At 41.6% G+C, this 57,671-nt stretch carries 50 protein-coding genes, 5 tRNA genes and 3 pseudogenes (1 of these 58 running past the window's edge); 48 read left to right on the top strand and 10 right to left on the bottom strand.

The features are described 5' to 3' along the window. Positions 1-6: 6 nt before the first annotated feature. From AC6I9F_RS01350 to AC6I9F_RS01405, 12 genes and pseudogenes are all read left to right on the top strand, one after another. Positions 7-78, top strand: a tRNA-Gly gene (locus AC6I9F_RS01350). 7 nt (positions 79-85) lie between these two features. Continuing rightward, positions 86-171 (top strand) — tRNA-Leu (locus tag AC6I9F_RS01355). A gap of 11 nt (positions 172-182) precedes the next feature. Then, a tRNA-Arg gene (locus AC6I9F_RS01360) sits at positions 183-256 on the top strand. 15 nt (positions 257-271) lie between these two features. Beyond that, a tRNA-Pro gene (locus AC6I9F_RS01365) sits at positions 272-345 on the top strand. Between the two features lie 498 nt (positions 346-843). After that, a complete protein-coding gene (locus tag AC6I9F_RS01370) occupies positions 844-1,035 on the top strand; it encodes a hypothetical protein (protein WP_049512643.1) in 192 nt (63 codons plus the stop codon). Beyond that, positions 1,032-1,226, top strand: coding sequence for a hypothetical protein (locus AC6I9F_RS01375; RefSeq protein ID WP_049512645.1), 195 nt, complete (start codon positions 1,032-1,034; stop codon positions 1,224-1,226). Before AC6I9F_RS01370 ends, AC6I9F_RS01375 begins: the two co-directional genes overlap by 4 nt. Further along, entirely contained in the window at positions 1,213-2,097 is an 885-nt protein-coding gene (locus AC6I9F_RS01380; protein ID WP_049512647.1) for an ABC transporter ATP-binding protein, read from the top strand. Before AC6I9F_RS01375 ends, AC6I9F_RS01380 begins: the two co-directional genes overlap by 14 nt. Position 2,098: 1 nt before the next feature. After that, positions 2,099-2,836 carry an ABC transporter permease gene (locus AC6I9F_RS01385; RefSeq protein WP_498022299.1) on the top strand — a complete coding sequence of 246 codons (738 nt, stop codon included), beginning with the start codon at positions 2,099-2,101 and terminating at the stop codon, positions 2,834-2,836. Continuing rightward, a pseudogene (locus tag AC6I9F_RS01390) lies at positions 2,836-3,933 on the top strand (sensor histidine kinase). The gene AC6I9F_RS01385 and the pseudogene AC6I9F_RS01390 overlap by 1 nt, the downstream one beginning before the upstream one ends. Then, a complete protein-coding gene (locus tag AC6I9F_RS01395) occupies positions 3,934-4,533 on the top strand; it encodes a response regulator transcription factor (RefSeq protein WP_175880651.1) in 600 nt (199 codons plus the stop codon). Positions 4,534-4,851: 318 nt separating this feature from the next. Then, a complete protein-coding gene (gene ccpA / locus AC6I9F_RS01400) occupies positions 4,852-5,862 on the top strand; it encodes a catabolite control protein A (RefSeq protein WP_050253459.1) in 1,011 nt (336 codons plus the stop codon). A 63-nt stretch (positions 5,863-5,925) separates the two neighbouring features. Next, a complete protein-coding gene (locus tag AC6I9F_RS01405) occupies positions 5,926-6,162 on the top strand; it encodes a hypothetical protein (protein ID WP_498022302.1) in 237 nt (78 codons plus the stop codon). Here AC6I9F_RS01405 and AC6I9F_RS01410 read toward each other — a convergent pair. Continuing rightward, positions 6,159-7,121, bottom strand: coding sequence for an asparaginase (locus AC6I9F_RS01410; protein WP_498022304.1), 963 nt, complete (start codon positions 7,119-7,121; stop codon positions 6,159-6,161). The two genes, AC6I9F_RS01405 and AC6I9F_RS01410, sit on opposite strands and share 4 nt — an antisense overlap. A gap of 65 nt (positions 7,122-7,186) precedes the next feature. Here AC6I9F_RS01410 and AC6I9F_RS01415 point away from each other — a divergent pair, with 65 nt between their 5' ends. After that, positions 7,187-8,578: a Cof-type HAD-IIB family hydrolase gene (locus AC6I9F_RS01415; RefSeq protein WP_498022306.1), complete on the top strand. Its 1,392-nt coding sequence runs from the start codon at positions 7,187-7,189 to the stop codon at positions 8,576-8,578. Next, positions 8,575-8,697, top strand: coding sequence for a hypothetical protein (locus AC6I9F_RS01420; RefSeq protein ID WP_031222600.1), 123 nt, complete (start codon positions 8,575-8,577; stop codon positions 8,695-8,697). The genes AC6I9F_RS01415 and AC6I9F_RS01420 overlap by 4 nt, the downstream gene beginning before the upstream one ends. A 72-nt stretch (positions 8,698-8,769) precedes the next feature. Here the strand turns inward: AC6I9F_RS01420 and AC6I9F_RS01425 are convergent, their stop codons facing one another. After that, entirely contained in the window at positions 8,770-9,222 is a 453-nt protein-coding gene (locus AC6I9F_RS01425; RefSeq protein ID WP_031223038.1) for a universal stress protein, read from the bottom strand. 161 nt (positions 9,223-9,383) lie between these two features. On the opposite strand from AC6I9F_RS01425, the gene AC6I9F_RS01430 reads away from it, so the two are divergent. From AC6I9F_RS01430 to AC6I9F_RS01445, 4 genes are all read left to right on the top strand, one after another. Beyond that, entirely contained in the window at positions 9,384-9,677 is a 294-nt protein-coding gene (locus tag AC6I9F_RS01430) for a hypothetical protein (RefSeq protein WP_278266268.1), read from the top strand. A gap of 156 nt (positions 9,678-9,833) precedes the next feature. Then, positions 9,834-11,048, top strand: a complete 1,215-nt coding sequence (locus tag AC6I9F_RS01435) for a pyridoxal phosphate-dependent aminotransferase (protein WP_164226913.1) — start codon at positions 9,834-9,836, stop codon at positions 11,046-11,048. 144 nt (positions 11,049-11,192) lie between these two features. Continuing rightward, on the top strand, positions 11,193-11,327 hold the full coding sequence (gene rpmH / locus AC6I9F_RS01440; RefSeq protein WP_000831905.1) for a 50S ribosomal protein L34: 135 nt from the start codon (positions 11,193-11,195) through the stop codon (positions 11,325-11,327). A gap of 138 nt (positions 11,328-11,465) precedes the next feature. Next, the gene (locus AC6I9F_RS01445) at positions 11,466-13,430 is read left to right on the top strand and encodes a peptide ABC transporter substrate-binding protein (RefSeq protein WP_498022309.1); all 1,965 of its coding nucleotides are present in this window, start codon (positions 11,466-11,468) and stop codon (positions 13,428-13,430) included. A 658-nt stretch (positions 13,431-14,088) separates the two neighbouring features. Here the strand turns inward: AC6I9F_RS01445 and AC6I9F_RS01450 are convergent. Next, a complete protein-coding gene (locus tag AC6I9F_RS01450; protein WP_000160552.1) occupies positions 14,089-15,255 on the bottom strand; it encodes an IS30 family transposase in 1,167 nt (388 codons plus the stop codon). 323 nt (positions 15,256-15,578) lie between these two features. Between AC6I9F_RS01450 and AC6I9F_RS01455 the strand changes: the two are divergent. The 14 genes and pseudogenes from AC6I9F_RS01455 to AC6I9F_RS01520 form a co-directional block, all read left to right on the top strand. Beyond that, positions 15,579-19,376: pseudogene (locus tag AC6I9F_RS01455) on the top strand (MiiA motif-containing surface protein); the annotation flags it as partial. A gap of 603 nt (positions 19,377-19,979) precedes the next feature. Further along, a pseudogene (locus AC6I9F_RS01460) lies at positions 19,980-24,971 on the top strand (cell wall surface anchor protein); the annotation flags it as partial. A gap of 304 nt (positions 24,972-25,275) precedes the next feature. Then, a complete protein-coding gene (locus tag AC6I9F_RS01465) occupies positions 25,276-26,049 on the top strand; it encodes a TatD family hydrolase (RefSeq protein WP_498022311.1) in 774 nt (257 codons plus the stop codon). After that, on the top strand, positions 26,049-26,615 hold the full coding sequence (rnmV, locus tag AC6I9F_RS01470; protein ID WP_000659990.1) for a ribonuclease M5: 567 nt from the start codon (positions 26,049-26,051) through the stop codon (positions 26,613-26,615). The genes AC6I9F_RS01465 and rnmV overlap by 1 nt, the downstream gene beginning before the upstream one ends. A 65-nt stretch (positions 26,616-26,680) precedes the next feature. Then, on the top strand, positions 26,681-27,553 hold the full coding sequence (gene rsmA / locus AC6I9F_RS01475; protein WP_218764456.1) for a 16S rRNA (adenine(1518)-N(6)/adenine(1519)-N(6))-dimethyltransferase RsmA: 873 nt from the start codon (positions 26,681-26,683) through the stop codon (positions 27,551-27,553). 1 nt (position 27,554) lies between these two features. Continuing rightward, a complete protein-coding gene (gene rsgA / locus AC6I9F_RS01480; RefSeq protein ID WP_218764455.1) occupies positions 27,555-28,433 on the top strand; it encodes a ribosome small subunit-dependent GTPase A in 879 nt (292 codons plus the stop codon). Between the two features lie 10 nt (positions 28,434-28,443). Next, positions 28,444-29,100, top strand: coding sequence for a ribulose-phosphate 3-epimerase (gene rpe, locus AC6I9F_RS01485; RefSeq protein WP_218764454.1), 657 nt, complete (start codon positions 28,444-28,446; stop codon positions 29,098-29,100). Further along, the gene (locus AC6I9F_RS01490) at positions 29,063-29,725 is read left to right on the top strand and encodes a thiamine diphosphokinase (protein WP_164226876.1); all 663 of its coding nucleotides are present in this window, start codon (positions 29,063-29,065) and stop codon (positions 29,723-29,725) included. Before rpe ends, AC6I9F_RS01490 begins: the two co-directional genes overlap by 38 nt. A gap of 1 nt (position 29,726) precedes the next feature. Further along, the gene (locus tag AC6I9F_RS01495) at positions 29,727-30,983 is read left to right on the top strand and encodes a DNA recombination protein RmuC (protein ID WP_498022315.1); all 1,257 of its coding nucleotides are present in this window, start codon (positions 29,727-29,729) and stop codon (positions 30,981-30,983) included. Further along, positions 30,973-31,914, top strand: a complete 942-nt coding sequence (locus tag AC6I9F_RS01500; RefSeq protein ID WP_000703198.1) for a 3'-5' exoribonuclease YhaM family protein — start codon at positions 30,973-30,975, stop codon at positions 31,912-31,914. The genes AC6I9F_RS01495 and AC6I9F_RS01500 overlap by 11 nt, the downstream gene beginning before the upstream one ends. Before the next feature lie 265 nt (positions 31,915-32,179). Beyond that, a complete protein-coding gene (gene purR / locus AC6I9F_RS01505; RefSeq protein WP_025169708.1) occupies positions 32,180-33,007 on the top strand; it encodes a pur operon repressor in 828 nt (275 codons plus the stop codon). 66 nt (positions 33,008-33,073) lie between these two features. Beyond that, positions 33,074-34,324, top strand: a complete 1,251-nt coding sequence (locus AC6I9F_RS01510) for a diaminopimelate decarboxylase (RefSeq protein WP_498022318.1) — start codon at positions 33,074-33,076, stop codon at positions 34,322-34,324. A 125-nt stretch (positions 34,325-34,449) separates the two neighbouring features. After that, positions 34,450-35,244: a pyruvate formate-lyase-activating protein gene (gene pflA / locus AC6I9F_RS01515; protein WP_001288289.1), complete on the top strand. Its 795-nt coding sequence runs from the start codon at positions 34,450-34,452 to the stop codon at positions 35,242-35,244. 39 nt (positions 35,245-35,283) lie between these two features. Then, the gene (locus AC6I9F_RS01520) at positions 35,284-35,571 is read left to right on the top strand and encodes a hypothetical protein (RefSeq protein ID WP_498022321.1); all 288 of its coding nucleotides are present in this window, start codon (positions 35,284-35,286) and stop codon (positions 35,569-35,571) included. Here the strand turns inward: AC6I9F_RS01520 and yidC are convergent. Both yidC and AC6I9F_RS01530 read right to left on the bottom strand, forming a co-directional pair. Further along, positions 35,516-36,442, bottom strand: coding sequence for a membrane protein insertase YidC (yidC, locus tag AC6I9F_RS01525; RefSeq protein ID WP_173283475.1), 927 nt, complete (start codon positions 36,440-36,442; stop codon positions 35,516-35,518). The genes AC6I9F_RS01520 and yidC overlap by 56 nt on opposite strands. A 77-nt stretch (positions 36,443-36,519) precedes the next feature. Further along, a complete protein-coding gene (locus AC6I9F_RS01530; protein ID WP_001174613.1) occupies positions 36,520-36,798 on the bottom strand; it encodes an acylphosphatase in 279 nt (92 codons plus the stop codon). Positions 36,799-36,831: 33 nt separating this feature from the next. Between AC6I9F_RS01530 and AC6I9F_RS01535 the strand changes: the two genes are divergently transcribed. The 12 genes from AC6I9F_RS01535 to AC6I9F_RS01590 all read left to right on the top strand — a co-directional run bounded on the left by AC6I9F_RS01535 (position 36,832) and on the right by AC6I9F_RS01590 (position 45,838). Continuing rightward, a complete protein-coding gene (locus AC6I9F_RS01535; protein ID WP_173283474.1) occupies positions 36,832-37,572 on the top strand; it encodes a TrmH family RNA methyltransferase in 741 nt (246 codons plus the stop codon). 55 nt (positions 37,573-37,627) lie between these two features. Continuing rightward, positions 37,628-38,311 carry a Bax inhibitor-1/YccA family protein gene (locus tag AC6I9F_RS01540; protein WP_001016914.1) on the top strand — a complete coding sequence of 228 codons (684 nt, stop codon included), beginning with the start codon at positions 37,628-37,630 and terminating at the stop codon, positions 38,309-38,311. Between the two features lie 110 nt (positions 38,312-38,421). After that, positions 38,422-39,414: an aspartate--ammonia ligase gene (gene asnA, locus AC6I9F_RS01545; RefSeq protein ID WP_000748003.1), complete on the top strand. Its 993-nt coding sequence runs from the start codon at positions 38,422-38,424 to the stop codon at positions 39,412-39,414. 64 nt (positions 39,415-39,478) lie between these two features. After that, the gene (rsmD, locus tag AC6I9F_RS01550) at positions 39,479-40,018 is read left to right on the top strand and encodes a 16S rRNA (guanine(966)-N(2))-methyltransferase RsmD (protein ID WP_262081343.1); all 540 of its coding nucleotides are present in this window, start codon (positions 39,479-39,481) and stop codon (positions 40,016-40,018) included. Beyond that, positions 40,008-40,496, top strand: coding sequence for a pantetheine-phosphate adenylyltransferase (coaD, locus tag AC6I9F_RS01555; RefSeq protein WP_262081342.1), 489 nt, complete (start codon positions 40,008-40,010; stop codon positions 40,494-40,496). Before rsmD ends, coaD begins: the two co-directional genes overlap by 11 nt. After that, a complete protein-coding gene (locus tag AC6I9F_RS01560) occupies positions 40,480-41,517 on the top strand; it encodes a SepM family pheromone-processing serine protease (protein ID WP_262081341.1) in 1,038 nt (345 codons plus the stop codon). The genes coaD and AC6I9F_RS01560 overlap by 17 nt, the downstream gene beginning before the upstream one ends. Before the next feature lie 57 nt (positions 41,518-41,574). Next, positions 41,575-41,805 carry a DUF1146 family protein gene (locus AC6I9F_RS01565; RefSeq protein WP_498022333.1) on the top strand — a complete coding sequence of 77 codons (231 nt, stop codon included), beginning with the start codon at positions 41,575-41,577 and terminating at the stop codon, positions 41,803-41,805. Between the two features lie 23 nt (positions 41,806-41,828). Next, entirely contained in the window at positions 41,829-43,112 is a 1,284-nt protein-coding gene (murA, locus tag AC6I9F_RS01570) for a UDP-N-acetylglucosamine 1-carboxyvinyltransferase (RefSeq protein ID WP_112445124.1), read from the top strand. Further along, positions 43,105-43,293 (top strand): DNA-directed RNA polymerase subunit beta, encoded by a 189-nt coding sequence (locus AC6I9F_RS01575; protein ID WP_025169706.1) that lies wholly within the window; start codon positions 43,105-43,107, stop codon positions 43,291-43,293. Before murA ends, AC6I9F_RS01575 begins: the two co-directional genes overlap by 8 nt. 38 nt (positions 43,294-43,331) lie before the next feature. Continuing rightward, complete coding sequence (locus AC6I9F_RS01580; protein ID WP_112445122.1) at positions 43,332-44,156, top strand: DNA/RNA non-specific endonuclease; 825 nt, start codon at positions 43,332-43,334, stop codon at positions 44,154-44,156. 154 nt (positions 44,157-44,310) lie between these two features. Beyond that, a complete protein-coding gene (locus AC6I9F_RS01585) occupies positions 44,311-45,642 on the top strand; it encodes a hemolysin family protein (protein WP_498022336.1) in 1,332 nt (443 codons plus the stop codon). Positions 45,643-45,703: 61 nt separating this feature from the next. Continuing rightward, positions 45,704-45,838, top strand: a complete 135-nt coding sequence (locus AC6I9F_RS01590; protein ID WP_259390846.1) for a hypothetical protein — start codon at positions 45,704-45,706, stop codon at positions 45,836-45,838. On the opposite strand, the gene AC6I9F_RS01595 is transcribed toward AC6I9F_RS01590, so the two are convergent. Next, a tRNA-Cys gene (locus tag AC6I9F_RS01595) sits at positions 45,830-45,900 on the bottom strand. The two genes, AC6I9F_RS01590 and AC6I9F_RS01595, sit on opposite strands and share 9 nt — an antisense overlap. A 362-nt stretch (positions 45,901-46,262) precedes the next feature. Then, entirely contained in the window at positions 46,263-47,429 is a 1,167-nt protein-coding gene (locus AC6I9F_RS01600; protein WP_000160552.1) for an IS30 family transposase, read from the bottom strand. A 431-nt stretch (positions 47,430-47,860) separates the two neighbouring features. Here AC6I9F_RS01600 and rpoB point away from each other — a divergent pair, with 431 nt between their 5' ends. From rpoB to ndk, 4 genes are all read left to right on the top strand, one after another. Beyond that, a complete protein-coding gene (gene rpoB / locus AC6I9F_RS01605; protein ID WP_498022338.1) occupies positions 47,861-51,472 on the top strand; it encodes a DNA-directed RNA polymerase subunit beta in 3,612 nt (1,203 codons plus the stop codon). Positions 51,473-51,504: 32 nt separating this feature from the next. Next, the gene (rpoC, locus tag AC6I9F_RS01610; protein ID WP_498022340.1) at positions 51,505-55,182 is read left to right on the top strand and encodes a DNA-directed RNA polymerase subunit beta'; all 3,678 of its coding nucleotides are present in this window, start codon (positions 51,505-51,507) and stop codon (positions 55,180-55,182) included. Between the two features lie 86 nt (positions 55,183-55,268). Beyond that, entirely contained in the window at positions 55,269-55,400 is a 132-nt protein-coding gene (locus AC6I9F_RS01615; protein ID WP_191904182.1) for a chlorohydrolase, read from the top strand. Between the two features lie 49 nt (positions 55,401-55,449). After that, positions 55,450-55,863, top strand: a complete 414-nt coding sequence (gene ndk, locus AC6I9F_RS01620) for a nucleoside-diphosphate kinase (protein WP_498022343.1) — start codon at positions 55,450-55,452, stop codon at positions 55,861-55,863. 509 nt (positions 55,864-56,372) lie between these two features. On the opposite strand, the gene AC6I9F_RS01625 is transcribed toward ndk, so the two are convergent. From AC6I9F_RS01625 to AC6I9F_RS01635, 3 genes are all read right to left on the bottom strand, one after another. After that, positions 56,373-56,651, bottom strand: coding sequence for a competence protein ComA (locus AC6I9F_RS01625; protein WP_498022345.1), 279 nt, complete (start codon positions 56,649-56,651; stop codon positions 56,373-56,375). 140 nt (positions 56,652-56,791) lie between these two features. Continuing rightward, positions 56,792-57,424: an ABC transporter ATP-binding protein gene (locus AC6I9F_RS01630; protein ID WP_000571433.1), complete on the bottom strand. Its 633-nt coding sequence runs from the start codon at positions 57,422-57,424 to the stop codon at positions 56,792-56,794. A gap of 1 nt (position 57,425) precedes the next feature. Next, on the bottom strand, positions 57,426-57,671 hold the final stretch of the coding sequence (locus AC6I9F_RS01635; protein WP_050243140.1) for a bacteriocin-associated integral membrane family protein. The gene runs 1,770 nt beyond the window's last position; the window shows 246 of its 2,016 coding nt (coding positions 1,771-2,016); its start codon lies off the right edge, out of view; its stop codon occupies positions 57,426-57,428.

Below are 57,671 nucleotides of genomic sequence, written 5' to 3' on the forward strand. Positions count from 1 at the left end.
AACAGTGCGAACGTAGTTCAGTGGTAGAACACCACCTTGCCAAGGTGGGGGTCGCGGGTTCGAATCCCGTCGTTCGCTTAGAGAGGCCGGGGTGGCGGAACTGGCAGACGCACAGGACTTAAAATCCTGCGATTGGTAACGATCGTACCGGTTCGATTCCGGTCCTCGGCATAAACTAATGAGCACCCTTAGCTCAACTGGATAGAGTACCTGACTACGAATCAGGCGGTTAGAGGTTCGACTCCTCTAGGGTGCATTTTTCTATTTAACTCGGGAAGTAGCTCAGCTTGGTAGAGTACTTGGTTTGGGACCAAGGTGTCGCAGGTTCGAATCCTGTCTTCCCGATATATTACAGAGATATGTGAGTGTATATTTTTATAACTAGATATTATATACATTAAGAGAGAATTAGTTTGGTTCTCTCTTTTTTGATTTTCAGCAATTAATTTTGGCAGCGTATACTTTTTATCTCTACTCTTTTCAATAAATACCGTAGTTTAGGTATCCACATTGAAATTTAACAGATTTTATAACTCTTATAAATTTTTAAGAAAGCAATAGAAGGGTTTTGTTTAACGTATAATATATGTGTTGCTCTGATAAAAATTTCTACTCTTTTTAATTTTAAATAAGTATTAGTTTACATTATGGTGTGAATTGGGTTTGATATCTCTTTTGAGGAAGTTGCCTTAGATTTTTCTAATTGTGTTTTATTGTATAGTGTATCTTGCTTGTTTTGAACAGAATTTTTTATGACATTTGTCATATTTACGAGTGACAGAAGTATCTAGCTCCGCTAACTTCAAAAGACTATAATTGAAGTATGAAAGGGAGGAAGAAAAAATGAAACATAAAGTAATTGTCGCAATGAGTTTAGTAGCAGCAGGAGTTATGACCTATCTCATGTTCTCAGGATTGGATGAAGATTTCTATCATTTTCCTTGGGAGTTATTTGCTGGCTTTGGAATGATGTCTTGGCTTGTTAGAGAAGGTTTGAAATTAGTCTCAGATGTGAAAAAGGAGCTTGAGGAATGAAGAGAGGGAGCATCTATTTCTTTATCGGCCTATCACTAGTGGTATGGTTGGTAGAAATGTTTACAGGTTGGTTTGATCAAGCCTTCCTTCACCAATTCATCCGTGGTGCCTGGGGACTAGGATTTATGATTTTAATCGCCTTTCCTATGGGAAAGGAGTGGCTGAAAGGAGAATATCATGAACATGATTAAGGTAGAAAGCCTAAATAAAAACATCAAGAGCAAGGCTATTTTGAAGGATATTTCCTTTGAGGTAGCTGAAGGTGAATGCGTCGCCTTGATTGGGCCCAATGGTGCTGGGAAGACCACACTCTTGGACTGTTTGCTTGGAGATAAACTGGTCACCAGTGGACAAGTATCTATCCAAGGCTTGCCAGTGACGAGTTCTAAGTTAGACTATACAAGATCCTACCTCCCTCAAGAGAATGCAATCGTTCAAAAACTAAAGGTAAAAGAGTTGATTGCTTTCTTTCAACGTATCTATCCAAATCATTTGAGTAATCAGGAAGTCGATCAACTATTACAGTTTGATAAGCAACAAAAAGAGCAATTCGCAGAAAAATTATCAGGTGGACAAAAGCGTCTTTTCTCTTTTGTCTTGACCTTAATTGGGCGACCAAAGCTTGTCTTTTTAGATGAGCCAACTGCTACTATGGATACCTCAACTCGTCAACGTTTTTGGGAAATTGTTCAGGACCTAAAAGCGCAGGGAGTCACCATTCTCTATTCGTCCCATTATATCGAAGAAGTAGAGCATACAGCTGATCGGATTTTGGTTTTAAATAAGGGAGAGTTGATTCGAGACACGACGCCTCTAGCTATGCGTAGTGAAGAGACAGAAAAGCACTTTATCCTTCCTCTAGCTTACAAGGAAGTCGTAGAGCAGTCAAATTTAGTTGAAAACTGGTCACAAAAACAAGATGCTTTGCAAGTAGTCACACGAGATGCAAATGCTTTCTGGGAACTGTTAGTTCAAGCAGGATGTAGCATACAAGAAATTGAAGTTAATAATCGTAGTTTGTTGGATACAATCTTTGAAGAAACGCAGAAGGGAGATGACTAAGATGAAACAGTGGCTAGCATTAAATAAGATAGAATTTCTATTGACCAAACGGCAATCAGTCTATTATTTATTATCAGTAGGGATGCCGACAGCATTCTATCTATTCTTTTCTGGCATGTACCAGGATACACCAGGTGGACCCGCGAATTTTATGCGTGATTACCTTATCTCTATGACTGCCTTTTCCATGATGTCGACAGCTATCTTCTCATTCCCAGCTGTTTTACATACAGATAAAATCAACAACTGGCAGAAAACATTGCGCCATACTCCGGTAAATATGGTAGAATATTATCTATCAAAGATAACAAGTATGATGGTTGATTATCTGGTCTCAATCCTGGTTGTTTTCTCAGTTGGGCACTTGGTCAGAGGTGTGGATATGCCTTTAGGAAGCTGGATTGGTGCTGCGATTTTGCTGATTATGGGAAGTATTGCTTTTGTAGCACTTGGCTTAACTTTGACTCTCTTACCAACTAGTCAGCTGATGTCTGTTGTGGGTAATCTTCTTTATCTAGGATTGGCTGTTTTAGGCGGACTTTGGATGCCTATCTCTTTATTTCCAGACTGGATGCAAGCAGTCGGTAAGTGTCTCCCAACTTATCAGTTGATGGAGTTGCTCAAGACCTTCTTAAATGAGGGTGGCATCAATTTATCAGCCACAGTTTATTTACTTGTTTTTTCAGCAGTTTTATTTGGTTTGACTATTTACCTTCAAGGTCATAAGGAGAATGCTTAATGCTTGAAAGACTGAAAAGCATACACTATATGTTTTGGGCCAGTTTGATTTTTATGCTTTTTTCCATCCTACCTGTAGTGATTGGGGAGCTTCCTGCCTGGCATTTATTGGTTGATATTCTATTTGTAGTGGCGTATTTGGGTGTTTTAATAACTAAGAACCAGCGCATATCATGGCTTTTCTGGGGGATCATGCTGGTCTATGTAGCTGGGAATACCGCCTTTGTTGCTGTGAATTATATCTGGTTTTTCTTTTTCCTTTCCAATCTCTTAATTTATCATTTTGGCGTACGTAGTTTAAAGTCTTTACATGTATGGACATTTCTCCTTGCTCAAGTCCTTGTTGTGGGGCAACTGTTGATTTTTCAGAGAATCGAAGTTGAGTTTCTAGTCTATCTGCTTGTAATTCTTGCTTTTGTTGATTTGATGACTTTGGGCTCGGTTCGGATTCGACTTGTCGAGGATTTGAAAGAAGCTCAGGTCAAGCAAAATATCCAGATAAATCTATTGCTAGCAGAAAATGAGCGCAATCGTATCGGTCAGGATTTGCATGATAGTCTGGGACATACCTTTGCTATGCTGAGTGTTAAAACTGATCTAGCCTTGCAGTTATTTCAAATGCAGGCTTATCCACAGGTGGAAAAGGAATTAAGAGAAATACAGCAGATTAGTAAAGAATCAATGCGTGAAGTTTGAACCATTGTGGAAAATCTTAAGTCTAGAACTTTGGCATCCGAACTAGAGACTGTGAAAAAGATGTTAGAAATTGCTGGAATTGAGGTGGAAATAGCTAATCAACTAGATACAGCTAGCTTAACTCAGGAATTGGAGTCAACGGCTTCCATGATTTTGCTTGAATTAGTGACCAATATCATCAAACATGCTAAAGCGTCTAAAGTCTACTTGAAATTAGAACGGACAGAGAAGGAACTCATTCTAACAGTGAGAGATGATGGCTGTGGCTTTACTTCTATAAAGGGGGATGACCTCCATACAGTTCGAGATCGTGTTCTTCCATTTTCGGGAGAAGTAAGGGTAATTAGTCAGAAACAACCGACAGAAGTGCAAGTTCGACTACCTTATAAGGAGAGAAAGTAGATGAAAGTATTAGTCGCAGAAGATCAAAGTATGTTGCGAGATGCTATGTGCCAGTTGCTTGCCTTTCAAGCAGATGTAGAGTCTGTCTTACAAGCCAAGAATGGGCAAGAAGCAATCCAACTCTTAGAAAAAGAGTCCGTAGATATTGCCATTCTTGATGTAGAGATGCCTGTTAAGACTGGCCTCGAAGTCTTGGAATGGATTCGGGTAGAAAAGCTAGAAACAAAGGTGGTTGTAGTGACGACTTTCAAGCGCCCAGGGTATTTTGAACGTGCAGTCAAGGCTGGAGTAGATGCTTATGTCTTGAAAGAAAGAAGCATTGCAGACCTCATGCAAACCTTGCATACTGTCCTCGAAGGAGGCAAGGAGTATTCGCCTGAATTGATGGAAGTGGTGATGACGCATCCCAATCCATTAACAGAACAAGAAATCGCAGTTTTAAAGGGAATTGCTCAGGGCTTCTCTAACCAAGAAATTGCAGACAAACTTTATCTATCCAACGGAACAGTCCGAAACTATGTCACCAATATTCTTTCCAAGCTAGATGCAGGTAATCGGACAGAGGCAGCTAATATCGCGAAAGAATCTGGTTGGTTGTGATACTATCATAACTCGAAAACCATTATGTGCTAAAATTGATGGGATTCAATGAAATAATTTGTAACTTGAGGAGGCTTAGTTTCCTCCTTTTTGTTTCGTCAAAGGTGGTAGCAAGGAGCTAAACCTAGGCTTTCCATGAAATTTTTTCAATCAATCTTCAAAAAACACTTGAAAGTGTTTACAATTAGTGATAGAATGGAATAAGTAGAAACATGAAAACGAAATTTTCACATCTTCACTTTTGTAAGTAGATGTAGAGCTTCAATCGGTGCCTCTACTTGTAAAAGAATGTGTGGGATAGAAAGGGCAGGAAAAGGAATGAATGCAGATGATACAGTAACCATTTATGATGTCGCTCGTGAAGCAGGTGTTTCCATGGCGACGGTCAGTCGTGTGGTCAATGGCAATAAAAATGTAAAAGAGAATACCCGTAAAAAGGTGCTAGAGGTAATTGATCGATTGGATTATCGTCCAAATGCAGTTGCGCGTGGTCTTGCAAGTAAAAAGACAACCACTGTCGGTGTCGTGATTCCAAATATTACCAATGGTTATTTTTCGAGTTTGGCTAAGGGGATTGATGATATTGCAGAAATGTACAAGTACAATATTGTCCTAGCTAATAGCGATGAAGATAACGAGAAAGAAGTTTCTGTTGTCAATACCCTCTTTTCAAAGCAGGTAGATGGCATTATCTTTATGGGTTATCACTTGACAGATAAAATTCGCTCAGAATTTTCGCGTTCACGTACTCCGATTGTTCTCGCAGGAACTGTCGATGTTGAGCACCAGTTGCCAAGTGTCAATATTGACTACAAGCAAGCAACGATTGATGCAGTGAGTTACCTTGCTAAAGAAAATGAGCGCATTGCTTTCGTTAGCGGTCCGCTAGTGGATGACATCAATGGTAAGGTTCGTTTAGTTGGCTACAAGGAAGCCTTGAAAAAAGCAGGAATCGCTTATAGTGAAGGTTTGGTATTTGAATCTAAATATAGCTATGATGATGGTTACGCCTTGGCAGAGCGTTTGATTTCATCAAATGCAACTGCAGCAGTTGTGACAGGTGATGAGTTGGCGGCAGGTGTCTTGAACGGTCTTGCTGATAAGGGTGTGTCAGTACCAGAAGAATTTGAGATCATTACTAGTGATGATTCGCAAATTGCACGCTTTACCCGTCCAAACTTGACAACGATTGCCCAACCTCTTTATGACCTTGGTGCCATTAGTATGCGTATGTTGACTAAGATTATGCATAAGGAAGAGTTGGAAGAACGTGAAGTTCTCTTACCTCATGGTTTGACAGAACGTCGCTCAACACGAAAACGTAAATAGAAAAAATCAGGGAATCGAGAAGATTTCCTGATTTTGTGCTCTTAAACAAGAGATGCTGACTTAATGAATACCACAGAGCGGACTAGGCGGCTGGTTAAAGGCTGCGCAACACACTGCTTTGAGGTTGCAGATAGAACTGACGAAGTCAGCTCAACACACTGTTTTGAGGTTGTAGATAGAACTGACGAAGTCAGCTCAAAACATGTTTTTGAGGTTGCAGATAGAATTGACGAAGTCAGTAACCATACATACGGCAAGGCGACGTTGACGTGGTTTGAAGAGATTTTCGAAGAGTATTAGCCTTCCATGTAGTCTTTCAAAGCCTGTCCTGTTAGTCCGGCATTGAGGGCAATGAGGAGTTTCAAGCGGGCTTTTTGGGCGTTGAGTTCTTTAACAAAGAAGACACCAGATTTTTGCAACTGCACGCCCCCACCTTGGTAGGCATAGACAGGTTCTGCGATACCGTTAAAGCATCGGGAAACCAGGGCGACTGGGATTCCTTTTTGCAGAAGGCTTTCTAATTTTTGAGCCGTTTCTTTGGGAATATTACCAGCTCCGAAGGCTTGGATAATCAAACCGTCCAATTGTTCCAAATCCAGCATATCAATCAGCTCATCTGTCATACCAGCATAAGCAGAGATGATAGGGACTAATCCTTGTATGTGATCAAGGTCAAAGCGAACACGAGGTTCAGCTGTTTTAAAGTAGAGGATTTCCTGTTTCATGATCAGACCAAGTGGACCGTGTGTTGGAGTCTGGAAGGTGCTGACGTTGGTCGTATGTGTTTTGGTAACATACTTGGCAGCATGGATTTCATCGTTCATAACAACCAAAACTCCTTTGTCAGCAGCCTTGTCATCGCTAGCCACTCGTAAAGCACTCAGATAGTTATAAACACCGTCACTGCCGAGTTCATTGGAACTACGCATGGCTCCTGTTAGAACGATGGGCATATGGGGGACTTCCATGGTATCAAGAAAATAGGCTGTTTCCTCTAAAGTATCGGTTCCGTGTGTGATCACCACCCCATCGTAGTTATCTGCTTCCTCTTTAATTTTCTGGTAGAGGGCCAGCATATGCTTGGGTTTGATATGGGGGCTTGGCAGGTTAAAAAAGTCCAATGCGTGGACTTGGATTCCTTCAAGAGGATTGGACACATGGTTCATGGGATTATCTGAACTGGTCACAACAGCGCCAGAAGCATCGGCCTGCATGGAAATAGTCCCACCTGTATGTAAAACAAGGATTTTCTTAGGCATGATTTACTCACTTTTTCTGAAATGTGGTATAATCATTGTATCACAAAAGGGGAGATTGGGATAGGATGGAAGTCAAAGCTGTTTTTTTTGATATCGATGGAACCTTGGTCAACGATCGCAAGAGTGTTTTGAAATCCACTAAGGACGCGATTAAAATCGTCAAAGAACAAGGGGTGCTTGTCGGTGTAGCGACAGGACGAGGACCTTTTTTTGTTAAGGAATTGATGGACGATTTGGACCTGGACTTTGCGGTAACCTATAATGGCCAGTATATCTTTAATAAAGACAGAGTCTTGTTTACGAGCCCTATTTCCAAGTTGCATTTGCGCCATCTAATTAGCTATGCTAAAAAAGAGGGCAAGGAGATTGCCCTAGGGACCAAGGATGCCATGCTGGGTTCTAAAATCATGTCCTTTGGTCTGGGTTCTTTTTCCCAACGAATCAGTCGCTTCGTTCCCTCTGTTTTAACTCGGACGGTGAGTCATTCCTTTAATCGTATGGTCAGCAAGGTTGTTCCCCAAAAGGAAGAAGACCTGCTTCATCTGATGAATCAGCCTATCTACCAAGTTTTAATGCTGATGACGCCAGAAGAATCTGAGAAGGCGGCAGCTGATTTTGAAGACTTGAAATTGACACGTAGCAATCCATTTGCTGCGGATGTCATCAATCAGGGAAATTCTAAATTAGAAGGCATTCGGCGAGTTGGGAAAGAATATGGTTTTGATCTTAACCAAGTCATGGCCTTTGGTGACTCGGATAACGATCTTGAAATGCTGGCAGGTGTTGGGATGTCGGTTGCTATGGGAAATGGTAGTAGCAGTGTTAAGGAAGTTGCCAAGCACATTACCACTAGCAATCAACAAGATGGGATCCACAAGGCCTTGGAACATTTTGGTGTTTTGTCTTCAGAAAAAGTCTTTGTCAGCCGTGACTATCATTTCAATAAGGTCAAGACCTTCCACCACATGATGGATGAACGGACCCAAGAAGAACCACGAGCTTGGGATTTAGAAGGTGCAACCCACAGGGCTGGCTTTAAAATAGAAGAATTGGTGGAGTTTGTTCGAGCTGCCAGCCCTTCTGAAGAGGACTTTGGTCAAGCTCTATCGAAACTTCATCAGGCTCTTGATAAGGCGGCAGATAAGGTAACCAAGAAGACACCTGCCCAGCAAGATTTGGTGGGGCAGGTGGATGCCTTGATTGACACGCTTTACTTCACCTATGGTAGTTTTGTCTTGATGGGGGTGGATCCAGAACGTATTTTTGATATTGTCCACCAGGCCAATATGGGGAAAATCTTCCCAGATGGCAAGGCTCATTTTGATCCAGTGACCCATAAAATCTTAAAACCAGATGATTGGGAAGAAAAATATGCTCCAGAACCTGTTATTAAAAAGGAACTGCAGCGCCAGCTCAAGGCTTACGAACGCCATAAAGAGAGAAATAATACTCAATGAAAATCAAAGAGCAAACTAGGAAACTAGCCGCAGGCTGCTCAAAACACTGCTTTGAGGTTGTAGATAAGACTGACGAAGTCAGCTCAAAACATGTTTTTGAGGTTGCAGATGGAAGTTGACGTGGTTTGAAGAGATTTTCGAAGAGTATAAATAGTAAACAAAAAGGAGCGCTGAGCTCCTTTTCTTTGTAATTATAAGGTTTTTTCTTGTTCTCTCACAACCAGCAAATCGACCTTAGCATGGCGGAGAATGTATTCAGATGAAGAGCCGACCAAGAGGCGTTCAAAGGCGTTGAGACCAGTTGCGCCAACTAGGATGAGGTCCACTTCCTCAGCATCTGGAATAGTACGTGCTAGTAGGGTCTTTGGATTTCCCATTTCAATGACGATATGAACATCTGCCACACCAGCATCTTTAGCACGTTTTTCGTACTCTTTCATCAGACTTTCAGCGTCAACTTGGAGTTGTTCGTAAACTTCAGCATCAAAGGTGGATACGCTTTGGAGAGCGCGTGTGTCAATGACATGGGCGATGGTGAGTTTAGCGTCGTTTCGTAGAGCAGAATGAACTCCCTTGATAAAAGCCAAGTCCGCTTCTTTAGAACCATCGATTGCGACCATGATATTTTGGTAACGTTGTGCCATAATGAAACCTCCTGAAATTTTCTTACTATCATTGTAAACCTTTTCACTATAGAAGTAAAGCAAAAAAAGTATTTTTTAAAAGAATGTTAGCGATTAAAATCTATATAAATATATGATAAAATAAAAGAAAGGATAGCAGGAAAGAAGTGAAGGGAGGGATAATGATGAAAAGCTCTTTTCAAAAATCAAATTTCCTTTATTATGGAATTATCCTAGTTTCAGTCTTGGTAGAAGTGATCATGATCTGGCAATTAGAGAAGTTGATTCCGCTTCTCTATCCAGGGTTTATTGGCTTTTTAGTCTTTCATTTACTCTACCATTTGGTATTATTCCTAGTCGCTAAAAGAAGTGGGCGTTGGGGTTACTTGATGATATGGGGGCTTTTCCTCATGTTTAATCTTCTTTATGACTCCTTTCTAGGCTTGCTTTTTCTAGGTTTATCTTTTGGTATGTGATATGTCTTTCGCAAAATACCTGCTATCTCACTTGTCTTGACCTCGCTTTTAGTGAGGTTTTTCTTTTATCCGCACCTAGTAATACATTTCAGCAAACTTGTCGCATTCTCTTTCTAGTGGTATAATGTTACTATCTCGATGAATTGAGGAAACAAGATGAAAGAATATAACAAGTCTAGTAAGTTAGAGCATGTTGCTTATGATATCCGTGGTCCTGTTTTGGAAGAAGCTATGCGGATGCGAGCAAACGGAGAAAAGATTTTACGTCTGAATACAGGAAATCCAGCAGAATTTGGCTTTACAGCGCCAGACGAGGTCATTCATGACTTGATTATGAATGCGCGGGATAGTGAAGGGTATTCTGACTCAAAAGGGATTTTTTCAGCCCGTAAGGCCATTATGCAGTATTGTCAACTGAAGAAATTCCCAAACGTAGATATTGATGATATTTACCTTGGAAATGGTGTCAGTGAGTTGATTGTCATGTCCATGCAGGGGCTTTTGGACAATGGGGATGAGGTCTTGGTGCCAATGCCAGACTATCCTCTATGGACAGCGGCTGTCAGCCTAGCTGGGGGAAATGCCGTTCACTATATCTGTGATGAAGCTGCAGAATGGTACCCAGATATTGACGATATCAAGTCAAAAATCACTTCCAATACCAAGGCAATCGTCCTTATCAATCCAAACAACCCAACTGGAGCCCTTTATCCTAAGGAACTCTTGTTGGAGATTATTGAGATTGCCCGTCAAAACGATTTGATTATCTTTGCGGATGAAATTTACGACCGTATGGTAATGGATGGGCATGTGCATACGCCTGTGGCGAGCTTGGCACCAGATGTCTTCTGTGTCAGCATGAATGGTCTGTCAAAATCCCATCGTATCGCTGGTTTCCGTGTGGGTTGGATGGTCTTATCTGGTCCTAAGACACATGTTAAAGGCTATATAGAAGGGCTCAATATGCTGTCCAATATGCGTCTTTGCTCTAACGTTTTGGCCCAGCAAGTCGTACAAACATCACTAGGTGGGCACCAGTCAGTCGATGAATTGCTCCTTCCTGGTGGACGAATTTACGAGCAAAGAAATTTCATTTATAATGCCATTAAAGAGATTCCAGGTCTCTCTGCTGTTAAACCCAAGGCTGGACTCTATATCTTCCCTAAAATCGACCGCAATATGTACCGTATCGATGATGATGAGCAGTTTGTTCTTGATTTCTTGAAGCAGGAAAAGGTTCTCTTGGTTCATGGTCGTGGTTTTAACTGGAAGGAACCAGACCACTTCCGTATCGTTTACCTTCCTCGTGTTGATGAACTTGCCCAAATCCAAGAAAAAATGACTCGTTTCTTGAAACAGTATCGTAGATAGGGCTTACATTTGAAAAAGCAGTAAACATTTGCCTTGAGCTATTGACAAAAGTGAAAGAATCAGATAGAATAGTAAAGTATGTTTAGTAACTGATCACTTTATAGCCGGCTAAACGAATACAAAATCTATGAGGAGGTATTCATCGTGAAACGTACTTATCAACCAAGTAAACTTCGTCGTGCGCGCAAACACGGATTCCGTAACCGTATGTCAACTAAAAACGGTCGTCGCGTATTGGCAGCTCGTCGTCGTAAAGGACGCAAAGTTTTGGCTGCATAATCCAAACGAACCATAACAAAAATCAGTAGGAACTCGAGTCTACTGATTTTTATTTTTGTAAAAAAGTTCAAAAAGGCTTTATATTTTTGCTCAAATGGTGTATAATATTTCACATACTGTAAAAAATGGAGAATAATCATGAAGAAATCAAAAGTTATGCTTTTTGGAGCTGTAGCTTTGACAGCAGGTCTAGCTCTAGCGGCATGTGGGTCTTCCCAATCAAGTAATGCTGAGAAAACCTACTCTTATGTATTTACTAGTAATCCTGATACCTTGGACTACATTACGTCAACACGTGGTTCCACTTCTAGTATCACGACTAACCTGATTGATGGTTTGTTGGAAAATGATCAGTATGGTAATCTCATTCCATCTATGGCCGAGTCATGGACGGTGTCAAAAGATGGTTTGACCTATACTTATAAAATCCGTCAGGGGGCGAAATGGTACACTTCAGAGGGCGAAGAGTATGCGGATGTAACGGCTCATGACTTTGTGACAGGTCTCAAGTATGCAGCTGATAAAAAGGCTGAAAACTTGTACTTGGTTCAAGACTCTATCAAGGGCCTCGCAGACTACGTTGAGGGGGAAACATCTGACTTTGAGACTGTTGGAGTTAAGGCAGTGGATGACTATACTCTTCAATATACTTTGAATAAGCCGGAATCTTACTGGAATTCTAAGACTACTGGGGGCATTTTGAGTCCTGTAAATGAAGCTTTTTTGAAATCTAAGGGAGATGACTTTGGAAGTGTAACACCATCCAGTATCTTATCAAATGGTCCTTACTTGTTTAAATCTTTCTCATCAAAATCTTTGATTGAATTTGATAAAAACCCTAATTATTGGGACAAGGACAATGTAAAAATTGAGAAAGTGAAGCTCTCTTTCTTTGACGGTTCTGACCAAGATAGTTTGGCGAGAGGATTCTTGGAAGGGAACTACTCGGACGGTCGTATCTTCCCGACAAGTTCAGTGTTTAATCAGTTGAAAAAAGGGAATGAGGACAAAATCACCTACACACCACAAAACTCAATTACCTTCTATTATCTTTTTAACGTTAATCGTCAAAGCTACAAGCAGACCATGAAACAGTCTGATAAGGAAAAGACAGACTCGCTTGCGGCCATGCAAAATAAGGATTTCCGTCAGGCTGTCAACTTTGCCTTTGACCGTCATGCTTATGCAGCACAGACAAATGGTGAAGATGGAGCAGACCGTATCTTGCGTAACACGCTTATCCCAAGTGATTTTGTCCAAATCGGTGGTAAAAACTTTGGAGATGTTGTCAATGAAAAGATGATTAACTATGGTACAGAGTGGTCGAATATCAATTTGAATGATGCGCAACCTGCCTTTTTGAATCCTGAAAAAGCCAAGGCAGCATTTGCTAAAGCTAAAGAAACCTTGCAAGCAGAAGGCGTGACCTTCCCAATTCATTTGGATATGCCGGTTGACCAGACGGCCAAGTTAGATGTGCAACAAGCAAGTTCCTTTAAGCAGACAGTGGAAGAAACCCTTGGGGCGGACAACGTTGTGATTGACGTGATTCAACTTTCTCCAGACGAGAAGGATCAAGCTACATTCTTTGCAGATACAGCTGAACAAAAGGACTATGACATTGATATTTCAGGTTGGAGCGGAGATTACTCAGATCCGAAAACTTATCTTGATCTCTTGGATCCAGAGTCAGGTTCACAGCTTAACAATATTGGGTTCACTGCTGGAAAAGATAATGAGGTAAAAGAAAAAATTGGACTTTCTGCTTACAAGAAGTTACTAGATGAAGCAGATAGCGAAGTTGAAAATACTCAGGCTCGTTATGAAAAATTTGCTGAAGTCCAAGCTTGGTTGACTGACAGTGCCCTCTTCCTACCAGTTCAAAGTGGCGGAGCCAACCCAATCTTCCGTAAGACTGTACCGTTTACAGGAGCTTTCTCTTTCGTTGGTCATAAGGGAGATGCTGACAACTACAAATATGTTGAACTGCAAAAAGAGCCGGTAACTGCGAAACAGTACCAGGAACTCTATGATAAATGGCTAAAAGAAAAAGCTGAGTCAAATAAAAAAGCTCAGGAAGATTTAGCTAGCCACATTCAATGATATTCCTAGTCATGCTTTTTAGTTAATACTCTTCGAAAATCTCTTCAAACCACGTCAGCGTCGCCTTGCCGTAGGTATGTTACTGACTTCGTCAGTTTCATCTACGACCTCAAAGCAGTGCTTTGAGCAGCCTGCGGCTAGCTTCCTAGTTTGCTCTTTGATTTTCATTGAGTATAAGCATAGTGACTGGTTTCAGAAAAAGGCCTTGCCAGATGCTTTTGATTCTGGTAGGGTCTTTTCTTTATTTTGTGATGAAGTAAGTGGAGGTGGATAGGGATACAGATACAGATACCTAGAATGACTTGTTTTATGTTTTTGAATGGGAATCGATTAAAATTTATAAATCTGTATAAGGGATTAGTGACAAAACGATAGCAAATAGGGTAAATTTCTATATATTTTAATTGGTAAATTCCCAAACTAAGTTCTACTGCTAATCCAAGTGGAAGTTAGTCTGATAAAAATCGTAAAAACCAGTGAACATCCGTGTCAGGGTAAGTTCCACTGGTTTTACTAATGCTTGATTTTATTGCTTTTGTAGCCAAAATGAATCGAAAAAAAGAGCGCACAAAATCCTCTTATCTGAAAGCGTTTCAGATTAAGTTCCGCTATGGTGGAAGTTAGTGTGAGACGTTTGAATAGGGTTTTAGGTTAGTTTTTAGAACTTATGTTGGAGTAATTTAGAAGACTGACAGACGTCTTCTGCAGGTATTTTAGAAATACCGAGAAGCTTAGGAATTTCTTCTCCATAAGTAAAGGCAAAGAGTTCATAAGCTGACTTTCCATTCAAAGCAGCACGTTTGACGCTGTTGACATGAGAGCAGACGAGATTGATGTCCTCTTGAGTTAAATTGTCAAAAGAAGTTCCTTTAGGTAGAATGTCGCGAATCAGCGTGTGATTTTTCTCAATTCTCCCTTTCTGGTCAGAGCGATTAGGGTCACAAAAGAAGAGTTTACTCTCTCCTCGCACATCCATTTCGATGTCATCAACCCTGGCAAACTCTCCACCATTATCGGTAAGAATGACAGGGAAGAGTTGGAAGAAATCTTTGTCCGCTTGGTGAAGAGTGTTCTTGATGTCATAGAGATGTTTGGTAACCTCAAGGGCAGTTTTATTATCCAGAAGTCTAGCGAAGATAAAGTTACAGAAAGATAGATTGAAGGTGAGTAGGACTTTACCTCCCATTCTCCCCATAACTGTGTCCATTTCCAGCCAAGAGTCTAGTTGATTCAGTGCTAAATAGTTTTGGAAATCCTCATAGGAACGGCCTTTTTTAGCTTCTTTAGGGATGGAAGGTAGCTTACTTTTTCGTCTTTCTTTGAATTTAACGGCTCTGGCAAGATCAATCGGAGCGATAGATAGGTACCCTTTTCGGATGTGTCGATAGACAGTTGAGGAGCTGACATCAAGGTTATGAGTTTTGAGAATATGATAGATGTGTTGTCCTTTTTTAACCCCATCAGAAATGACTTTGTCCATGTCCCAGAAGGTCTTGGAATTGAGGGGAGTTCCTTCACGAGCTTCGCCAAGAGTTTGTTCGTATTGTTTTTGAGCTTGCTTAGCGAGGTAGAAGATCTTCTTATAGCCACAATTCTGTCTTCTTTTAGGGCAGCCGTTACAGACAAAGGGAGCTTTGTCGAGTAGAGGGCAAGGAAGGTTATGGCATGTAGACTCTCGGACTTGTCTGTTTCGTTTGACTTCTTTAGAAACAGTAGTCGGGTCTTTTAGAATGGATTGTCCAATAGCTTTGAAGGTTTCACTGCGCTCTAAACCTAATTGGATATCATTACGGTCTGAAAGGGTAAGGTGTTTATGTTTTGTCATAGTAGACCTCGTTTCTAACTCAAACGTCTCACACTTAATTCCACCATAAAAATCCGTTTTAGACTAATTTCCACTTTGGTCAGGCAAGTGGAAGTTACTTTGAGAAGTTACAATATATTTTAATTAAAGTAAAAATTAGGCTAAAAGTGGACGGGGGGGGGGGGATTTTATGCTATAATGTACGTATATTCTTATTGTCTAAAGTAGATATATTATAATAAAGTTGTATTATAGTGTATTGGCTTTTTGAATAAGAAGCAATAAAAATAAAAAATGGAGATCAAAGAATGAAGTATAAGAGAACGCAGAAACGCTCCAAGCAAATGTGGCAGCGTGTGGAAAAATTTTCGATTAGAAAGTTTAGCTTTGGAGCAGCGTCGTGTTTGATAGGGGCATCTTTAGTTGGGGCGGCTGGGACGGTGCAACCTGTAGAAGCTGCTTTGACATATGAAAAAACAGGGGATAAGACAGCTCGCACTTTGTATACAAATTTAGGAGACTCTCCTGATAAAGCTACCGGTAGTGGGGTTCACGACGAGGTAGATGTTAATAGAGAAATTCAAATTGATGTAGACTGGTCACAATATAGCAAAACAAATCCATATGTAAAAGTTACTTATAAGTTTAATGGTGGGTATGGAGCATCTGCTATTTATCACTATGGTGGAGGACGTCCGGAATTTTGGTTCACAACTCCAATCGGAGTGAAAGAACCGAAACGAGTTACTCTATATAACACTGGTACTGGTCCCCAAGGTCGAGTCATGACTAGTTGGAAAGGCTCTCAAGGCTGGATTTCATGGTCTAACTCTGTCGGTTCACGTTATCAAAACGCAGAGGCCGCAAAAGCTTTAAATGCAGGTGACCCTACTAAATGGGAATGGTACAACGATACAACAGGTGAAAGTGGGAAGACTTACCGCGGGGATCTGGATGCGATGTTTTGGTGGCGCATGGGAGATACTATAGCAGGAAAGCCAGGAGACCAAGCTATTTACGAATTGTTTAAGAACAACACCAAGAGTTTCTATGCTGACTGGGAAAAAGCAGCTCACCAAAGCGTTACGATTGAAGCAGAATATGAAGTTGTGGATCCAACTTTAAAAAATGAAAGATATACCTTAGATTTTGGTGCGGGGGTTAAAGTAGGACATGGGGGCTCGCTCAGATCACGCTTTAAAGTGTCAACGGAACAAGTTCCTGCCCTATATAAAAATACTGAATTTTTTGAGCCTAAAATTCCAGAACGTCTTGGAGTTAAAAATCCGGATAGTTTAACAGATTTTGAAAAAACACTTGTTAAAGATAGAATTTTAAAGGCAAACCAAGACAATAGTAATGATACTCTTCCAGAAGGTAAGAAGAAATTTATAGAAAATCTACAAAATGGAAGTGATGGAATTCAAATTGGAAATGATGGAACAGCAACTATTACCTACTTAGATGGTTCAACAGATGTAATTCCAGGTGGGGCTCTTGTTTATAAAGATATAGACGCAGCAGAACCTTCAGATGGTACGAACGGTACTTATTATTATCACATTTCTCCATATCCAGTTGCAAATTTGGATAATATTAGTGATGAAGAGATTGAAAAAGCTTTACAAAAATTTTATGAAGTAAATGGAATGACCTTTAATGGTGATCTTATCAGTAGTGTTGGGAGTGGCGTTTCAGATAACTTTGTAGGAAAATCCCTTTCACCTTTTAAAAAATTTGGAACAACTTTTCAACATGTATCCATATTAAATGGCGATAGAACGCCTACGGGAGTATCAATTCCGAAAGGAGCTTTATTCAAATTAAAAGCTACATTTAATGATGCGGATGCAGCAGAAGCAAAAGTAAAAGGAAATGAGACAATTGATAAATTAACTTTCCTTTCTCCAAAAGAAAAAGAAGTCTTCAAAAAAGAGTTGGAAGGTAAAACAAGTCAGGAAGATATAAATTCTGTTGTAAATACAGCAATTTCAAGAAATTCTAAAAACGAAAAAGGTATAGCAGAGAAAAAACTTGAGGTTAAAAAAGGAATTGATGCCTTAACTTACTTGACTAACGCTGAAAAAGAAGAGTTACGTAAAAAAGTAGATGATCAAGGTATAGCAGACCCTGAGAATGCAGATGGCTCGGAAGGAAAAGCTTTAGACCATACAAAATCTTTGCTTGATAAAATTTTGACTGATGCAACCGCGACTAACTTAGCAAAAGCTAAGGAAAAAGCTAAGGAGCAAATCGAGAAGATTAAAGATAGTTTAACTCCAGAAAAAGTAGAAGAATTTAAAAATAAAATTGAAAGCGCCGATTCTGTAAGTAAGATTGAAGAAATTCTCAAAGAAGCGGAAACTCTTAAAGCAAAAAATGAAGCAGATAAAGAAAAAGCTGAAGCTGACAAGCTAAAAGAAGACTACAAGAAGAAAATTGACCAAATACCTGGATTATCAGAGGAAGATAAGACTAACTATAAAAAACAGATTGATGATGCAACATCACAAGATCAATTGGACAGAATTCTCAAAGATGCAGAAGAAAAAGTAAGTCGTGAGCAAGCCCGTACGGATGCTGAGGATATTATTGATGGTTTAACTCATTTAAACAATGCTCAAAAAACGGAATTGAAAGAACAAGTAGTTGCAGCTGGGGATAAAGCAGAACTTGACCGTATTGTGAATACTGCAAGAGAGCTAGACTCTAAGATGGATTCTTTACAAAAATTAGTAGAAAAAGCTAAAGAAGTTAAAGGATCTGAAAAATATAATACAGCTGATCAAGATAAGAAAACGGCTTTTGATACAGCAAAAGATGCAGCTTCAAAAGTAGCTGATAAAGCGACAGGAACTTCAGCGGATGCATCAGAGGTATCTACTCTAATTGAGAATCTAGCAAAAGCAATTAAAGAGTTAACAGGACAAGAGGTTGTTGTGCCTGTATCGAAAGATGCTTTGAAAGCAGAAATTGATGAATCAGATGCGATTAAAAATTCAGTAGCTTATGTTAAAGAAACAAGTGCAGATAAGAAAAAAGCTTACGATGATGCTTTAGCAAAAGCTCAAGAAGTGTTTGCTAAGCAAGATGCTACACAACCAGAAGTGGATGATGCTTTAGCTAAATTGCAAGAAGCACGAATTGCCTTGTCAGGAAAAGTTGAAGACTTTACTTTGACTCTTAAAAATAGTGATGCAGCAAAAATTTCTAAAATACCAGTGGCAGGTGAAACTCTGTCAGATGCAGATAAAGCAATTGTCAAGGATAGCGTAACAGCTAATAATGAAGCTTTAAAACAAGATGAGACTGTTACATACGGAAATATTACAGAAAAAGACGGTAAGACATACGTTAAAGTAACCGTAACTCGCGATGGTGTTTCAAAAGAAATTGAAGTTCCAGTAGAAGGAACAGAAGCAGCGAAATCACCACTAAAAGATCCTGAAAAAGTAAAAGTAACAGATCCTAAAAAGTTAACCCCAGAAGAACAGACTGCGGTAAAAGAAGCAGTTAAGAAAGCAAATGATACATTAAAAGATAATCAAATTACAGTAGATGAACAAGGAAATGTAACTGTAACATATTCTGACCAATCACAAAATAAACTTCCTGCATCTAAGACTGTAGAGGCTAAGACAGAAGCAGAAAAAGCATTAGACAAAGCAAAAGAAAAAGCGAAAGCTGACTTAACAAAAGCAGCAGACAAAGAAAAAGCAGAAATCGAAGCAGACAAGACCTTAACAGAAGATCAAAAGAAAGCTGAAAAAGCGAAAGTCGATGAAGCTAAGAAAGCTGCAGAGTCTAATATCGATAAAGCTGGAACAACTGATGAAGTAACAACTGCAACAGAAGACGGTAAGAAAGCAATCGATGCTGTTCATAAAACTAATGCTGAGAAAGCAACTCCAACAGTAACAGGCGGAGCGGTAGAAATTTCTGTAGACCCAGATACAGCAACAAACGTTGATAGCGAAGCAGATAAAACTGCAATTAAAGACGCGGTGACTGTTCCAGAGGGACAACCACAACCAACTAAGAAAGAAATCTTAAATTCTGGTGCTATTAAAGACGGCAAAACTCCAGGAACGAAGGTAGTAGAAGTCGAAGTAACATACGAAGATGGATCAAAAGAAATAATAGAAGTTCCAGTTGTTAAAAAAGACCAAGTATTTACAGTAGGTGTAAAAGACCCAGCAAAACCTATTGAGATACCAAATACCCCAACAGTAGGAGAAGACTTAAAAGACGAAGATAAGGAAAAAATCAAAGAAAACTTACTAGTCAATGGCGAGTCGTTAAAAGAAGGCGACAAGGTAGAATTTGGCAAAGTTACACAAGAGCAGGATAAAACAGTTGTTTCAGTAACGGTAACACGAGATGGTAAGAGTGAAACAATCAAGGTCGAGGTAACTAAAAAATCTGAACCATTTAAGTTGACGGTTACTGATTCAACCCAACCGGTATCGATTTCAAAAGAGCCAGTTGCAGGTGATAAGTTAACACCAGAAGATGAAACTTTAGTGAAAAATAAAGTCAGAGTAAATGGTGAGGAATTACAAGCCAATGAAGATGTAACAGTTGGTGTAATCGCCAATGAAGACGGTAAGTTTGTTGTTCCAGTCACAGTAACACGTGATGGTAAGAGTGAAACAGTCAAGGTCGAGGTAATTAAAAAATCTGATACTACGAGTGATCAAGGAGAACAAAATAATCAGGATGATCAAAGTGGTTCAGAAGGACAAAAAGATAAAGATAAAGCTACTCCAAATGTAAAAGATTCAGTAACTGCAGCAGGAGGAGTTCCAGTAAGTGTAGACCCATCTAATGCTCCTAAAGTAGCGGAAACAGATAAAAAAGCAATTACAGAAGCTGTAGTAGTACCAGAAGGACAACCACAACCAAAAGATAAACAAGTTAAAAATGACGGAGAAATTGTGGAAGGAACAGGAGCGAATACAGGTAAGAAAGTAGTTGTAGTAGAAGTTACATATCCAGATGGATCAAAAGATGAAATCGAAGTACCTGTAAGAAAAGCGACTGATACAGACAAAGCAAAAGCTGATCTAACAAAAGCTGCAGATGCTGAAAAAGCTGAAATCGATGAAGACAATGCATTATCTAAAAAAGAAAAAGAAGCATTGAAGAAACAAGTTGATGAACTGAAAGCAAAACACGAAGAAAACATCGACAATGCAACTTCACCAGAAGCTATAGCGTCAGCAACAGAAAAAGGTAGACAAGAAATTGCTGCTGTTCATACTCCACAAGATATTACAGAAACAGCTAAGAGAAAGTTAACTCCACCAAAAGAAAAGGTTAAAGTTACAGATGTCAATCATTTAACAGATGAAGAGAAAGAAGCTGTTAAAAAAGCGATTGTGGCGACTAACCCTCAACTAGAAGAATCTGAAGTCTATGTGAGTGATAAGGGAGATGTAGCTTCTCCTAAAGGTTACTTGGAAGCAGAAAAAGTTGTTGTTCAAGCATTAAACAAACCAGCGACACCAGTCGTAGTAGCTGATCCAAATCATTTAACAAATGATGAAAAGGAAAAAGTGAAAGAAGCTGTAGCCAACGCAAATCCTGGTCTAAACAAAGACGATATTACAGTCGATGACAAAGGTAATGTAACAACTAAGAATGGCGATAAATTACTTGCAAAAGATGTAGTAACTCCAGCCTTGAAGAAACCAACAACACCAGTTGTAGTTGGAAATCCTAATGCTTTAACAGATAAAGAAAAAGAAGACATTAAGGATGCTGTCGCAGCTGCAAATCCAGGCTTAAACAAAGGTGATGTTACAGTAAATCCTGATGGCAGTGTAACAACTCCAAAAGGAAATCTACCAAAAGAAGATGTTGTAACGACAGTTTTAAATAAACCAAATAAACTTGTTGAAGTAGAAAATCCAAATAGCTTAACAGTTAAAGAAAAAGAAGCCGTTAAGAAAGCTGTTGTAGAGGCAAATCCAGGTTTAACTGAAGATAAAGTCAAAGTTGACGATCAAGGAAATGTCACAACACCACAAGGTAACTTACCAGCAAAAGATGTTGTAACTTCTAGCTTGAAGAAACCAACAACACCAGTTGAAGTTGTTAATCCATCTAAACTGACAGACCCAGAAAAAGCTAAAGTTGTAGAAGAAATTATTAAAAATAACCCTGATTTAGCGGATAAAAAAGATAAAATTAACGTTGATGATCAAGGCAATGTTGAAACACCAAAAGGCAACTTACCAGCAGAAGATGTAGTGACACCAGCCTTGAAGAAACCGACAAAACTTGTCCCTGTTAAAGATGTCAATAACTTATCAGATGCAGAAAAAGACGCTGTTAAGGATGCTGTTGTAGCTGCAAATCCAGGCTTAAACAAGGACGATGTCAAGGTTGATGGTCAAGGCAATGTTGAAACGCCAAGAGGTAATTTACTAGCAGGAGAAGTTGTAACTCCAGCCTTGAAGAAACCTGTCACACCTGTAGAAGTTAAAGATCCTAAAAACTTAACAGAAGCAGAAAAAGACGCTGTTAAGGATGCTATCGTAGCTGCAAATCCAGGCTTAAACAAGGATGATGTTAAGGTTGATGGTCAAGGCAATGTTGAAACACCACAAGGTAATTTACCAGCAAAAGATGTAGTAACACCAGCTTTGAAGAAACCTGTTACACCTGTAGGAGTTAAAGATTCGAATAACTTAACAGACAAAGAAAAAGATGCTGTTAAGGATGCTGTTGTAGCTGCAAATCCAGGATTAAACAAGGACGATGTCAAGGTTGATGGTCAAGGCAATGTTGAAACTCCAAACGGAAATCTACCAAAAGAAGATGTAGTAGTACAAACTGCCAAAGGGCAATCTACAAGTATCTTTAAACCAGAGTTAGACTTACAAACTGCTTTAGTATCCGGAAAAGCAACTGTTGAAAAAGGCAAAGACTTAACAGACGAAGAAATCCTAAAACAATTAGCACTAGCTGATGGACTAACAGCGAAAGTTATTTCTAAACCAACCACAACTGAAACAGGAACTAAAGAAGCAGAAGTAGAAGTAACGCTAGCTGACGGAACTAAAGTAACTGTAAAAGTATCGGTTGAAGTAGTTGATTCCTTAGGCACAGCTGATAAAGATAATGATCTTGCTAAGGCGAAAGAAGATGCTAAAAAACAAGTAGAAGAAGCTGCTAAAGATAAAATCGCTGAAATCAATAAAGCTAAAGATTTAACAGCTGAGCAAAAACAAAAAGCTGAAAAAGAAATCAATAAAGCCAAAGAAGATGCTAACAAAGCTATTGACCAAGCATCATCAGCAGGAACAGCTAAACAAATTGCAGATCAAGCAAAAGAAAATATTGAAAAATATGATCCAAAAGCAGATCCAGAAGTTAAGAAACCAGATGTGACAAATCTTGATGAAGAAAAAGCGAAAGCAAAAGCTGAAATACTAGAAGAAGCTCAAAAACGCATTAACGAAATCAAGAACAATAAAGATTTATCAGACGAAGCGAAACAAAAAGCTATCGAAGAAATCAATAAGGCCAAAGATAAAGCGATTGAAGACATCAACAAAGGTCAATCTAAAGATGAAATCAAGGCGGCGAAAGAAGCTGGTATTCATAAGATAAATGAAGTTCAACCAGAGGGCTCTATTGCATCTAAATTCGAACCTAAAGTTCCTGAAAACAAAGTGGAAGTGGAAAATCCAGCAAAACTTTCAGATGAAGAAAGAGAACAAGTTCGTCAAAACATCGAAGGTGCGAACACATTCCCAGATGGAACAACAGTAGAAGTAAAACCAGATGGAACAGCGGTAATCACATATAAAGATGGTTCAAGCGATACAATTTCTAAAGATAAATTAGTAACGCCAGCTAACAAAGAGACAGGAACAATCGCGTCAAGAACCGAGCCAGTTATCCCAGGAAAAACACAAGTAGGAAATACTACGAAGTTAACACCTGCAGAACAAGCTACGGTTAAAAAAGCGGTTGAGGAAGCGAACAACTTCCCAGCAGGAACTACGGTAGAAGTAAGACCAGATGGAACAGTAGTCATCACCTATCCAGATAAATCTGTAGACACAATAACAGGGGATAAACTTGTTGAAAAAGGAAGCAAACAAGAAACTCCAAAAGTTCAGACAGATGCAGAGAAGAACCCAGCGCAAGTTCCAGGAAACTTTGTACCTGTTGAAAATACTCACAACTTGACACAGACGGAGCAAGATACTGTAGCAGCTAAGGTTAAAGAAGCAAATCCAGCGGCGACAGATGTTAAGGTATCTAAAGATGGAACAGCAACGCTAACATATGGAGATGGTTCAGTAAACACAATTCCAGGAACCAGTCTAGTAGTAGCCAAAGATACTGACAATGAAGCTTCAACACAAGCTGCGCAAAACCCAGCAGTGGTGCCAGTAACTACAGAAGTTGGAAATGCTCATAGCTTAACACCTGAGGAACAAGCTGCAGTAGCTACGAAAGTGAAACAAGCAAATCCAGCGGCGACAGATGTTAAGGTATCTAAAGACGGAACAGCGACATTGACATACTCAGATGGTTCAGTCAATACAATCCCAGGAACCAGTCTAGTAGTTCAAAAAGAGGAAACTCCAACACAAGAGCAACCAACAATCGCAGAGAAGACAAAAGTAATCATCCCAGCTAACCCTACAAAAGTAGCAGAAGCTACAAGATTAACAGATGAAGAAAAAGAAGCTGTTAAAAAAGCTGTAGTAGATGCAAATGGATTCGGAAGCGATGTTAAAGTTGAAGTAGCTGGAGATGGCACAGCGACAATCGTCTTTAAAGATGGTTCAGCTATTACAATTCCAGGAAATCAATTGGTAGCACAAGATCCAAAAGCACAAGATAGCACTAAACCGACTGCTGAAAAATCAACTGTTAAAGCGCCTGCTCAAAGAGTAGATGTAAAAGATATAACGCATTTAACAGATGAAGAAAAAGAAAAAGTTAAGGTTGCTATTTTACAAGCAAATGGTTCAGCATTAGACGGAGCGACAATCAATGTAGCTGGAGATGGTACAGCAACAATCACATTCCCAGATGGTTCAGTAGTGACGATTCTAGGAAAAGATACAGTTCAACAATCTGCGAAAGGTAAATCTGTAACTCAAGAAGCTACACCAGAGTATAAGCCAGAAACTATACCAGGTGGAGATAAGGGAGGCAATACTGGAAGCTCAGATGCTAATGCGAATGCAGGCGGTGGTAGCCAGGCAGGCGGACAGGCTAACACAGGTTCACAAAACCCAGCTCAATCACAAGCTTCTAAGCAATTAGCTACTGAAAAAGAATCAGCTAAAAATGCCATTGAAAAAGCTGCCAAGGACAAGCAGGATGAAATCAAAGGCTCACCGCTTTCTGATAAAGAAAAAGCAGAACTTTTAGCAAGAGTGGAAGCAGAAAAACAAGCAGCTCTCAAAGAGATTGAAAATGCGAAAACTGTGGAAGATGTGAAGGAAGCAGAAACGATTGGAGTGCAAGCCATTGCCATGGTTACAGTTCCTAAGAGACCAGTGGCTCCTAATGCTGCTCCTCAGGCAACAAGTGCACCGCAAGCAACTGCAGGAACAATGCAAGATGTTACCTACCAGTCACCTGCTAGAAAACAATTACCTAACACAGGTTCAGCATCAAGTGCAGCACTTGCTAGTCTTGGTCTAGTGGCGGCAACCAGTGGTTTTGCTTTGCTAGGAAGAAAGGCTAGACGTAGAAAATAGGACAGCTAGAAAATTCTATTCTCTACTTAAAGTTAGATTATAAGGGGGATTTTGAGAAGTCATCAATCCTAGTGATGGGTGAGAAAAGTGAGAACCCAAGATAATCACACACTTTAGCTGAAAAAGGATATTCTATCAATGTAGCCAGTCTCTTCTGTCTCTAACTGTGGAATAGAAGATGGGCAATATCGAGCCAGAAAAGATAGCAGAATAGCTCTCTATGGAAGAGAGGAGGGAAACCGAAAAATTGGGTGCCCCTCCTCTTTTTTGGTATAATAGAAGATAGAAAACGAGGTTAGAAGAGATGATTTTTGATACACATACACACTTGAATGTAGAAGAATTTGCTGGACTTGAGGCAGAAGAAATTGCCTTAGCTGCTGAGATGGGTGTGACACAGATGAATATTGTTGGTTTTGATGAACCGACGATTGAGCGTGCCTTGGAGTTGGTAGATGAGCACGACCAGCTCTATGCGACTATCGGTTGGCACCCGACAGAAGCAGGGACTTACACAGAGGAAATTGAAGACTACTTGCTTGATAAGCTCAAGCATCCTAAGGTGGTTGCCTTGGGTGAGATTGGTTTAGACTACCACTGGATGACAGCGCCAAAAGAGGTGCAGGAACAGGTTTTTCGCCGTCAGATCCAGTTATCTAAGGACTTGGATTTGCCTTTTGTTGTCCATACCCGTGATGCGCTGGAAGATACCTATGAGATTATCAAGAGTGAGGGCGTTGGTCCTCGTGGTGGGATTATGCATTCATTTTCAGGGACGCTTGAGTGGGCAGAGAAGTTTGTCGCGCTTGGTATGACTATCTCCTTCTCAGGAGTGGTGACTTTTAAGAAGGCAACTGACATCCAAGAAGCAGCTAAAGAGTTACCTTTGGACAAGATTTTGGTGGAGACGGATGCTCCCTACTTGGCTCCTGTACCCAAGCGTGGTCGCGAAAATAAAACAGCCTATACTCGCTATGTAGTGGACTTTATCGCAGACTTGCGTGGCATGACGGCAGAAGAGCTAGCGGCGGTAACAACTGCAAATGCAGAACGAATTTTTGGATTGGACAGCAAGTAATGAAAGAAAAAATTTCCCAAGTTATCGTGGTCGAAGGGCGCGATGATACGGCCAATCTCAAACGTTACTTCGATGTAGAGACCTATGAGACACGAGGTTCTGCTATCAATGACCAGGATCTAGAGCGGATTCAGCGCCTGCACCAACGTCATGGAGTCATTGTCTTTACAGACCCAGATTTTAATGGGGAGCGGATTCGTCGTATGATTATGACGGCCATTCCAACAGTTCAGCATGCCTTCCTCAAACGAGATGAAGCTGTTCCTAAGTCCAAAACCAAGGGGCGTTCTCTGGGAATCGAACATGCTGGCTATGAAGATTTGAAAATAGCTCTAACTCAGGTAACAGAACAATTTGAACATGAGAGTCAGTTTGACATCAGTCGTAGCGACTTGATTCGCCTTGGTTTTCTAGCAGGGGCAGACAGCCGTAAGCGCAGAGAATATCTAGGAGAGGCTCTCCGAATCGGCTATTCTAACGGCAAGCAACTACTCAAACGCCTAGAGTTGTTTGGGGTTACCTTGGCAGAAGTGGAAGAAGCTATGAAATCTTATGAGAACAGCTAAGCAGACCCCAAAATACAAGGGGAATGTGTTACAATAGTAGTAACAGATAATAGAAAAGAGAATAGATGAGAATTGCAGATTATAGCGTGACTAAGGCAGTGCTGGAGCGTCACGGTTTTACCTTTAAAAAGTCCTTCGGGCAAAATTTCTTGACGGACACCAATATCCTACAAAAAATTGTGGATACGGCTGAGATTGATGGCCAGGTTAATGTCATCGAAATCGGGCCAGGTATTGGTGCCTTGACGGAGTTTCTGGCTGAGCGTGCAGCTCAAGTCATGGCCTTTGAGATCGACCACCGTTTAGTGCCAATTTTGGCAGATACCCTACGTGATTTTGACAATGTGACAGTGGTTAACGAGGACATTCTCAAGGTTGATTTGGCGCAACATATCCAGAATTTCAAAAATCCTGACCTGCCCATCAAGGTAGTGGCTAATTTGCCTTATTACATCACGACGCCTATTCTCATGCACTTGATCGAGAGCGGCATTCCTTTTAGTGAGTTTGTGGTCATGATGCAGAAAGAAGTAGCGGACCGCATTTCAGCCCAGCCTAACACCAAGGCTTACGGTAGCTTGTCTATCGCCGTGCAGTATTACATGACAGCCAAGGTTGCCTTTATCGTGCCTCGTACGGTCTTTGTGCCAGCGCCAAATGTGGATTCAGCCATCTTGAAAATGGTGCGTCGTCCAGAGCCAGCCGTAGCAGTAGAAGATGAGAACTTTTTCTTTAAGGTTTCCAAGGCTAGTTTTACCCATCGCCGCAAGACCTTGTGGAATAACTTGACAGGTTACTTTGGTAAGACTGAAGAGGTCAAGGACAAGCTGACCAAGGCTTTGGACCAAGCAGGCTTGTCACCAAGTGTACGTGGGGAAGCTCTCAGCTTGGCAGAATTTGCCAGCTTAGCAGATGCACTTAAAGGGCAAGGGCTCTAAGATGCAGGGACAAATCATTAAAGCCTTGGCAGGATTCTACTATGTGGAGAGTGAGGGTCAGGTTTATCAAACACGCGCGCGTGGGAATTTCCGTAAAAAAGGCCATACCCCTTACGTTGGGGACTGGGTAGATTTCTCTGCCGAGGAAAATTCAGAAGGTTATATCCTCAAAATTCATGAACGAAAAAACAGTCTGGTCCGTCCGACTATTGTCAATATTGACCAAGCTGTAGTAATCATGTCTGTCAAGGAACCGGACTTCAACAGCAATTTGTTGGATCGGTTCTTGGTTCTTTTGGAGCACAAGGGCATCCATCCCATCGTCTATATTTCCAAAATGGATTTGTTGGAAGATAGAGGAGAACTGGATTTTTACCAACAGACCTATGGTGACATCGGCTATGACTTTGTGACCAGTAAAGAGGAACTCCTGCCTTTGTTAACAGGCAAGGTTACAGTCTTTATGGGGCAGACAGGTGTTGGAAAATCAACTCTTCTCAATAAAATCGCACCAGACCTCAATCTTGAAACAGGAGAAATTTCAGACAGTCTAGGTCGTGGGCGCCATACCACTCGAGCTGTTAGTTTTTACAACCTCAATGGGGGTAAAATCGCAGACACACCAGGCTTTTCATCACTGGATTATGAAGTGTCAACGGCTGAAGACCTCAATCAGACCTTCCCAGAGATTGCTAGTGTTAGTCGAGACTGCAAGTTCCGTACTTGTACACATACCCATGAGCCGTCCTGTGCTGTCAAGCCAGCAGTAGAAGAAGGAATTATTGCCACCTTCCGTTTTGACAACTACCTGCAATTCCTCAGTGAAATTGAAAATCGCAGAGAAACCTATAAAAAAGTCAGCAAAAAAATTCCAAAATAAGGAGAAACCTATGTCTCAATACAAGATTGCTCCGTCAATTCTGGCAGCAGATTATGCCAACTTTGAACGTGAAATCAAACGCCTAGAAGCAACTGGGGCAGAGTATGCCCATATCGATATCATGGATGGTCATTTTGTACCGCAAATCAGTTTTGGTGCAGGTGTGGTTGAAGCTCTTCGTCCTCATAGTAAGATGGTCTTCGACTGCCACTTGATGGTGTCAAACCCTGAGCATCATTTAGAAGACTTTGCGCGTGCAGGTGCGGATATCATCAGCATCCATGTGGAAGCAACGCCCCATATTCATGGTGCCCTCCAAAAAATTCGTTCACTCGGAGTTAAGCCTTCAGTCGTTATCAATCCTGGCACACCAGTTGAAGCGATTAAGCATGTGCTTCATCTAGTTGACCAAGTCCTAGTTATGACAGTTAACCCTGGCTTCGGTGGTCAAGCCTTTCTACCAGAGACCATGGATAAGGTCCGTGAGTTGGTTGCCCTTCGTAAGGAAAAAGGTTTGAAATTTGAGATTGAAGTGGATGGCGGGATTGATGATCAAACTATTGCCCAAGCCAAAGAAGCTGGTGCGACCGTTTTTGTAGCAGGTTCCTATGTCTTTAAGGGAGATGTCAATGAGCGAGTACAAACTCTCAGAAAACAACTGGACTAGGGTTGCCGTTTTTGCAGGCGGAGACCGCGGACATTATCGGACGGATTTTGATGCTTTTGTCGGTGTGGATCGAGGAGCGCTCTGGGTCTTGGAGGAAGACTTGCCTCTCGCTCTAGCGGTTGGAGATTTTGATTCTGTGACGGAAGAAGAGCGACAGGTGATTCAAAAACGTGCCCAGTATTTTGTCCAAGCCCGACCAGAAAAGGATGATACAGATTTGGAATTGGCTCTCTTAACCATCTTTGAGCAAAATCCTCAGGCTCAGGTTACTATTTTCGGTGCCTTGGGTGGTCGTATTGATCATATGCTGGCTAATGTCTTTCTGCCTAGCAATCCTAAGTTGGCACCCTATATGCATCAAATAGAAATTGAGGATGGGCAAAATTTGATTGCCTATTGTCCAGAAGGGACCAGTCAGCTAGAACCTCGTTCAGACTATGACTATCTAGCCTTTATGCCAGTTCGGGATAGCCAGCTGACCATTCTCGGAGCCAAGTATGAGTTGACAGAGGAAAATTTTTTCTTTAAAAAAGTGTACGCTTCTAACGAATATATAGATAGGGAAGTGTCGGTGACTTGCCCAGATGGCTATGTGGTTGTAATGCATAGCAAGGACAGGAGGTAGGATGGAAAGTTTACTTGTTCTATTATTGCTTGCCAACCTAGCTGGCCTCTTTCTGATTTGGCAAAGGCAGGATAAGCAGGAAAAACATCTCAGCAAGAGCTTGGAGGATCAGGCAGATCACTTGTCAGACCAGTTGGATTACCGTTTTGAACAAGCCAGACAAGCCAGTCAGTTAGATCAAAAAGATTTGGAAGTGGCTGTCAGTGACCGTTTGCAAGAAGTTCGAATGGAATTGCACCAAGGTCTGACTCAGGTCCGTCAAGAAATGACAGATAATCTCCTCCAAACCAGGGATAAGACCGACCAACGTCTTCAAGCCTTGCAGGAATCAAATGAGCAACGTTTGGAACAAATGCGCCAGACAGTCGAGGAAAAGTTGGAAAAGACCTTGCAGACGCGCTTGCAGGCTTCCTTTGAAACAGTTTCCAAACAACTGGAGTCTGTCAATCGTGGCCTTGGAGAAATGCAGATAGTTGCCCGTGATGTCGGAGCCCTCAACAAGGTTCTCTCTGGAACCAAAACGCGAGGGATTATGGGAGAATTGCAATTGGGGCAAATCATCGAGGACATCATGACCCCTGCCCAGTATGAACGAGAATACGCAACGGTTGAAAACTCTAGTGAACGAGTGGAGTACGCTATCAAGTTGCCTGGACAGGGTGACCAGGAATATGTCTACCTACCAATTGACTCCAAGTTTCCACTGGCTGATTATTATCGCCTAGAAGAAGCCTATGAGGCAGGGGACAAGGATGAGATTGAACGCTGTCGCAAGTCACTCCTAGCAAGTGTCAAGCGCTTTGCCAAGGATATTAAGAGCAAGTACATAGCACCGCCTCGGACGACCAATTTTGGAATCTTGTTTGTTCCGACAGAAGGTCTCTACTCAGAAATCGTCCGCAATCCGGTCTTCTTTGATGATTTGAGACGGGAGGAGCAGATTATTGTCGCAGGTCCAAGTACCCTATCAGCCCTTCTTAACTCCCTATCAGTTGGTTTCAAGACTCTCAATATCCAAAAGAGTGCCGACCATATCAGCAAGACTCTTGCCAGCGTCAAGACCGAGTTTGGCAAGTTTGGTGGCATTCTGGTCAAGGCACAAAAGCATCTCCAACATGCCTCGGGCAATATTGATGAATTATTAAACCGTCGTACCACAGCTATCGAGCGGACGCTCCGTCACATTGAGTTGTCAGAAGGTGAGCCTGCGCTTGATCTACTCCATTTCCAAGAAGATGAGGAAGAATATGAAGATTAGTCACATGAAAAAAGATGAGCTGTTTGAAGGCTTTTACCTAATCAAGTCAGCTGACCTGAGGCAAACTCGAGCTGGGAAAAACTACCTAGCCTTTACCTTCCAAGATGATAGTGGCGAGATTGAAGGGAAACTCTGGGATGCCCAACCTCATAACGTTGAGGCCTTTACCGCAGGTAAGGTTGTCCACATGAAAGGGCGCCGAGAAGTTTATAACAACACTCCACAAGTCAATCAAATTACCCTTCGCTTGCCTCAACCTGGCGAACCAAATGACCCAGCTGATTTCAAGGTCAAGTCGCCAGTTGATGTCAAGGAAATTCGTGACTACATGTCGCAAATGATTTTCAAAATTGAAAATCCTGTCTGGCAACGAATTGTCCGAAAGCTCTACACCAAGTATGATAAGGAATTCTACTCCTATCCAGCTGCCAAGACTAATCACCATGCCTTTGAAACGGGTTTGGCTTATCATACGGCGACCATGGTGCGTTTGGCAGATGCTATTAGCGAAGTCTATCCTCAGCTCAATAAGAGCCTGCTCTATGCTGGGATTATGTTACATGACTTAGCTAAAGTCATTGAGTTGACGGGGCCAGACCAGACCGAGTACACGGTCAGAGGCAATCTCCTTGGGCATATCGCTCTCATTGATAGTGAAATTACCAAGACAGTGATGGAACTCGGTATCGATGATACCAAGGAAGAAGTCGTTCTGCTTCGTCACGTAATCCTTAGTCATCATGGCTTACTTGAGTATGGAAGTCCAGTCCGTCCACGCATTATGGAAGCAGAGATTATCCATATGATTGACAATCTGGATGCTAGTATGATGATGATGTCAACAGCTCTGGCTTTGGTGGATAAAGGAGAGATGACCAATAAAATCTTCGCTATGGATAATCGTTCCTTCTATAAACCAGATTTAGATTAATAATTTAAGAAAAATGAGCATTTTTTAGGATAAGAATGTTCGTTTTTTTATGTGAATATGGTATAATAAGTAAAAGACAAAAATGAATACTCTTCGAAAATCTCTTCAAACTAGGCTAGCATCGCCTTGTCGTATGTATATATGTAGTTATATTACAGACCTTGTCAGTTCTATCGACAATCTCAAAACAGTGTTTTGAACCACCAGCGACCAGCTTTCTAGTTTGCTTTTGATTTTTTGAATAAAAATGGAATAGGAAATAGAAATGAAATTAAGAAGAAGTGATCGGATGGTTGTCATTTCCAACTATTTGATTAATCATCCTTATAAACTAACTAGTCTCAATACTTTTGCTGAAAAGTATGAATCTGCTAAATCATCCATCTCAGAAGATATCGTCATTATCAAACGCGCCTTTGAGGAAATCGAAATTGGTCACATCCAGACTGTAACTGGGGCTGGCGGAGGTGTTATCTTTACACCGTCTATTTCGAGTCAGGATGCTAAGGAAATGGTTGAAGACTTGCGTGCCAAGTTGTCAGAAAGTGACCGTATCTTGCCAGGTGGCTATATCTACCTGTCTGATTTGCTTAGCACACCAGCTATCTTGAAAAATATTGGTCGCATTATTGCCAAGAGCTTTATGGACCAAAAGATTGACGCGGTTATGACAGTAGCGACCAAGGGTGTTCCGCTTGCAAATGCAGTTGCCAATGTCCTCAATGTTCCTTTTGTCATTGTGCGCCGTGACTTGAAAATTACCGAAGGTTCAACGGTTAGCGTCAACTATGTATCCGGTTCAAGTGGTGACCGCATCGAGAAAATGTTCCTTTCAAAACGCAGTCTAAAGGCAGGCAGCCGTGTCTTGATTGTGGATGACTTCTTGAAAGGTGGCGGAACTGTCAACGGGATGATCAGCCTCTTGCGCGAGTTCGACTCAGAACTGGCAGGTGTTGCAGTCTTTGCGGATAATGCCCAAGAAGAACGTGAAAAGCAGTTTGACTACAAGTCACTCTTGAAGGTAACCAATATTGATGTCAAGAACCAAGCCATTGATGTTGAGGTTGGCAATATCTTTGACGAAGATAAATAAGAGATAGAACTAAAGGTTGGAACGATTGTCCCAGCCTTTCTTTGCAAATAGAATAGAAGGAAGTATATGAAAACACCATTTATCAATAGAGAACAGTTAGAAGCGATTGTTTCCGAGTTCCCAACTCCCTTTCACTTGTATGATGAGAAGGGAATTCGTGAGAAGGCAAGAGCCGTCAACCAAGCCTTTTCGTGGAACAAGGGCTTTAAGGAATATTTTGCAGTTAAGGCTACTCCAACCCCAGCTATTTTAAAAATTCTTCAAGAGGAAGGTTGTGGAGTGGACTGCTCTAGTTATGTGGAGCTTTTGATGAGCCATAAACTGGATTTTCCAGGTTCTGAGATCATGTTCTCTTCAAACAATACGCCAGATAAGGAATATGCCTATGCGCGTGAATTGGGTGCGACCATTAACTTGGATGCATTTGAAGATATTGAACATCTGGAGCGTGCAGCAGGTATTCCAGAAATCATCTCTTGTCGTTACAATCCCGGAGGCGTTTTTGAACTGGGAACAGACATCATGGACAATCCTGGAGAAGCCAAGTTTGGCATGACCAAGGACCAGCTCTTTGAAGCTTTTGCCATCTTGGAGGAAAAAGGAGCTAAGACTTTTGGGATTCACTCCTTTCTAGCATCTAATACTGTGACTCATCTCTATTATCCAGAGTTGGCGCGTCAGCTCTTTGAATTGGCTGTTGAAATCAAGGAAAAGTTGGGCATTTCGCTAGACTTTATCAATCTTTCTGGCGGTATTGGTGTCAATTATCGTCCTGATCAGGAGCCAAATGATATTGCCTTGATTGGTGAGGGGGTTCGTAAGGTTTATGAAGAAGTTCTTACGCCAGCAGGTCTTGGTCAGGTCAAGATTTTCACCGAATTGGGTCGTTTTATGTTGGCACCTCACGGTGCTTTGGTCACAAGAGTCACTCATAAGAAGAAAACTTACCGTACCTATCTAGGTGTGGATGCATCAGCAGTCAACCTCATGCGTCCAGCTATGTACGGAGCCTACCACCATATTACTAACGTGACCCATCCAGATGGACCAGCTGAAGTGGTAGATGTGGTCGGCTCACTCTGTGAAAACAATGATAAATTTGCAGTGAATCGCGAACTGCCTCATACAGAAATCGGTGATTTGCTGGTAATTCATGATACAGGTGCCCACGGTTTTTCAATGGGCTACCAGTACAATGCCAAACTTCGTTCTGCGGAAATCCTCTATACCGAAGAAGGAAAAGCCCGTCAAATCCGCCGTGCAGAGCGCCCTGAGGACTATTTTGCAACCTTGTATGGCTTTGATTTTGAAGAATAAAATGATAAGTAATTGAAAATGAAATTGAAAAACAGATTGCTTTCTAAAAAATAGGCAAAAACCTTGTTTTTCCTTCAAGTCGTGATATAATAAAACTATAAAACGTTTTCAAGGAAGGTAACGATATGTCTGAAGAAACAATTGATTATGGACAAGTGACAGGAATGGTGCATTCGACAGAAAGCTTTGGGTCAGTAGATGGGCCTGGTATTCGCTTTATTGTCTTTTTGCAGGGCTGTCACATGCGTTGCCAGTATTGCCACAACCCTGACACTTGGGCTATGGAGTCCAATAAGTCACGTGAACGGACGGTAGATGATGTCTTGACAGAAGCCTTGCGCTACCGCGGTTTCTGGGGAAATAAGGGTGGGATTACAGTCAGTGGAGGAGAAGCCCTCTTGCAGATTGATTTCCTGATTGCCCTCTTTACCAAGGCCAAGGAACAAGGAATCCACTGTACCTTGGACACCTGTGCCCTTCCTTTCCGTAATAAACCACGTTACCTTGAGAAGTTTGATAAACTCATGGCTGTCACTGACTTGGTCCTCTTGGATATCAAGGAAATCAACGAAGAACAGCACAAGATTGTAACTAGCCAAACCAATAAAAACATCCTGGCTTGTGCCCAGTATCTATCAGATATTGGAAAACCTGTCTGGATTCGCCATGTGCTAGTTCCAGGATTGACAGACAGAGATGATGACTTGATTGAACTTGGTAAGTTCGTCAAGACCCTCAAAAATGTGGATAAGTTTGAAATTCTACCATATCATACCATGGGTGAGTTTAAATGGCGTGAATTGGGAATTCCATATTCCCTCGAAGGAGTCAAACCACCAACAGCAGACCGCGTCAAGAATGCTAAACAACTCATGGATACCGAAAGTTATCAAGATTATATGAAACGTGTACATGGATAAAAAAGAAGCCTGATGGAAACATCGGGCTTTTGATACTCAATGAAAATCAAAGAGCAAACTAGGAAGCTAGCCGTAGGCTGCTCAAAACATGGTTTTGAGGTTGTGGATAGAACTGACGAAGTTAGCTCAAAGCACTGTTTTGAGGTTGTGAATAGAACTGACGAAGTCAGTAACCATACATACGGCAAGGCGAAGCTGACGTGGTTTGAAGAGATTTTTGAAGAGTATGACTTGCAAAAAGACTTAGCAAATCAGCTAAGCCTTTTTCTTCTTATCTCGAACGTTGTTTTCCAGCGTTGCGATTTTTGTGTTTTTTCTTGCTTGTGATAGCAGTTGGTTGTTCAGGGGTAACGTCTTTTCGTCCACTTGGTGTAGAGAAAGCATTTGCTTTTGGTGGGTTCTTTGCCAGTTCTTCACGGACTTTTTTGCGAAGTTTTGGACGAACGATATAGTTGACGATAAACTGTTGGAGAATCATCATGAAACCACCGACAACCCAATAAAGTGTGACACTAGCTGGTGAGATGAGGGAGAAGCCGGCAATCATGACTGGGCTCACGTAAGCCATTTTCTTGATTTGATCTCTTTGCGTTTGATCCTCTACTCCGTGAAGTGAAAGGAGTGATTGAAGATAGTAAAGGACACCAGCGCAGGCAGCCAAAATCATACTTGGAGAGCCTAGAGGGATGCCTAGGTAGCTTGCTTGAGCAACACCTTCAGTATGTTGGGCAGTAAAGTAGATAGCGGAGAAGAAAGGCATTTGAAGGAGGAGAGGGAAACATCCTACACCACCAAACATACTGATGCCATGCTCTTTTTGAGCAGCAAAGAGAGCTTGTTGGGCTTCGAGTTTTTCTTCTTGAGTAGTTGCTTCCTTGAGACGCGTTTGGTGTGGCTCAAGGACGTGCTTGAGGGCGTTCATCTTTTCAGAGTGAAGCGTTGCCTTCCATGATTGGTAGATACCAAGTGGCAAGATAATCAAGCGCACGATAATGGTTACGATAATGATAGCGACACCAAAGCCTAGACCTTTATCATTGGCGAAGTACTTGATAGCTTCAGCCATAGGCGCTCCGAAAGTATTCCAAATGACTCCTGTTGGCTGGCCTGTGGTTTTATCGACATTGACACAGCCAGTTAAGACTAGCAACATAGCCACTCCCATAGCCGAGAGTGCAAAACGTTTAATAGATTTCACTGTTTTTATTCCTTCTTTAAAAATTATACCTTTCTATTCTACTGTTTTTTTACAAAATATACAATAGTTCTGGAGACCTAATTTGCGATTTTAAAGTCAGAGTAGGGAGGAAAGTTGCTCAGTTTGACATCTAAGTAGCTGACTTTTGAAAAAGGTGTTGGTCCTTTGCGGATTTCTTGGATAAATTTTGCCATGATAGCAGATGAGTCTGCTTGGGCTAAGATTTCCACTGTGCCATCGTCGTTATTCCATACCCGACCTGTGATACCACCAATTTCAAGTGCCAAGCTGTAAACACCCCAACGAAAGCCGACTCCCTGCACCCTACCTTGGGCAATCATTCTAACCTTTTGCATACCAAACCCCTTTGATTGTGTTATAATATTTCTATGACTATTATAACCTCAAAAGCCAATTCTGTGGTAAAAAATGCCAAGAAATTACACCAAAAAAAATACCGCAAGTCTGCTTATTTGATTGAAGGCTGGCACTTGTTTGAAGAAGCTGTCCAAGCTGGAGTGACGATTGAGAAAATCTTTGCCCTAGAAAGTTACCGAAATCAGTTAGCTACTTTTCCGCAAACTGTCTGGGTTTCAGAGGATATTTTGCTAGATTTGGCGGATTCTCAGACTCCACAGGGCATTGTTGCGGTGGTTCAAAAAGAAGAAGTAGGACAAGTTGATTTTAGTCAGGGCAAGTTCTTGTTTTTGGAAGATGTGCAAGATCCTGGTAATGTGGGAACTATCATTCGGACTGCGGATGCAGCAGGTTTTACTGGAGTGATTGTTTCAGATAAGTCAGCAGACATCTACAGTCTCAAGACCTTACGTTCTATGCAAGGCAGTCATTTTCATTTGCCTATTTACCGGATGTCTAGTCAAAGGCTTCTCGAGGAAGCAAAAGAGGCAGCTATCCCAGTGCTAGCCACAACCCTATCTAAAGATTCTGTTGATTACAGAGAACTGCCTTCTATAGAAAATTTTGTACTAGTTATGGGAAATGAAGGTCAAGGAATTAGTCCCCTTATGGCTGAAAGTGCAGACCAGTTGGTCCACATTAGTATGAAGGGGCAGGCAGAGAGTTTGAATGTTGCCGTTGCGGCCGGTATTTTAATCTTCCATTTAAGCTAATTTTAACTTTTTTTGTTATAATCAAGGAAAGATGTTCATAGAAAAGGAGAAAAGGATGAATCACACTATTATACATGACCGTGCAGGTCTCAATCAATTTTACGCTAAGGTTTATGCCTTTGTTGGTCTGGGAATCGGACTATCTGCTTTGGTATCTGGTCTCATGTTGACGGTCTTTCAGTCTCAGTTGGTTTACTTTTTGATGCAAGGGCGTCTCTGGTTGACCATTGCTACTTTTGCGGAGTTGGCCTTGGTTTTCGTTGCCAGTAGCATGGCTTCAAGAAATAGTCCAGCGGCTCTTCCAGTATTTTTACTTTACTCCGTTTTAAACGGCTTTACCCTTAGTTTTGTGGTGGCTTTCTATACTCCAGGTACAGTTTTATCTGCCTTTGTATCAAGCGCCCTTCTCTTCTTTGTCATGGCGGCAGTTGGTATCTTCACCAAGAAAGATTTGAGTGGGCTTGGTCGAGCAATGATGGCAGCTCTCATTGGTTTGCTGATTGCTATGGTAGTCAATATTTTCTTGGCTAGTGGTTTCTTTGATTATATGATCAGCGTAGCTATGGTTTTGGTTTTCTCAGGGTTGATTGCTTGGGATAATCAAAAGATTCGCCTTGCTTATGAGCAATCACAAGGTCGTGTAGCGACAGGTTGGGTTGTGTCAATGGCTCTCAGTATCTATCTTGATTTTATCAATCTCTTCCTAAGTATTTTACGTATCTTCGGTCGTAATGACTAAAGGGTCTATGAAATCAGTGTTTTGAGTGACACTGATTTTTTTAAATTTTCTCTTTTCTTTTCTTGGAAATAGGTGTATAATGCTTTTAACTAATTTTTGAGGAGTAGTTTATGAAGAAAAGTTTTATCCATCAACAAGAAGAAATTTCCTTTGTCAAAAACACTTTTACCCAGTATTTGAAAGATAAGCTAGAAGTTGTCGAAGTTCAAGGTCCTATCTTGAGTAGGGTTGGCGACGGGATGCAGGACAACTTATCAGGTGTTGAGAATGCCGTATCGGTTAAGGTTCTCCAAATCCCTGATGCTACTTATGAAGTGGTGCACTCCCTTGCCAAATGGAAACGCCACACTTTGGCTCGTTTTGGTTTCGGTGAAGGTGAAGGTCTTTTCGTCCACATGAAGGCCCTTCGTCCAGACGAAGATTCGCTGGATGCGACCCACTCTGTTTATGTTGACCAGTGGGACTGGGAGAAGGTTATCCCAAATGGTAAACGCAATATCGCTTATCTAAAAGAAACAGTTGAGAAGATTTACAAGGCTATTCGCCTGACAGAGCTAGCTGTTGAAGCCCGCTATGACATCGAATCTATCTTGCCAAAACAAATCACCTTTATCCACACAGAAGAGTTGGTAGAACGCTACCCAGACTTGACACCGAAAGAGCGTGAAAATGCTATCTGTAAAGAATTTGGAGCTGTCTTCTTGATTGGTATCGGTGGGGAATTGCCGGACGGCAAACCGCACGATGGACGTGCACCAGACTACGATGACTGGACAAGCGAATCTGAAAATGGCTACAAGGGTCTAAATGGTGATATTCTTGTTTGGAATGAGTCTCTAGGTGGAGCCTTTGAATTGTCTTCTATGGGGATTCGTGTAGATGAAGAAACGCTTCGCCGTCAGGTTGCCATCACAGGTGATGAAGACCGCTTGGAATTGGAATGGCACAAGGCTCTGTTGAATGGCTTATTCCCATTGACAATCGGTGGAGGAATTGGACAATCTCGTATGGCCATGTTCTTACTTCGCAAGAAACACATCGGAGAGGTGCAAACAAGTGTTTGGCCTCAAGAAGTCCGCGATACTTACGAAAATATTTTGTAGAGAATCGAACCGTAAGGTTCGGTTTTCTTTCTCTTTTTGCCTATAATTTGGTATAATAAACGGTATGAAAATCGTATCAGGAATCTATGGGGGACGTCCCCTCAAGACACTAGAAGGAAAGACGACAAGACCTACTTCAGATAAGGTTAGGGGAGCTATTTTTAACATGATTGGTCCCTACTTTGAAGGGGGACGCGTCTTGGACCTTTATGCAGGTAGTGGTGGTTTATCTATCGAGGCAGTATCGCGTGGCATGTCCAGTGCTGTTTTGGTGGAACGAGACCGTAAGGCTCAGGCTATCGTGGCTGAAAATATCCAGATGACCAAGGATGTTGGAAAATTTCAACTTCTCAAGATGGATGCAGAAAGGGCATTGGAGCAGGTATCTGGGGAATTCGACCTCATTTTCTTAGACCCTCCTTATGCCAAGGAACAAATCGTAGCAGATATTGAAAAAATGGCTGAGAGAGAGCTTTTTTCTGAAGATGTCATGGTCGTGTGTGAGACGGATAAGGCCGTTGAGCTTCCAGAAGAAATTGCCTGCCTGGGCATCTGGAAGGAAAAAATTTATGGAATTAGTAAGGTGACGGTCTATGTCAGATAAGATTGGCTTATTCACAGGCTCATTTGATCCGATGACAAATGGGCATCTGGATATGATTGAACGAGCTAGCAGACTTTTTGATAAGCTCTATGTCGGTATTTTTTTTAATCCCCACAAACAAGGATTTCTCCCTCTTGAAAATCGTAAACGGGGACTAGAAAAGGCTTTGGAACATTTGGGAAATGTTGAAGTCGTGTCTTCTCATGATAAATTGGTGATCGATGTCGCAAAAAGACTGGGGGCTACTTTCCTAGTGCGGGGTTTGAGAAATGCAGCGGATTTGCAATATGAAGCTAGTTTTGATTACTACAATCATCAGCTGTCTCCTGATATAGAGACTATTTATTTACATAGCCGACCTGAACATCTCTATATCAGTTCATCAGGCGTTAGAGAGCTTTTGAAGTTTGGTCAGGATATTACCTGCTATGTTCCTGAGAGTATTTTGGAGGAAATAAGAAATGAAAAAAAAGATTAGATGGCCCTTATACGTCATTGCGGCCTTGATTGTGACTTTCTTGGCATTTGTAGTGCCCTTGCCCTACTATATAGAGGTTCCAGGTGGTTCAGAAGATATTCGCCAAGTCCTTAAAGTCAATGACACAGAAGATAAGGAAGCTGGTGCCTATCAATTCGTTACAGTTGGTGTCCAACACGCAACTTTAGCTCATATGGTTTATGCTTGGTTGACGCCTTTTACAGATATTCGGAGTGCCCAGGAGACTACAGGTGGTTCTTCCGATGTTGAATTTATGCGAATTAATCAATTCTACATGCAGACATCGCAAAATATGGCCAAGTATCAAGGACTAAAAACAGCTGGTAAGGATATCGAACTCAAGTACTTTGGGGTTTATGTCTTGAATGTGACGGATAATTCAACCTTTAAAGGGATTCTCAATATCTCTGATACGGTCACAGCAGTCAATGATCAGACCTTTGATAGTTCCAAAGACTTGATTGATTACGTCAGTTCTCAACAATTAGGAGACTCAGTTAAAGTGACCTATGAAGAGGATGGGCAAACCAAGTCTGCAGAAGGAAAGATTATCAGCTTGGAAAATGGCAAAAATGGGATTGGAATCGGCTTGATTGATCGTACAGAGGTAATCAGCAATATCCCAATTAGCTTTTCAACAGCTGGTATTGGCGGCCCAAGTGCTGGTCTCATGTTTAGTCTAGCTATCTATACTCAAATAGCTCACCCAGGTCTTCGTAATGGTCGTATTGTTGCCGGTACAGGAACCATTGACCGTGATGGGAATGTGGGGGACATTGGAGGTATTGATAAAAAGGTTGTAGCTTCGGCTAGGGCAGGTGCTGCTATTTTCTTTGCCCCTGATAACCCTGTTAGCGAAGAAGAACAAAAAGCGCATCCGAATGCGAAAAACAACTACCAAACAGCCCTAGAAGCAGCTAAAACAATCAAGACAGATATGAAAATCGTGCCAGTTAAAACCTTACAAGATGCAATTGATTACTTGAAAAACAATCCCTAGTTTTTAAGTGAAGTTTCCAAACTAGCGCACAAACAGAGAAGATGGTATAATAGTCAAATGGTTCAATTATTATTCACTCTAAGCAGTCACATGCTCTTTATTTATGTGAGTTTTTACCTTTTAAAGAATCTTGTTAGATGGGAAAAGGTTTTAAAAGTGACAACTGAGAATACAGGAAAAGTTCGTTTATTAGTAGCCTTTTTTAGCATTGTCATGGGCTACATCCTGAGTTCTTTCTTTATCAGCCTGTATCAGTTGTGGCAAGAAGCGCTTAGAGGATTATTATAAAATCAAGAGTAAAGGAAACGAGTATGGACAAAATTGTGGTTCAAGGTGGCGATAATCGTCTGGTAGGAAGTGTTACTATCGACGGAGCAAAGAATGCAGTCTTGCCCTTGTTGGCAGCGACTATTCTAGCAAGTGAAGGAAAGACAGTCTTACAGAATGTACCGATCTTGTCGGATGTCTTTATTATGAATCAGGTGGTTGGTGGTTTGAATGCCAAGGTTGACTTTGATGAGGAGGCTCATCTTGTCGAGGTGGATGCTACTGGCGACATCACTGAGGAAGCCCCTTATAAGTATGTCAGCAAGATGCGCGCCTCCATCGTTGTCTTGGGACCAATTCTTGCCCGTGTAGGTCATGCTAAGGTATCCATGCCAGGTGGTTGTACGATTGGTAGCCGTCCTATTGATCTTCATTTGAAAGGTCTGGAAGCTATGGGGGCTAAGATTAGCCAGACAGCTGGTTACATCGAAGCCAAGGCTGATCGCTTACACGGTGCCCATATCTATATGGACTTTCCAAGTGTTGGTGCTACGCAGAACTTGATGATGGCTGCAACTCTAGCTGATGGGGTGACAGTGATTGAAAATGCTGCGCGTGAGCCTGAGATTGTGGACCTAGCCATTCTCCTCAATGAAATGGGAGCCAAGGTTAAGGGTGCTGGTACAGAGACCATTACCATTACTGGTGTTGAGAAACTTCATGGTACGACTCACAATGTAGTCCAAGACCGTATCGAAGCAGGAACCTTTATGGTAGCTGCTGCCATGACTGGTGGTGATGTCTTGATTAAAGACGCTGTTTGGGAGCACAACCGTCCCTTGATTGCCAAATTGCTTGAAATGGGAGTGGAAGTGACGGAGGAGACTGAAGGAATTCGCGTTCGCTCTCAACTAGAAAATCTAAAAGCTGTCCATGTGAAAACCTTGCCCCACCCAGGATTTCCAACAGATATGCAGGCTCAATTTACAGCCTTGATGACAGTTGCAAAAGGCGAATCAACCATGGTGGAGACAGTTTTCGAAAATCGTTTCCAACACCTAGAAGAAATGCGTCGTATGGGCTTACACTCGGAGATTATCCGTGATACAGCTCGTATTGTTGGTGGGCAACCTTTGCAGGGAGCGGAAGTTCTTTCTACTGACCTTCGTGCCAGTGCAGCCTTGATTTTGACAGGTTTGGTAGCACAGGGAGAAACTGTAGTTGGTAAATTGGTTCACTTGGATAGAGGCTACTACCGTTTCCATGAGAAATTGGCGCAGTTAGGTGCTAAGATTCAGCGGATTGAGGCAAGTGATGAAGATGAATAAGAAATCAAGCTACGTAGTCAAGCGTTTACTTTTAGTCATCATAGTACTGATTTTAGGCGTTCTAGCCCTAGGAATCGGTTTAATGGTCGGTTATGGAATCTTGGGCAAGGGTCAAGATCCGTGGGCTATCCTGTCTCCAGCAAAATGGCAGGAATTGATTCATAAATTTACAGGAAATTAGGCTGGGAGACCAGCCTTTTTCTAAAGATAAGGAGAAATATGAACAAAAAAACAAGACAGACACTGATTGGTTTGCTAGTGTTATTGCTCTTATCTGCGGGGAGCTACTATATTAAGCAGACTGAACTAGGAAATCAGGCTGCTAAGACAAAAATGAGTCAGAAAAGTCAATCACCAGACGCGCCTGGTCAAGAATTGGCGGAAAGTGTCTTAACAGACGCAGTCAAAAGCCAAATAAAAGGGAGTCTGGAGTGGAACGGGGCTGGTGCTTTTATCGTCAATGGTAATAAAACAAACCTAAATGCCAAGGTTTCAAGTAAGCCCTACGCTGATAATAAGACAAAGACAGTGGGCAAGGAAACAGTGCCAACCGTAGCTAATGCCCTCTTGTCTAAGGCTACTCGCCAGTACAAGAATCGTGAAGAAACCGGGAATGGTTCGACTTCTTGGACTCCACCAGGTTGGCATCAGGTCAAGAATCTAAAGGGCTCTTATACCCATGCAGTCGATAGAGGTCACTTGTTAGGCTATGCCTTAATCGGTGGTTTGGATGGTTTTGATGCCTCGACAAGCAATCCTAAAAACATTGCTGTTCAGACAGCCTGGGCAAATCAGGCGCAGGCCGAGGATTCGACTGGTCAAAACTACTATGAAAGTAAGGTGCGTAAAGCCTTGGATAAAAACAAGCGTGTCCGTTACCGTGTAACCCTTTACTACGCTTCAAACGAGGATTTAGTTCCTTCAGCTTCACAGATTGAAGCCAAGTCTTCGGATGGAGAATTGGAATTCAATGTTCTAGTTCCCAATGTTCAAAAGGGACTTCAACTGGATTACCGAACTGGAGAAGTAACTGTAACTCAGTAAAATATGAAATAAACTCCTATGTCACTTGTGGATATAGGAGTTCTTTTCTGGACAATTTAAGTAGAACTAGAATAGACACTGATAAAAAATAATATGTACTGGACTAGATTTTGTGATATAATGAAGGATAAGATACTATTTTAGGAGAAGAACTATGGAAGACCCAAGTAGTCAGAATTTGTTGCTACAATTTGTTTTATTGTTTATCTTGACGATATTAAATGCCTTTTTCTCAGCCACAGAAATGGCCATGGTTTCTCTTAATCGTGCCCGAGTTGAACAAAAGGCGGAAGAAGGAGACAGACGCTACATCCGCCTGCTGAAGGTACTAGAAAATCCTAACCACTTTTTATCAACCATTCAGGTAGGAATCACCCTGATTACAATCTTATCAGGGGCGAGTTTAGCTGATACTCTAGGACGTGTGATTGCCTCTTGGCTTGGGAATGGCGAAACAGCACAAGCCGTGGCAACTTTTCTATCCTTGGCATTTTTGACCTATATTTCCATCGTTTTTGGGGAATTATATCCTAAGAGAATCGCTCTTAATCTAAAGGATGCCTTGGCCATTCGTACAGCGCCGGTTATCATTGGGATCGGAAAACTAGTCAGTCCTTTTGTTTGGCTTTTAGCTGCTTCGACCAATTTCTTGAGCCGTTTGACTCCTATGTCATTCGATGATGCGGATGAAAAGATGACCCGTGATGAAATTGCCTATATGCTGACAAATAGTGAAGAAACATTGGATGCTGATGAGATTGAGATGCTACAAGGTGTCTTTTCGCTCGATGAACTGATGGCGCGAGAGGTTATGGTTCCTCGAACGGATGCCTTTATGGTGGATATTCAGGATGATAGTCAAGCCATTATCCAAAGTATTTTAAAACAAAACTTTTCCCGTATACCAGTTTACGATGGGGATAAGGACAATGTGATTGGCATCATTCACACCAAGAGTCTCCTTAAGGCTGGTTTTGTGGACGGTTTTGATAATATTGTTTGGAAGAAAATCTTACAAGATCCACTTTTTGTACCTGAAACTATTTTTGTGGATGACTTGCTAAAAGAATTGCGAAATACCCAAAGACAAATGGCAATCTTGCTAGATGAATACGGCGGTATGGCTGGTTTGGTGACTTTGGAAGACCTCTTAGAGGAAATTGTTGGTGAAATTGATGATGAAACGGACAAAGCAGCAATAGATGTTCATCAGATTGGCGAGGATACCTACATTGTTCAAGGAACTATGACCCTCAATGATTTCAATAATTACTTTGATGTTGAACTGGAAAGTGATGACGTTGATACCATCGCTGGTTATTATTTGACAGGAATTGGAACCATTCCAACGACTGAGAAACTCAGCTATGAATTGGTCAGCCAAAACAAACAACTTATCTTAACCAATGATAAAGTGAAAAATGGACGTGTTACCAAGGTAAAGATCCAAATTACAGAAGTCGAAATAGAAGAAGAAACAGAGTAAACTAGAGGCTTTTGTCACCATACGTGACGAAGCTTTTTTCAGTTGATTTCATGAGGGAATTATGTCATGGAAAGAACTTTGCCCCAAAAGTTTTTCAAAATTATCCGTATTTATCAGAAGAAAAAATAAAAAAGCCCTTCAAATTGGGCTTTCTGTTCATTTGAAACCTGATAAATCAAGTTATAGAAGGCGGTAGACGGATTTGAACCGACGATCAAGCTTTTGCAGAGCCGTGCCTTACCACTTGGCTATACCGCCTTAACGTTTCTTATTATACCTTGAAAATGATTTTCAGTCAATAGCTTTTTCAGTTTTTTGTACCATAGTGTGATTCGAATGTGATGCCAAGTTTTCTATGGGAAAAAAATGGTAAATTCCCAAACTAAGTTCTACTGCTAATCCAAGTGGAAGTTAGTCTGATAAAAATCGTAAAAACCAGTGAACATCCGTGTCAGGGTAAGTTCCACTGGTTTTACTAATGCTTGATTTTATTGCTTTTGTAGCCAAAATGAATCGAAAAAAAGAGCGCACAAAATCCTCTTATCTGAAAGCGTTTCAGATTAAGTTCCGCTATGGTGGAAGTTAGTGTGAGACGTTTGAATAGGGTTTTAGGTTAGTTTTTAGAACTTATGTTGGAGTAATTTAGAAGACTGACAGACGTCTTCTGCAGGTATTTTAGAAATACCGAGAAGCTTAGGAATTTCTTCTCCATAAGTAAAGGCAAAGAGTTCATAAGCTGACTTTCCATTCAAAGCAGCACGTTTGACGCTGTTGACATGAGAGCAGACGAGATTGATGTCCTCTTGAGTTAAATTGTCAAAAGAAGTTCCTTTAGGTAGAATGTCGCGAATCAGCGTGTGATTTTTCTCAATTCTCCCTTTCTGGTCAGAGCGATTAGGGTCACAAAAGAAGAGTTTACTCTCTCCTCGCACATCCATTTCGATGTCATCAACCCTGGCAAACTCTCCACCATTATCGGTAAGAATGACAGGGAAGAGTTGGAAGAAATCTTTGTCCGCTTGGTGAAGAGTGTTCTTGATGTCATAGAGATGTTTGGTAACCTCAAGGGCAGTTTTATTATCCAGAAGTCTAGCGAAGATAAAGTTACAGAAAGATAGATTGAAGGTGAGTAGGACTTTACCTCCCATTCTCCCCATAACTGTGTCCATTTCCAGCCAAGAGTCTAGTTGATTCAGTGCTAAATAGTTTTGGAAATCCTCATAGGAACGGCCTTTTTTAGCTTCTTTAGGGATGGAAGGTAGCTTACTTTTTCGTCTTTCTTTGAATTTAACGGCTCTGGCAAGATCAATCGGAGCGATAGATAGGTACCCTTTTCGGATGTGTCGATAGACAGTTGAGGAGCTGACATCAAGGTTATGAGTTTTGAGAATATGATAGATGTGTTGTCCTTTTTTAACCCCATCAGAAATGACTTTGTCCATGTCCCAGAAGGTCTTGGAATTGAGGGGAGTTCCTTCACGAGCTTCGCCAAGAGTTTGTTCGTATTGTTTTTGAGCTTGCTTAGCGAGGTAGAAGATCTTCTTATAGCCACAATTCTGTCTTCTTTTAGGGCAGCCGTTACAGACAAAGGGAGCTTTGTCGAGTAGAGGGCAAGGAAGGTTATGGCATGTAGACTCTCGGACTTGTCTGTTTCGTTTGACTTCTTTAGAAACAGTAGTCGGGTCTTTTAGAATGGATTGTCCAATAGCTTTGAAGGTTTCACTGCGCTCTAAACCTAATTGGATATCATTACGGTCTGAAAGGGTAAGGTGTTTATGTTTTGTCATAGTAGACCTCGTTTCTAACTCAAACGTCTCACACTTAATTCCACCATAAAAATCCGTTTTAGACTAATTTCCACTTTGGTCAGGCAAGTGGAAGTTACTTTGAGAAGTTAGAATGGGAAAAAAATTACCAAAAACCTACTGAATCCCCTTGAAAAATCTAGCTAAATAGGGTATAATATGAGTAATCATTTGTCGTAGGTTTTGTCTGAAATATTGTCCAGACAAGGCTCACAGCAGTTAAATCTTCTGAAAAAGTCAGATTTAGCTGCTCTTTTTGTGCTTTTTTTCAGGATTTTGAGTACTTGTAACAAAGACTTAAAGATTCTGAAAATTTATCAAGGGGACACGGTGATAAGGGTTTTTAAAACCATATGACGATTAGAAAAGCCTGATTGATAAGGCTTGGAACTTATTTATAAAGGAGAATCATCTTGGCAGGACATGACGTTCAATACGGGAAACATCGTACCCGTCGTAGTTTTTCAAGAATCAAAGAAGTTCTTGACTTACCAAATTTGATTGAAATTCAAACTGACTCATTCAAAGATTTCCTAGACCACGGTCTTAAGGAAGTGTTTGAAGATGTATTGCCAATTTCAAACTTCACAGACACAATGGAGTTGGAATTTGTTGGATATGAAATCAAGGAACCAAAATACACGCTAGAGGAAGCTCGTATCCACGATGCTAGCTACTCAGCACCAATTTTTGTAACCTTCCGCTTGATCAATAAAGAAACAGGCGAAATCAAGACCCAAGAAGTTTTCTTTGGTGATTTCCCAATCATGACAGAAATGGGTACTTTCATCATCAATGGTGGTGAACGTATTATCGTATCTCAGTTGGTCCGCTCACCAGGTGTTTACTTTAACGACAAAGTTGATAAAAACGGTAAAGTGGGCTACGGTTCAACTGTTATTCCTAACCGTGGAGCTTGGTTGGAGCTTGAAAGCGACTCAAAAGACATCGCCTACACTCGTATCGACCGTACTCGTAAGATTCCATTTACAACCTTGGTTCGTGCGCTTGGTTTCTCAGGTGATGATGAAATCTTTGATATCTTTGGTGATAGCGAATTGGTTCGCAATACTGTTGAAAAAGATATCCACAAGAACCCAATGGACTCTCGTACCGATGAAGCTTTGAAGGAAATCTACGAACGCCTTCGTCCAGGTGAACCTAAGACAGCTGAAAGCTCACGTAGCTTGCTTGTAGCTCGTTTCTTTGACCCACGTCGCTATGATTTAGCAGCAGTTGGTCGTTACAAGATCAATAAAAAACTCAATGTTAAAACACGCTTGCTTAACCAAACAATTGCTGAGCCGTTGGTAGACCCTGAAACAGGAGAAATCTTGGTAGAAGCTGGAACAATCATGACTCGTAGCGTGATTGAAAGCATTGAAAGCCATTTGGATGGTGATTTGAATAAGATTGTTTACATTCCAAATGATGCAGCTGTTGTGACTGAGCCAGTTGTCCTTCAAAAATTCAAGGTTGTTGCACCAACTGATCCAGACCGTGTCGTAACTATCATTGGTAATGCCAATCCAGATGACAAGGTTCGTATCGTCACTCCTGCAGATATTCTTGCTGAGATGAGCTACTTCCTCAACTTGGCTGAAGGACTTGGCCGTGTAGATGATATCGACCACCTTGGAAACCGTCGTATCCGTGCGGTTGGTGAATTGCTTGCCAACCAAGTACGTCTTGGACTTTCTCGTATGGAACGTAATGTCCGTGAACGTATGTCTGTTCAAGATAACGAAGTCTTGACACCACAACAAATTATCAATATCCGTCCTGTAACAGCTGCGGTGAAAGAATTCTTTGGTTCATCACAGTTGTCACAGTTCATGGACCAACACAACCCACTTTCTGAGTTGTCTCACAAACGCCGTTTGTCAGCCTTAGGACCTGGTGGTTTGACTCGTGACCGTGCCGGATATGAAGTACGTGACGTGCACTACACTCACTATGGTCGTATGTGTCCTATCGAGACACCTGAAGGACCTAACATCGGTTTGATCAATAACTTGTCATCTTACGGACATTTGAACAAGTATGGTTTTGTTCAAACACCATACCGTAAGGTTGACCGTGAAACAGGCGGTGTTACAAACGAAATCGTTTGGTTGACAGCCGATGAAGAAGATGAATTTACTGTAGCACAGGCTAATTCTCGTCTGAATGAAGATGGAACCTTTGCTGAGAAGATTGTCATGGGACGTCACCAAGGGGTCAACCAAGAGTATCCAGCGAATGTTGTTGACTACATGGACGTTTCACCAAAACAGGTAGTTGCCGTTGCGACAGCATGTATTCCTTTCTTGGAAAACGATGACTCCAACCGTGCCCTCATGGGAGCCAACATGCAACGTCAGGCTGTGCCATTGATCAATCCTCAAGCACCTTACGTTGGTACTGGTATGGAATACCAAGCAGCCCACGATTCAGGAGCTGCTGTGATTGCTCAGTATGATGGTAAAGTTACTTACGCAGATGCTGACAAGGTAGAAGTTCGTCGTGAAGATGGTTCATTGGACGTTTACCACATCCAAAAATTCCGTCGTTCAAACTCAGGTACTGCCTACAACCAACGCACTCTCGTAAAAGTTGGCGATGTCGTTGAAAAAGGCGATTTCATCGCTGACGGACCTTCTATGGAAAATGGAGAAATGGCGCTTGGACAAAACCCAATCGTTGCCTACATGACTTGGGAAGGTTACAACTTCGAGGATGCCGTTATCATGAGCGAACGCTTGGTTAAAGACGATGTCTACACATCTGTCCACCTTGAAGAATACGAATCAGAAACGCGCGATACAAAGCTTGGGCCTGAAGAAATTACTCGTGAAATTCCAAACGTTGGGGAAGACGCTCTTAAAGACCTTGACGAAATGGGTATTATCCGTATCGGTGCTGAGGTTAAAGAAGGCGACATCCTTGTAGGTAAAGTAACACCTAAGGGTGAGAAAGACCTTTCGGCTGAAGAACGTCTCTTGCACGCTATCTTCGGAGATAAATCTCGTGAAGTGCGTGATACTTCTCTTCGTGTACCACACGGTGCCGATGGTGTCGTTCGTGATGTTAAGATCTTTACCCGTGCAAATGGAGATGAGTTGCAATCAGGTGTTAACATGCTGGTTCGCGTCTACATCGCTCAAAAACGTAAGATCAAGGTCGGAGATAAGATGGCCGGACGTCACGGAAATAAAGGGGTTGTCTCTCGTATCGTTCCTGTAGAAGACATGCCTTACCTTCCAGATGGAACTCCAGTCGATATCATGTTGAACCCACTTGGGGTGCCATCACGTATGAATATCGGTCAGGTTATGGAGCTCCACCTTGGTATGGCTGCTCGTACTCTTGGTATTCACATCGCAACACCAGTCTTTGACGGAGCAAGTTCTGAAGATCTTTGGTCAACTGTTAAAGAAGCAGGTATGGATAGCGATGCCAAAACGATCCTTTACGATGGACGTACTGGTGAACCATTTGATAACCGTGTTTCTGTCGGAGTCATGTACATGATCAAACTCCACCACATGGTTGATGATAAATTGCACGCGCGTTCAGTCGGACCTTACTCAACCGTTACTCAACAACCACTCGGAGGTAAAGCTCAGTTTGGTGGACAACGTTTCGGTGAGATGGAGGTTTGGGCTCTTGAAGCTTATGGTGCATCAAATGTCCTTCAAGAAATCTTGACTTACAAGTCTGACGATATCAACGGACGTCTGAAAGCTTATGAAGCCATTACAAAAGGAAAACCAATTCCAAAACCAGGTGTTCCAGAATCCTTCCGAGTTCTTGTCAAAGAATTGCAATCTCTTGGTCTTGACATGCGTGTCCTAGACGAAGATGACCAAGAAGTGGAACTTCGCGACTTGGATGAAGGAATGGACGAAGATGTCATCCACGTAGATGACCTTGAAAAAGCCCGCGAAAAAGCAGCCCAAGAGGCTAAAGCAGCCTTTGAAGCTGAAGAAGCTGAAAAAGCAACAAAAGCGGAAGCAACAGAAGAAGCTGCTGAAGAAGAATAAGCAGTTCACTTAGAATAGAAAGGGAAGAAATAGTGGTTGATGTAAATCGTTTTAAAAGTATGCAAATCACCCTAGCTTCTCCAAGCAAAGTCCGTTCATGGTCTTATGGAGAAGTCAAAAAACCTGAAACAATCAATTACCGTACCTTGAAACCAGAACGCGAAGGACTCTTTGATGAAGTGATCTTTGGTCCTACAAAAGACTGGGAATGTGCTTGTGGTAAATATAAACGTATTCGTTACAGAGGGATTGTTTGTGACCGCTGTGGGGTTGAAGTAACGCGTACAAAAGTTCGTCGTGAGCGTATGGGGCACATTGAGTTGAAAGCTCCTGTATCTCACATCTGGTACTTCAAGGGAATTCCAAGCCGTATGGGCTTGACCCTTGATATGAGCCCCCGTGCCCTCGAGGAAGTTATCTACTTTGCGGCTTATGTGGTGATTGATCCTAAGGATACACCACTTGAGCACAAGTCTATCATGACAGAGCGCGAATACCGTGAGCGCTTGCGTGAATATGGTTATGGATCATTCGTTGCCAAGATGGGTGCCGAAGCCATTCAAGACCTTTTAAAACAAGTAGATCTTGAAAAAGAAATTGCTGAACTCAAAGAAGAGTTGAAAACAGCGACTGGACAAAAACGTGTCAAAGCTATCCGTCGTTTGGATGTTTTGGATGCCTTTTACAAGTCTGGAAACAAACCGGAATGGATGATTCTTAACATCCTTCCGGTTATTCCACCAGATCTTCGTCCAATGTTGCAATTGGATGGTGGCCGTTTTGCCTCATCTGACTTGAATGACCTTTACCGCCGTGTTATCAACCGTAACAACCGTTTGGCTCGTTTGCTTGAGTTGAATGCACCTGGTATCATCGTTCAAAATGAGAAGCGTATGCTTCAAGAAGCGGTTGACGCTTTGATTGACAATGGTCGTCGTGGTCGTCCAATCACAGGACCAGGTAGCCGTCCACTTAAATCATTGAGCCACATGCTTAAAGGTAAACAAGGACGCTTCCGTCAAAACTTGCTCGGTAAACGTGTTGACTTCTCAGGACGTTCCGTTATCGCCGTTGGTCCAACTCTTAAGATGTACCAATGTGGTGTGCCACGTGAAATGGCGATCGAGCTCTTTAAACCATTCGTGATGCGTGAAATCGTTGCCCGTGATATCGTGCAAAACGTCAAAGCTGCTAAACGTTTGGTGGAACGTGGAGATGAGCGTATCTGGGATATTCTTGAAGAAGTGATTAAAGAACACCCAGTGCTTTTGAACCGCGCACCTACCCTTCACCGTTTGGGTATCCAAGCCTTCGAGCCAGTCTTGATTGATGGTAAGGCCCTTCGCTTGCACCCACTTGTCTGTGAAGCCTACAATGCCGACTTTGACGGGGACCAAATGGCCATCCACGTACCGCTTTCAGAAGAAGCTCAAGCAGAAGCTCGTATCTTGATGCTAGCTGCTGAGCATATCTTGAACCCGAAAGATGGTAAACCAGTTGTTACTCCATCTCAGGACATGGTTTTGGGTAACTACTACTTGACCATGGAAGAAGCTGGCCGTGAAGGTGAAGGAATGGTCTTCAAAGACCGTGACGAAGCGGTTATGGCTTACCGTAATGGTTATGTTCACCTTCACTCACGTGTTGGTATCGCAACAGACAGCCTCAACAAGCCTTGGACAGAAGAGCAAAAACACAAGGTCTTGCTTACAACAGTTGGTAAAATCCTCTTCAACGACATCATGCCAGAGGGTCTACCATACTTGCAAGAACCAAACAATGCCAACTTGACAGAAGGCGTTCCAGCTAAATATTTCTTGCCACTTGGTGGAGATATCAAGGAAGCTATCAGCAATCTTGAACTTAACCCTCCATTCAAGAAGAAAAACCTTGGAAATATCATCGCTGAAATCTTCAAACGTTTCCGTACGACAGAAACTTCTGCCCTACTTGACCGCATGAAGAATCTCGGTTACCACCACTCAACTCTTGCAGGATTGACAGTGGGTATTGCCGATATCCCAGTCGTTGACGACAAGGCTGAAATCATTGAAGAATCACACAAACGTGTAGAACAAATCACCAAACAATTCCGTCGTGGTATGATCACAGACGACGAGCGTTACAATGCCGTTACAGCTGAATGGCGTGCTGCCCGTGAAAAACTTGAGAAACGCTTGATTGCCAACCAAGATCCTAAGAACCCAATCGTTATGATGATGGACTCTGGAGCTCGTGGTAACATCTCAAACTTCTCACAGCTTGCCGGAATGCGTGGTCTGATGGCTGCTCCGAACGGACGTATCATGGAATTGCCAATCCTTTCAAACTTCCGCGAAGGTTTGTCAGTACTCGAAATGTTCTTCTCAACTCACGGTGCGCGTAAAGGTATGACCGATACGGCCCTTAAGACAGCCGACTCAGGTTACTTGACTCGTCGTTTGGTTGACGTTGCCCAAGACGTTATCATCCGTGAGGATGACTGTGGAACAGACCGTGGTCTCTTGATCCGTTCTATCGCAGAAGGAAAAGAGATGATCGAGTCTCTCGAAGAGCGTCTCAATGGTCGTTACACTAAGAAAACTGTTAGACATCCAGAAACTGGTGCAGTTATTATCGGTCCAAATGAGCTGATTACAGAAGACAAGGCGCGTGAAATTGTCAACGCTGGTGTGGAAGAAGTGACTATCCGCTCTGTATTTACATGTAATACTCGTCACGGTGTCTGTCGTCACTGTTACGGTATCAACTTGGCGACTGGTGATGCGGTTGAAGTTGGTGAAGCAGTTGGTACAATCGCTGCCCAATCTATCGGGGAACCTGGTACACAGCTTACAATGCGTACCTTCCACACGGGTGGGGTTGCCTCAAATACCGATATTACTCAGGGTCTTCCTCGTGTTCAAGAAATCTTTGAAGCCCGCAATCCTAAAGGGGAAGCGGTTATCACAGAGGTTAAAGGACAAGTTACTGCTATCGAAGAAGATGCATCAACTCGTACTAAGAAAGTCTTTGTTAAGGGTGAAACTGGTGAAGGTGAATACGTTGTTCCATTTACAGCTCGTATGCGTGTTGAAGTTGGGGACCAAGTAGCGCGTGGTGCTGCTCTTACAGAAGGTTCTATCCAACCCAAACGCCTCCTTGCAGTTCGTGATGTCTTATCAGTTGAAACGTACCTTCTCGGTGAAGTACAAAAAGTTTACCGTAGTCAAGGGGTAGAAATCGGTGACAAACACATCGAGGTAATGGTTCGTCAAATGATTCGTAAAGTCCGTGTCATGGATCCAGGTGACACAGATCTTCTCATGGGTACCCTCATGGATATCAATGACTTTACAGATGCCAACAAAGATGTCCTTATCGCAGGTGGAGTTCCAGCGACTGGTCGACCAGTCCTTATGGGAATTACCAAAGCCTCACTTGAAACAAATAGTTTCTTGTCAGCTGCTTCCTTCCAGGAAACAACTCGTGTCCTTACTGACGCAGCTATCCGCGGTAAGAAAGACCATCTCCTTGGACTTAAAGAAAATGTTATCATCGGTAAGATCATCCCAGCGGGTACTGGTATGGCCCGTTACCGTAACCTTGAACCACATGCTATCAACGAAGAAGAATACCTTAACCCTCCAGTAGAGGAAGAAGGAAATGAAGAAACAACAGAAGTAGTTGTGGATACTGCCGTTGAAACTGTGGAAGAAACAGTAGAATAAAAGAGAATGAGAGAGCCTTCGGGTTCTCTTTCTGTTTTCTGAAAACTTTCTCCATTTTTCCATAAAATATGGTAAAATAATACTCAATGAAAATCAAAGAGCAAACTAGGAAACTAGCCGCAGGTTGCTCAAAGCACTGCTTTGAGGTTGTAGATAGAACTGACGAAGTCAGCTCAAAACACTGTTTTGAGGTTGCAGATAGAGTTGACGTGGTTTGAAGAGATTTTCGAAGAGTATAAAAGAAAGAAGCTGACAAAGGAGACTTGTATGGAACAAACATTTTTTATCATTAAACCAGATGGTGTAAAAAGAGGACTAGTGGGGGAAGTGTTGAAACGCATCGAACAACGTGGATTTACAATCGAAAAATTGGAGTTGCGTACAAAGGTTTCAGAAGAGTTGATTGACCAGCACTATCAGGACTTGGTTGGTCAAAGTTTTTACCCGCCGATTCGTGAATTTATGACTTCAGGACCAGTTCTTGTAGGTATCATTTCTGGTCCCAAAGTAATCGAAACTTGGCGGACTATGATGGGTGCGACTCGTCCAGAAGAAGCTTTACCAGGAACGATTCGAGGTAATTTTGCAAAAGCGGCTGGTGAAAATCAGGTTATCCAAAATGTTGTACATGGTTCAGATTCAGAAGAGTCAGCTAAGCGAGAAATTGCTCTTTGGTTTTAAGAGTGGATTGGCTCAATCAATTGGTTAAAAGCTCATTTGAATAGAAAGTATAGTCAATTAGTTTAAGACATGACGCATAATATCAAACTTTTTAGTTTTTGATATGGTGCGTTTTTTTGATTATGTGACTATTAGTCCGTCTCGCTCCATTAGGTGCGAGACAAAAAAACACCCGCTATGCGGGTGCGCGTCGAAGGTTATACCAAAAAAACTCCAAACGCGATACAATAAAGGTGTTCAAGCCAATTGTAAAGCGAAAGGAGAAAAATATGGCACAAAAGGTTCTTTTGTCCTGTTCTTGTTTCAATTGACTATATTTCTATACTTTTTCTTCCTTTCTCTGTGAATATCGCAAGTTTTTCCCACCTTTTCTCAATACTGAAACAACATCTTTCCAGAACTTCAATAATTTCTTTTTGTGTTAAATCATTATTTAACTAAATCTTTGGAGGCAATACGTTTTCAAAGCTACTTTTTTACCATAGGTTTTGAGCCTTCAACACAGATTACTAAGCCAAAAATGCTCTAAATTTTTGAAATTCTAACAAATTCCACTCAACTTTATCATCATCTTTGACTTTCACAATATCTTCCTCAAAATAACATGGAATAAAGATAGTTTTCTTTTGAAACGGTTGTAGGAGGAAAATCTCTCCTACACTATTATTGATTGTGAGAGAAAATTGCAAAATATCATCTACCAAACTTTCAATTATTAAGATTTTTTGCAGTTTATCTGAATTAGAATCGCAAGGCTTCTCAATAATATAATTGTCGAATTTTTTCATTCTAACTTTCTCTTCACTATTTCTTCCTTTATCAAGAAAAAGTTACCTCAATATTGATAAAGTACAATTCTAAATTAACTCCAATTATTGATTCCTGATAATATTTCAGTAACTCATCGTGCAATTAAAAACAAGGATTTTTATTTCAGACGATCCATCGTGAACACTTCATCAGCCATCTCCCAAATTGCCGGATTATGTGTTGCGATAATGATTAGCCTATTATCATCTCGAAGAGATAGCAAAATCTCCATAATCAACTGAGAGGTTGCTGGGTCTATTGAAGCTGTTGGCTCATCTGCCAGAATAAAGGGTGGATTCTTTAAGATAATTTTTGCCAAGGCAACCCGTTGCGATTCTCCGCCCGATAACTCAAAGATGCGCTTATCTAGGTCAAGATAAGCCAGGCCGACCTGTTCTAAAGCCTGCTTCTGCCTCAACCGCTGTTCCGACCGACTCAACTTTTGACCAATGAGACCTAGCTTAAGGTTTTCTTCAATACTTTGGTTTTCAATTAAGCCAAAGTTCTGGAAGAGGTAGCCCAATTCGTGACGGAAAAAATCACTCGATTTATAATTGGCCAAGTCTTTACCTCGGTAAAAAATCGTCCCATCATAAGATTCTAATTTTCCAATCATGTTCATCAAGGTTGTTTTTCCGCTACCACTTGAACCAATTAAGGCATAGACTTTTCCAGCCTCAAATGTCATTGAAAGATTCGAAAATAACTCTCGTTCTCCAAAAGATTTACTCACCTGTTTAAGTTCAATCATATTAACCTCCCTTCAAAACAAGCATGGACATCTTGTTTTCTTTCTGCATTTGGATATGTAACTGTAAAAGAGATAGACCAGTAAAGAGTAACAAGACTAAGAAAGCAACTACTATCTCTACCTGAAGAAATACACTCGCAACAAATCCCAGTAAAAACACACCCAGTTGAGCAAAGAGATAAGTGCGATGGATTTCTAAGAACCTGAGACCTGCAATGCGTTTGATAAAAATGGCACGTCTAAATTC

The sequence above is a fragment of the Streptococcus nakanonensis genome (assembly GCF_059738785.1).

Bases quoted from the DNA above. Each gene is read 5' to 3' on its own strand.
- AC6I9F_RS01370 (WP_049512643.1), top strand. From the start codon at position 844: ATGAAACATAAAGTAATTGTCGCAATGAGTTTAGTAGCAGCAGGAGTT.
- AC6I9F_RS01375 (WP_049512645.1), top strand. From the start codon at position 1,032: ATGAAGAGAGGGAGCATCTATTTCTTTATCGGCCTATCACTAGTGGTA.
- AC6I9F_RS01380 (WP_049512647.1), top strand. From the start codon at position 1,213: ATGAACATGATTAAGGTAGAAAGCCTAAATAAAAACATCAAGAGCAAG.
- AC6I9F_RS01385 (WP_498022299.1), top strand. From the start codon at position 2,099: ATGAAACAGTGGCTAGCATTAAATAAGATAGAATTTCTATTGACCAAA.
- AC6I9F_RS01395 (WP_175880651.1), top strand. From the start codon at position 3,934: ATGAAAGTATTAGTCGCAGAAGATCAAAGTATGTTGCGAGATGCTATG.
- ccpA (WP_050253459.1), top strand. From the start codon at position 4,852: ATGAATGCAGATGATACAGTAACCATTTATGATGTCGCTCGTGAAGCA.
- AC6I9F_RS01405 (WP_498022302.1), top strand. From the start codon at position 5,926: ATGAATACCACAGAGCGGACTAGGCGGCTGGTTAAAGGCTGCGCAACA.
- AC6I9F_RS01410 (WP_498022304.1), bottom strand. From the start codon at position 7,121: ATGCCTAAGAAAATCCTTGTTTTACATACAGGTGGGACTATTTCCATG.
- AC6I9F_RS01415 (WP_498022306.1), top strand. From the start codon at position 7,187: ATGGAAGTCAAAGCTGTTTTTTTTGATATCGATGGAACCTTGGTCAAC.
- AC6I9F_RS01420 (WP_031222600.1), top strand. From the start codon at position 8,575: ATGAAAATCAAAGAGCAAACTAGGAAACTAGCCGCAGGCTGCTCAAAA.
- AC6I9F_RS01425 (WP_031223038.1), bottom strand. From the start codon at position 9,222: ATGGCACAACGTTACCAAAATATCATGGTCGCAATCGATGGTTCTAAA.
- AC6I9F_RS01430 (WP_278266268.1), top strand. From the start codon at position 9,384: ATGATGAAAAGCTCTTTTCAAAAATCAAATTTCCTTTATTATGGAATT.
- AC6I9F_RS01435 (WP_164226913.1), top strand. From the start codon at position 9,834: ATGAAAGAATATAACAAGTCTAGTAAGTTAGAGCATGTTGCTTATGAT.
- AC6I9F_RS01445 (WP_498022309.1), top strand. From the start codon at position 11,466: ATGAAGAAATCAAAAGTTATGCTTTTTGGAGCTGTAGCTTTGACAGCA.
- AC6I9F_RS01450 (WP_000160552.1), bottom strand. From the start codon at position 15,255: ATGACAAAACATAAACACCTTACCCTTTCAGACCGTAATGATATCCAA.
- AC6I9F_RS01465 (WP_498022311.1), top strand. From the start codon at position 25,276: ATGATTTTTGATACACATACACACTTGAATGTAGAAGAATTTGCTGGA.
- rnmV (WP_000659990.1), top strand. From the start codon at position 26,049: ATGAAAGAAAAAATTTCCCAAGTTATCGTGGTCGAAGGGCGCGATGAT.
- rsmA (WP_218764456.1), top strand. From the start codon at position 26,681: ATGAGAATTGCAGATTATAGCGTGACTAAGGCAGTGCTGGAGCGTCAC.
- rsgA (WP_218764455.1), top strand. From the start codon at position 27,555: ATGCAGGGACAAATCATTAAAGCCTTGGCAGGATTCTACTATGTGGAG.
- rpe (WP_218764454.1), top strand. From the start codon at position 28,444: ATGTCTCAATACAAGATTGCTCCGTCAATTCTGGCAGCAGATTATGCC.
- AC6I9F_RS01490 (WP_164226876.1), top strand. From the start codon at position 29,063: ATGAGCGAGTACAAACTCTCAGAAAACAACTGGACTAGGGTTGCCGTT.
- AC6I9F_RS01495 (WP_498022315.1), top strand. From the start codon at position 29,727: ATGGAAAGTTTACTTGTTCTATTATTGCTTGCCAACCTAGCTGGCCTC.
- AC6I9F_RS01500 (WP_000703198.1), top strand. From the start codon at position 30,973: ATGAAGATTAGTCACATGAAAAAAGATGAGCTGTTTGAAGGCTTTTAC.
- purR (WP_025169708.1), top strand. From the start codon at position 32,180: ATGAAATTAAGAAGAAGTGATCGGATGGTTGTCATTTCCAACTATTTG.
- AC6I9F_RS01510 (WP_498022318.1), top strand. From the start codon at position 33,074: ATGAAAACACCATTTATCAATAGAGAACAGTTAGAAGCGATTGTTTCC.
- pflA (WP_001288289.1), top strand. From the start codon at position 34,450: ATGTCTGAAGAAACAATTGATTATGGACAAGTGACAGGAATGGTGCAT.
- AC6I9F_RS01520 (WP_498022321.1), top strand. From the start codon at position 35,284: ATGAAAATCAAAGAGCAAACTAGGAAGCTAGCCGTAGGCTGCTCAAAA.
- AC6I9F_RS01530 (WP_001174613.1), bottom strand. From the start codon at position 36,798: ATGCAAAAGGTTAGAATGATTGCCCAAGGTAGGGTGCAGGGAGTCGGC.
- AC6I9F_RS01535 (WP_173283474.1), top strand. From the start codon at position 36,832: ATGACTATTATAACCTCAAAAGCCAATTCTGTGGTAAAAAATGCCAAG.
- AC6I9F_RS01540 (WP_001016914.1), top strand. From the start codon at position 37,628: ATGAATCACACTATTATACATGACCGTGCAGGTCTCAATCAATTTTAC.
- asnA (WP_000748003.1), top strand. From the start codon at position 38,422: ATGAAGAAAAGTTTTATCCATCAACAAGAAGAAATTTCCTTTGTCAAA.
- rsmD (WP_262081343.1), top strand. From the start codon at position 39,479: ATGAAAATCGTATCAGGAATCTATGGGGGACGTCCCCTCAAGACACTA.
- coaD (WP_262081342.1), top strand. From the start codon at position 40,008: ATGTCAGATAAGATTGGCTTATTCACAGGCTCATTTGATCCGATGACA.
- AC6I9F_RS01560 (WP_262081341.1), top strand. From the start codon at position 40,480: ATGAAAAAAAAGATTAGATGGCCCTTATACGTCATTGCGGCCTTGATT.
- AC6I9F_RS01565 (WP_498022333.1), top strand. From the start codon at position 41,575: ATGGTTCAATTATTATTCACTCTAAGCAGTCACATGCTCTTTATTTAT.
- murA (WP_112445124.1), top strand. From the start codon at position 41,829: ATGGACAAAATTGTGGTTCAAGGTGGCGATAATCGTCTGGTAGGAAGT.
- AC6I9F_RS01575 (WP_025169706.1), top strand. From the start codon at position 43,105: ATGAATAAGAAATCAAGCTACGTAGTCAAGCGTTTACTTTTAGTCATC.
- AC6I9F_RS01580 (WP_112445122.1), top strand. From the start codon at position 43,332: ATGAACAAAAAAACAAGACAGACACTGATTGGTTTGCTAGTGTTATTG.
- AC6I9F_RS01585 (WP_498022336.1), top strand. From the start codon at position 44,311: ATGGAAGACCCAAGTAGTCAGAATTTGTTGCTACAATTTGTTTTATTG.
- AC6I9F_RS01590 (WP_259390846.1), top strand. From the start codon at position 45,704: ATGTCATGGAAAGAACTTTGCCCCAAAAGTTTTTCAAAATTATCCGTA.
- AC6I9F_RS01600 (WP_000160552.1), bottom strand. From the start codon at position 47,429: ATGACAAAACATAAACACCTTACCCTTTCAGACCGTAATGATATCCAA.
- AC6I9F_RS01615 (WP_191904182.1), top strand. From the start codon at position 55,269: ATGAAAATCAAAGAGCAAACTAGGAAACTAGCCGCAGGTTGCTCAAAG.
- ndk (WP_498022343.1), top strand. From the start codon at position 55,450: ATGGAACAAACATTTTTTATCATTAAACCAGATGGTGTAAAAAGAGGA.
- AC6I9F_RS01625 (WP_498022345.1), bottom strand. From the start codon at position 56,651: ATGAAAAAATTCGACAATTATATTATTGAGAAGCCTTGCGATTCTAAT.
- AC6I9F_RS01630 (WP_000571433.1), bottom strand. From the start codon at position 57,424: ATGATTGAACTTAAACAGGTGAGTAAATCTTTTGGAGAACGAGAGTTA.